Below are 57,671 nucleotides of genomic sequence, written 5' to 3' on the forward strand. Positions count from 1 at the left end.
CTTGTCGTAGACGGGGACGAGCTGCTTCGAGATGCCCAGCGTGATGGGATGAAGTCGCGAGCCCGTGCCGCCCGCCAGAATGATTCCGCGCATGCCTTCAGTTTCCCCCATGCCGAGGTGCGCGCCAATCAGGTGCCCGTGAGCCGAGCAGAGCACCCTCTAATCTGGTGGACATGAGTCGTCTTCTCGTGACCGGTGGCGCCGGCTTCATCGGTTCCAACTTCGTGCACCACGTCATCGCGCACACCGACCACACCGTGACTGTGTTGGACAAGCTCACCTACGCGGGGAACGAGGCGTCCCTGGCGGGGCTTCCCGAGGACCGCGTGCGCTTGGTCGTCGGCGACATCGCCGACGCGGCAGTGGTCGACCCCCTCGTCGCCGAGGCCGACGCGGTGGTCCATTACGCCGCGGAATCGCACAACGACAACTCCCTGCACGACCCGCGTCCGTTCCTCGACACCAACATCATCGGGACGTACACGCTGCTCGAAGCCGCACGTCGCCACGACGTTCGTTTCCACCACATCTCGACCGACGAGGTGTACGGCGATCTCGAGCTCGACGACCCGGCCCGCTTCACCGAGAGCACGCCGTACAACCCCTCCTCGCCGTACTCGTCGACCAAGGCCGGTTCCGACCTGCTCGTGCGCGCGTGGGTGCGCTCGTTCGGCGTGCGCGCGACCATCAGCAACTGCTCGAACAACTACGGCCCGTACCAGCACGTCGAGAAGTTCATCCCCCGCCAGATCACCAACGTCCTCCGCGGTATTCGCCCCAAGCTGTACGGCACGGGCGAGAACGTCCGCGACTGGATCCACGCCGACGACCACTCCTCCGCCGTGCTCACCATCCTCGACAAGGGCGTCATCGGCGAGACCTACCTGATCGGCGCCGACGGCGAGAAGGACAACAAGAGCGTCGTCGAAGTGATCCTCGAGATCACCGGACAGCCCGTCGACGCGTACGACCTCGTCACCGACCGACCCGGTCACGACCTGCGCTACGCCATCGACTCCACGAAGCTGCGCACCGAACTCGGATGGACGCCGACCTACGGCGACTTCGAATCGGGCCTCGCCGCAACCATCGACTGGTACCGCGACAACGAAGCCTGGTGGGCATCCGCCAAAGACGGCGTCGAAGCCTTCTACGCCAGCAAAGGACAGTGACCGTGGCCACCGCCTTCGGCAAGACCCTCAGCGCTCGCGAGACCCCGATCCCGGGGCTGGTGCTGCTCGACCTGCCCGTTCACGGCGATTCCCGGGGGTGGTTCAAGGAGAACTGGCAGCGCGAGAAGATGTCGGCCCCCGGGATCGACCTTCCCGACTTCGGTCCGGTGCAGAACAACATCTCCTTCAACGACGCCGTCGGCACCACCCGCGGCATCCATGCCGAACCCTGGGACAAGTACGTTTCGGTGGCCACCGGTCGGATCTTCGGCGCGTGGGTCGACCTGCGCGAGGGCGAGACGTTCGGCGCAGTGTTCACCGCGGAGCTCGACCCTTCGACCGCCATCTTCGTGCCGCGGGGCGTGGGCAACTCGTACCAGACGCTCGAGCCCGATACGGCTTACACGTACCTCGTCAACGACCACTGGTCGCCTGACGCGACCTACACGTTCCTGAACCTCGCCGACGAGACCGTCGCGATCGGCTGGCCCATCCCCCTCGACGAGGTCGAGATCAGCGCCAAGGATCAGAATCACCCGCGCCTGGCCGACGTCGTCCCCATGCCCCCCAAGAAGGTCCTCGTCACGGGGGCCAACGGGCAGCTGGGCCGCGCTCTGCGCGCCGAATTCGGTGATCACCCCTGGATCGAATACGCCACGCGTGCCGACCTCGACCTCACCTCCCCCGATCTGGATGCCGCACGCCGCTGGCGCGACTACGGCACCATCATCAACGCTGCGGCCTACACGAAGGTCGATGTCGCGGAGACAGCCGAAGGGCGCACGGAGGCCTGGGCGGCCAACGTCACCGCGGTGGCGGCGCTGGCACGGATCGCGACGGCGAACGGCATCACGCTCGTGCACATCTCCAGCGACTACGTCTTCGATGGCACGAAGGACGGCGCGTATTCCGCCGACGAGTCGCTGTCGCCACTTGGCGTCTACGGCCAGACCAAAGCCGCGGGCGACGCGATCGTCGCGACCGTGCCACGGCATTACATCCTGCGTACCAGCTGGGTCATCGGCGACGGAGCGAACTTCGTCCGTACGATGGCGTCACTCGCCGAGCGAGGCATCGACCCGCGCGTGGTGAATGACCAGGTCGGACGACTGACCTTCACCCCCGACATCGCCGCCACGATCCAGTCCCTCCTCGACGCCGCCGCCCCCTACGGGGTCTACAACGTCACCGGGATCGGGACTCCCCGCACCTGGTACGACATCGCCCGCGATGTGTTCGCGATCACCGGACACGACCCCGAGCGCGTCGCCGGGGTGAGCACCGACGACTACTTCGCGACTTCCACGACGCCCGTCGCACCTCGCCCACGCAACAGCGTGCTGCTCGTCGACGATGCGGGCCCCGTCGTCACCGGCGACATGGAAGAGCGATTGAACGCCTACCTGCAGGGGTGACGGAGGCCGCCGAAGCGGCCCCCGTCATTTCTGCACTTCGTAGATGCGCATGGTGGTCGGACCTTCCTGCACGGTGTCGGAGAGGGTGGCACACGCCGAATCGATCGGCGTCTCGCTCAGCACCCAGGTGACGTACTCCTGTGCGAAGGGAGCGCAGGCGTCGAACGTCATCTGCACCTGGTCCGGGTAGGGATTGCGAGGAGCGGGGTCGCCGGAGCCGAGCACCCACGACACCATCCCCAAGCGGTTCCACTCCTCCTCCGCGGCCCCCGTCGGATCGATCTGCGCCCACATCTCCGCGGACGGCGCCCCCTGGAAGCCGTTGAGCGCGGTCACGCCGGACTCGACGAGCATCATCGTGGGCAGGGAGCTCGAGGTGATGCCGACCCACGTCCCCGGCTCCTGCTCGTCTCGCTGTTGCACGGCCTGGACGGTCGCTGTCTCCCGCAGGTCGAGCACGCCCCGATAGAGGGGGTTCACGCCCAGGCCCGACACGATCGACACCGTGAGAAGAGCGACCGCGCCGGCGGTGACCCCTCCGCGGGCGAAAGCCAGGACAGAGAAGAGGAAGAGGAGGGCCAGAGCCACGCCGAGTCCCGCTTCTGCACCGCTGATCCCGTCCAGATAGGCCGCGAGTCCCCCGGTTCGATGCACGCGCCAGATCACCATCCCGATGGATGCCGCGGCGACAAGGAGCGCGCCGACAGAAACCCACCACGGCCCTCGACCGGCCCCTCGGCTCCGTCTGCCGTCGAGAGCAGCCCCGACCACGAGCACCATGACGAAGCTGAGCACGCCGAAGCCGATACGCAGGCGCGAGGAGGTCGTGCGATCCAGGAACAGCAGATGAGCGATGGCATCCCACCCCGGCACGAAGAGAAAGGCGAGCATGACGGCCCCCACCGCGAGCAGCGCGATCGAGACAGGATCCGCCCGACGCTCGGCCCTCCAGCGCTCGATGAGGAGCCAGGCCATCACGAACACCAGGAACACACCGGGTAGGAAGAACGTCGACGCCTCCGGCATGTTCATCGCGAAAGGCTTCCCCGCGGTGCGGCCGAGATCGAAAGACAGAAATCCGCCGAACAGCTGTGCGAGTTCGGACCACCCGCCCTCGCCCACCTTCTGCAGACGCTCGCCCGGATAGACCGTCGACGTGAATCCCTCGATCGTCGACAACCTCGTGATCAGCCAGACAACCATGACGACGGCCGCCGCACCGCCCGCAGCGAAGAGCGGGCCGAGACGGCCCACCCGTCGACGGAAGGGAAGGGACTCGTCTCCCGGCGTCAGGACGGCGCCGATCACGAATGCCGCGCTGACGAGGACCACGGGAACGATGAAGGGCACGTACACCCCCACCGCCATGGCAGCCGTCGTCCAAGCGGTCACGGCCGCGAGGACCCACGCGCCGCGTCGTCGTCGTGAGCGCAGACACCACACCGCCGTCGCCATCACCAAGAAGGCCCACGCAGCGGGATAGAGGGTGGTGGAGAGGTACCACCACTGGAAGAACGGCGCGAAGAAGAATCCCACGGACAGCGCCGCTGCCGTCGCCGGCCGGCGTGGCATCAGCACGACGGAGAGCAGGTACCCCGCGGCGATGACGGCGAAGCCCGGCAGCCACCATTTGAGCGCCATCGCCTGGTCCAGCGGCAGGAAGAAGAAGCCCCACAGGTGCGGCCTCAGCAGCGTCGACCAATCTGTGGTGGGCAGATCGTTCTGAACGGTCGCATCCATTCCGCCCGGGAACGTCTCGTTGCGAGGGGGGAGATCCTGCTCGACCTGGGAGATCACCCACGAGGTCTGTACGAACCATTCGTCGCTGCGGATCGGCTCCGGCTCGCCCGCGATCAGGGCGGGATCCTCACCCTGGCGGATGAGGTCGTAGACGACTCCCGTCGAGGATCCCGTCAGCCCCAGAGCCACAAGCGCAACCAGCACCGCCCCGAGGATGCCGAGGGGCACACCCACGACCGCGCGGTTAGGAAGCCCGTCCGGACGAGGCGTCGTCCATCTGCGGTACCGGTCGCGGAAGGTGCGCCGGGCGTCGGGGGCGAGGGTGTTCGTCACGGAGCGGGTCTCACTTTCGAAAAGGCCGACTCTCCAGTGTCGTCGATGAGGCGGGATGCCGCGAACGGCATGAGCCCGCCCCGCGCATCGAACGCGACTCAGCGGATCTGCGACATGACCTGCCATCCGATCCCCGCGAGGACCCGGTCGCCGCGCCATCCTCCCCCACCGTCACCGCGATAGAGGAAGAGGTCGCCGTTGGGTGCGCGACCCAGCACGTCCGGTCCGCCGGAGCCCTCGAAGTTCCCGGGGCTGAAGACGGTCTTGAACACGTTCCAGCCGGTACCGATCTGCCGGATCGATCCCCAGTTCCCTCGGCCGTCGGTGCCGTACATCCACAATGTGCCGTCGGTACGGCGCGCGATGAAGTCGTTGACTCCATCACCGTCGACGTCACCGGCCGCGGAGAGCGAGTCGATGACGTTCCAGCCGATGCCGATCGGTTGGCCCTGGCCGGTCAGCCATCCACCCATCCCGTCACCGCGGTACAACTTCAAGCCGCCCGACGCGTCGCGGGCGACGACATCCACGCGACGGTCTCCGTCGAAGTCGATGCCGCCGGTGACGAGTCCGAATCCGCTCCATCCCGTGCCGATCGTCGTGGGCTTGTCGAAGGTCCCGTCGCCCCTGCCGCGCAGAAGCTGGAAGGTGCCGTCGCTCGTGATGCGTCCGATGTCCGGGCGGCCGTCGCCGGTGAAGTCGCCGAGGGGCACGATCTGCCCGGATCCCCACTTGGCATCCACCTGGATGGGGCCCAGCCAGCCTCCCGAGCCGTTGCCCGGGTAGACACTCATCACACCCTTGGTGGACACGGCCACCACGTCGCCATTGCCGTCGCCCGTGAGGTCACCGGCGCCACCGGGGAAGGATTTGCGCCACCCCGGCCGCGGTCCCTCGCTCGTGATGACGCTCATGACCGACCATCCACTGCCCACCGGGGTGCTCACACGACTGAAACCGCCGTTGTTGTTGCCCGCATAGGCCCACAGCACACCCGACTTGTCCGCTGCGAGGATGTCGCCGGGACCGTCGCCGGTGAAGTCGCCGGGCATGAGGATGGTCTTCATGACGTCCCACCCGCCGCCGAGATAGTCTCGGCCGTCGCGGAATCCGCCCTTTCCGTCACCGCGGTAGCTCCACAGTGCACCGGAGTCATCGCGCGCGAGCAGGTCCGGCACGCCGTCACCGGTGATGTCCGAGCCGCTGACGAAGGCCGTGTAGCCGACCCAGCCGCTTCCGACCTGACGCGCCGCGGCGAATGTACCGTAGCCGGTTCCCTTCCAGAACAGCAGGCGCCCATCCTTGGTCGTCGTGTAGACGTCCGGGATCCCATCGCCGTCGGCATCTCCCGCGGCGCTGATGAACGGTGCGTCCGACCAGTCGACGTCGATGCGTTTGGAGGGAAGATCGTTGCCCTGCTCCGCGAGGGGACGCAGCCACACCTTCTTCGCCTTGTCGATGACGATCATGTCTCGTCGACCGTCACCGTCGAAGTCGCCCATCGCGAGGACCCGGTCCGTGCTGGCAATCCCCCCGGCCGTGCGTACACGGGCACCCCATGCGCTGTTCTTGAAGGGGTAGGACAGGACGCTTCCCGATGCATCCACCGCCACCACGGACGGGTCGACCCCATACTGCGGCAGCTTGGGCGTGTACCGCGTGGAGCCGAACCAGTCCACGAAGGTGCGCCAGAAGTTACGGTTGCCGTAAGCCGAGCATCCGTCGCCGGTGCCGTAGAGATTGTTCAGCGCAGCCTGGTTGGGAACGTACGGGGTGTAGATGTACAGACCAGCGGTCGCCTGGTTCTCGATGTAGACGCGCTGGGTGCCGCATCCGCCGTTGGGGTTGTACAGGATGTTGTTCCAGCGCCCGGACTGATAGCCCCACCACGTCGGGTTGAGGCGGTAGACCTCGAACTGCCGGGCGCCGTAATACACCTGGTAGAAGAAGCCCTGTGTCGCGGGATCGCACGGGGCGGTGTCGGGGCAGCCCTGGCCAGTCGCTGCGGAATAGTTCCAGTCGGAGGGCGCCGTGGAGGTGATGAGGCCCTGCTCCTTCTGGAGGAGCACGAGCAAGGACTTCTGGCTGATGCCGCAGGATCGCGCGACCTTGTCGATGATCGTCGCAGCACTCTCATTCGGTGCCCCCGAGTACCCGTTGCAGTACTTGTCGGCGGGACGGTTGTCAGTGCTCTGGCGGTAGTCCTTCAGGCAGGTGTATCCCGGCTGGCAGGTCCGGACCTTCCCATTCAGGAACGTCTGAATCTCGTCCGCCGTCATCGCGTCGCCGTCGTAGAAGACGGCGTCGTCGATGATGTTGCCCGGGTTCCAATCCGCGGCATTCGCCGCTTCAGCCGACGAGGTGGGCGCAATGGTCGCGGGGAGCGCCACGAGGAGCGCCACGGCGCACACCCACACCGCGAGGACAGCAGCCAGCCGACCGGTCACGTCGCGGGTCACGGGGTCGGCTCGATCGTCGTGATCGACGACTGCGCCGTGAGCTCCTGTGACGCATACGTCACATGGAAGGAGAGGTCCTCTGCCGCGTCGCCGCCGACCGCGATGGACATCAGCCCGCAGTAGGTGACGTCCTTGCCTTCATTGGCTTCGACCGACGTCGTCGCGCCCGTGGAGTCCAGCGTGAGGGTGCACGTGCCCCCCGACTCGGAGATGCCCGGAACCATCGCGCTCACCTCGAGGTTGCCGTCACGGACTTCCGAAGTCACGATCAGGATCTCGCCGTTGTAGATGCTCCCGGGCGTCGCGGATGCCGACGGCGAGGGCGACGGCGTTGCGGTGGGCGTCGACGTCGGCGAGGGCGAGGGGCTCGCGGACACCGACGTCGGGGTCGGCGACGCGCTCGCTCCGGCCACGGGAGTCGCACACCCGGACAGCCCGAGCAGGCCGGTCGCCATCAGCACCGGGATGGTCGTCCGCAGAAGACGTGAGCGGGACGAGGTCGCAGCGGCTGTGGTGTGCTTCACGCGATCATTATGCGGGGCCTGTCCGTCGGTCCCCGCTGCCACGCCGAGCGACACCGGGTCGTTACTCCCGAGCGAGACGCCGCCGCAGCCGCCGCAAACGCGACATCACCGGCTGGTGCGCGTCGATCTCGCGCCGAACGTCGTCGCGGACGTCGGTGCGCAGTCGCTCCACGATCCGTTCCACGGCGCGGTCGATGGAGCGGTCGACGTGTGCCGCCAGTTCGGCCTGCGACGCGGCGACGAACAGCGGAAGTCCGACGCCCTCCCGACGTACCCAGTCGGCGAGAGCCCGGTCGCGGACGACGGCGTCGTCGCGCGCGTGCTCGGCGGCGAGGCCGAACATGCTGTTGGCGTCGAGGCCCTCGGCATCCGGTCGCTGGGTCCAGTAGGCGAGAGCCTCGCCGGGGAGGAAGCCGATGTCGCCGTGCCGCAGGATGCGCAGGTAGAGGTCCCAGTCCTCGACGGCGTCGAGGGTCTCGTCGTACCATCCCACTTCGGCGTGCACGGCGCGGCGATAGAGGACCGCGATCGGCACCATCCGATTGATGCTCATCATCTCGCTGAGCGAGACCCGCTGCATCCCCGCCCAGAAGGGCGCACGACCGACTTCGACCCAGGCGCCGTCGCGATTTTCCTCGTAGACGATCTCGGTCGGGACCGCCACCGCCGCATCGTCGGGATGGCCGTCGAGCCAGGCGACGGTACGGGAGAGGAACTCCGGATGCCACCGGTCGTCGTCGTCGTGCAGCACGACGTGATCGGTGTCGAGGGTGCGCACCCCGGTGTTCGCGGCGACGCAGCGACCGCCCTCGCCCTCGGTGATGTGGACGACGTCCACGTCCGTCAGTCCCGACTCGGCGACGACGCTGTCGACCTCGGCGGCGTCTCCCCCGTCGTCGACGACCACGACCCGGCGGTCGGAGAAGGTCTGCGCGGCGATGTCGGCGAGCGCCCCCCGGAGGAATCCGGGGCGGTGGCGGGTGCGGACGACGATCCCGACGCGAGCAGGCATGCGTCGAAGCTTAGGGTCGACGCCTCGGCGTCCGTGGGAGCCTCGCGGGAGGTCCGCCGATCACAGCTCGGCGTGCAGAGCCCAGACCCGCTCGGCCGCGGCGCCCCAGGCGAAGCCTTTGGCCCGGTCGCCCGCGAGCACGCGCAGACGCTCGGCCTCGGCGCCCAGGGCGCGGGCCAGGGCCTCGCCGAGCGCCTCTGCCGGCGCGTACGCCGCCGCGTCGGCGAGCACCTCGCGGTGCGCGACGGTGTCGACGGCCACGACGGGGACGGCGAGTGCGAGGGCGTCGACCGCGCGCCAGGGCCAATCGGTGCGGGCGCACGGGGCGATGAACGCCGCGGCGTGCGAGAGCACAGCGGCACGGTCCCAGCGGTCGAGAGACCCGCGCGCGTGCACGCGCGCCTCGGAGAGACCCGCCGCCGCCGCGATGTCGGCCACGCCGGGCTCCTCCCCCTCGGGCACGTCGAGCACGACCACGTCGCCGTCCCAGCCCGCCGCGACGACGGCCGCGAAGGCGCCGGCCAGATCGTCGGATGCCGCGACGCCTCCGGCCGTGGCGACGAACGTCGTGGGCAGGTCGAGGGCGCGCAGGCGTCCGACGGCGTCGGAGGGCACGCGCAGACCGGCGGCGGGAGCCCCGCCGATCACGCGGACCTTCTTGACGAGCTTCGCCTTGGCCGTCTCGGCCAGACGATCGGCCATCGCGTGGGTCGGGACGATCACCGCGTCGGCGTGCTTGGCCACGCGCGAGAGCAGGGCGCGCGCCGCGAGGCTCTCGGTCTTCGGCAGCTCGTCGGGGGTCTCGAAGGCCCGCAGATCCCACAGCGTCACGACGATCTGGTGCGTCTCGTTGACGCGGTCGTGCCGCACGAGCGGGGCCAGCGCCGTCGGCGAGTGGATCAGCCCCTTGCCGATGCCCGGCGCCACCCCGAGCTGCCAGGAGGCCGCGAGTTCGCGACGGCGCACCGCCAGACGCGTCTCGGAGCTCAGGCCCTCGATCGCCTGATCGTCGGCGAGGCCGGGAGCGGGCACGATCGCACCGACGTCGCAGCCGCGTGGAGCGGTCGCGATCAAAGCTTCGGTGAGGGATGCCGAGGCCTCGGCGAGGTCGCGGGAGGTCGGGGCGACGAGCTGGTCGAGCACGACGCGGAGGGTGACGGTCACGGCGCGGGGCTCTCCGTTCCGGTCGGCGGGTGCAGGGCGTCCTTCACCATCTGCTGCACCTGGGCGTAGTCGGGGTCGAATTCGTCGACGCCGCCCTCGGGAGTGAGCTCGAGGGTGTTGACGGGCTGGTCCTTCGCCTCGAGGGCGAGGTTGACGAGCGTGGGCGCGATGAGACCCTGGGGCAGGTCGGTCTGGATGATGTTCGTGGTGCTGCTCGCGACGTCCTGGAAGTGCGTGAGCACGTTCTGCGGGGTGAACTGGGCGAGGATCGCCTCCTGCAGCTCGCGCTGGCGGCGCATGCGGTCGAAATCGCTCGTGGTGTAGCGCGAACGGGCGTACCACTGGGCGGTGTCGCCGTCCATGTGCTGCTGACCGGGCTCGATCCAGCCGAAGGCCCAGTCGTCCACCGGCTGGCCGTCGTAGGCGGGTCCGCCCTTGGGCAGGCGCTCCTGCACGTTGATGTCGACGCCGCCGAGTGCGTCGATGACGTCGGCGAACCCCTTCATGTCGATGAGCACGTAGTAGGGGATCTGGATGCCCATGATCCCCTCGGCGGCATCCTTCGTCGCCTCGATGCCGGGTTCGGTGCCGCGCTCCTTGGTGTCGGGGTAGAGCAGGTTGCCGTCCTGGCAGATCTCCACCTCGGTGCGCAGCTGATTGATGCCGCTCCCCCACCCGCAGGTCGCGTTGGCGTAACCGGTGTGGCCGTCGGGATACTCGTCCTGCATCGGCCCCGGGGCGAAGGGGAAGTGCGGCATGTCGCGCGGGATGCCGGTGATCGTCGTCGCGCCCGTGTCGGCGTTGATGGAGACCACCGAGATGCTGTCGAAGCGCATGGAGTCGCGGCCCTCACCGGAGTCGGCACCGAGCAGCAGGATGTTGTAATACCCGTCCGAGGGCGGGACGACTGCCGCCGACTGGGCGAACAGCTCCGAGAAGGCGTCACGGGTGGTACCCGCGGCCTGGGCTGCCCATGCGGCACCCGACCCCGAGAGCACGAGCAGTCCGACCGACACGATCGTCATGCCGAAGCGCGCGACGGGTCCGACCTTGACCAACCGCACGAGCCGGAGGGTGTCGATCGTCAGGACCACCCACAGCACGGCGTAGGCGACGAGCACGATCTGCACGAGGGTGAGCGGCAGGGGCCGGAACCACGACAGGAAGTCGGGGATGAACGAGCCGGTCGCGACGGCGAACAGCACGCTCGGCGACAGCAACGCGAACAGACCGGTCAGCACGAGCACGGTCCACATCACGAGGGTGGCGCCGAGCCCGAACCGACCGAGTCGGCGGTTGCCGGCGAGCACCTGGGCGGATCCGGGGAGGAGGAAATTCAGCACGACGAGCCACCAGCCGCGGCGGGTCATGACCTCGACCGACGACGCGTCGGGGTTGCGCAGCGGCCGCGCCTCGATCATCGGCGCGTGCGCACGTGTCCGAGCGGGCGCCGCGAGGGTCACAGCGAGTCCTTCAGACGCCGGTTCTTCTCCTCGACCTGAGCCTCGAGATCGCGGGCGTAGGCTTCCACGCGCTCCGCGAGTTCGACGTCGGCGCTGCCCAGGATGCGGGCGGCCAGGAGACCGGCGTTCTTGGCACCGTTGATCGACACGGTCGCGACGGGGATGCCGGCGGGCATCTGCACGATGCTGAGCAGCGAGTCCAGCCCGTCGAGGGTAGCCAGCTGCACCGGTACGCCGATCACGGGGAGGGCGGTGACGGACGCCAGCATGCCCGGCAGGTGCGCCGCTCCCCCGGCCCCGGCGATGATGGCGCGCAGTCCGCGACCGCGGGCCTCTCGGCCGTACCGGAGGAGTTTGTCGGGCGTGCGGTGCGCGGAGACGACCTCGACCTCGTGCGGGATGCCGAACTCCGTCAGCACCGCGGAGGCGGCATCCATCACCCGCCAGTCGGAGTCGGAGCCCATGACGACGCCGACCACGGGCGTCTCGGAAGAATGCAGCGGCCGGGTCACCGGTCCAGGCTAGGGCGGCTCGCTGGAAGATCGCGGAACGGCGCGCTCAGGCGTGCCGGTCCATCGCGCGTTCAGTCGAAGAAGGCCGCGGCGGCGCGCCCCTCGTACACGACGTCGTCGAGGTCGTCGCCGATGACGTTGACGTGTCCGACCTTCCGCCCCGGGCGGGGTGCCTTGCCGTACGTGTGGATCTTGGCGGCGGGGTGGGCGGCCATGGCGGCGGGGAAGCGCTCCTCGAGCGTGCCCTCGGCCGGCCCGCCGAGCACGTTGATCATCACGGTCCACGGGGCGACGGCATCCGTCGAACCGAGGGGCAGGTCGAGGACCGCGCGCACGTGCTGCTCGAACTGGCTGGTGACGGCGCCGTCCTGCGTCCAATGCCCGCTGTTGTGCGGGCGCATGGCGAGCTCGTTGATGAGGATGCGCTCGTCGGTGGTCTCGAACAGCTCGACGGCGAGCATGCCGGTCACGCCCAGGCCCTCGGCGACCGCGACGCCGATCTCGGCGGCCACGCGCTGCACGCGCTGATCGGCGCGCGGGGCGGGGGCGACGACCTCGGCGCACACGCCGTCGCGCTGCACGGTCTCGACGACCGGGTACGCCCGCACCTCGCCGGAGGGCCGGCGAGCCACCTGCTGCGCGAGCTCGCGCGTGAAATCGACGAGCTCCTCGATGAGCAGCGACCCGCCGTTGCCGTCCTCCGCGAGGGCGGCGAACCAGTCGTCGGCCTCCGTCGCGGCCGACACGACGCGGACGCCCTTGCCGTCGTAGCCCCCGCGGGGCGTCTTCACGACCGCGCGGCCGCCGTGGGCGTCGAGGAACTCCTGCAGCCCCGAGGAATCGGAGACGGCGGCCCAGTCGGGCTGCGGCAGACCCAGCTCGGCCATGCGGGCGCGCATGACGAGCTTGTCCTGGGCGACCCCGAGCGGTGCGGGGCCGGGGTGCACGGCGACGCCCGCGTCGACGAGGGCGGCGAGGACATCCTGGGGAACGTGCTCGTGATCGAAGGTGATGACGTCGACGTCGCGGGCGAAGGCCAGCACGGTCTCGGCATCGCGGTAGTCGCCGACGGCGGTCGCGGCGAGCGCGGCCGACATGCCCTCGTCTTCCGCGAGCACGCGGATCTCGACGCCCAGCTCGACCGCCGGGGCGATCATCATCCGCGCCAGCTGTCCGCCACCGACCACTCCGACTCGCAGCGCCATGCCGCTCCTTCCGTCGGCATCCATTCTGTCGGGACGTCCGCGCGGGCGCGAGCCGGGCGCCGGTGCGGCAGCGTTCTCGGAAGCGTCAGCGCCGGGGCCCGGTGGCTTCGACAGGCTCAGCCACTTCCGTTCGGGAGGGAGCCCGGGGGCTTCGACAGGCTCAGCCACCCCCGCGCGCGCCCTCGGCACTCGGCCGGCCGCAGCCGAGGTCCCTGAGCCTGTCGAAGGGACCGGGACCTCCAGACTCACAGGTCGCGGGAGCCCGGTGGCCTCGACAAGCTCAGCCACCTCCGTTCGCGCCCGCAGGTCTTCGCCGGGCGCAGCCGAGGTCCCTGAGCCTGTCGAAGGGACCGGGACATCGCGACGTCAGAGCCCGACGGAGCCCGACCCGAAGGTCTGCGCGTCGCGGTGCGCCAGGATCTGATTGACCTCGACCTGGTCGACCAGCGTCTCGTGCACGAGTACGGCGTGCGGGATGTTCTTCATGCGCAGCGGCGGCTCGACGCCGTTCGACAGCGACAGCGTGCCCGCACCCCACAGGCGCTGGAAGATGCCGCGACGCATCTGGATCGAGTACCCCCGCACGTGGGAGATCTCGCGCTGGGTCGATCCGAAAGCACCCGACCGCTCGATGACGCGCCGCGTCGTGATCGTCCACGTGTGCGAGAACCACGCGAGGAACGGGATGACGACCAGCAGGACGACGACGACCGCCGCAGCCGTCACGAGCATCCAGTTCTCGAAGGGAGCGGGGAGGTTGTCGTAGAAGTACGCGGTCGCTCCCACGACGGCGATGAGCACGAGGGCGGACCAGAACAGCCCGCGCGCGTGCGTGTGCAACCGGGCGATGCGCAGTTCGGGCGCGTTCGTCCCCGGCGCCGGCATCCGCGGGCGACCGATCGAGCTCGACGGCTGGGTCACCCTCTCATTGTGCGACCCCGCGGGCGGCGAGGGCGGCGCACACGCGGGCGGCGGTCGCTGCGGGGGCGGCGCAGTGCCGCGTCAGCGCACGTGGACGACGTCGCCCGCGGCCACGACCGTCTCGATCGTGCCGGCCGTGACGACGAGGCGACCGTCGTCGTCGAGGCGCTCGGCGCGCCCCGCGAGCGTCGTGCCGTCGGGCAACGACACCGTGACCTCGCGACCGAGTGTCGCGCACAGCTTCTCGACGTCGTGGTGCACGCCCGCGGCGTCGCCGGAGGCGAGGGCGGCGAGCGTGTCGCGCAGGTGACCGAGGTAGTCGGCCAGCAGGCGGTCGTCGTCGCACTCCGCCCCGATCGCCTGGAACGACGTCGCGGTCGTCACGGGAAGATCGGCGCGGCTCATGCGCGTGTTGACGCCGGCTCCGACCACCACGGTGTCGAAGGTGCCCGGCACCGCCTCGGCCAGGATGCCGCAGATCTTGGCGCCGTCGACGAGGACGTCGTTCGGCCACTTGAGCTCGGCGCTGCCGCCGTGGCCCGTCAACTGCGCCCCGACCGCACGGGTCATGGCCGCCCCCGCGGCGAGCGGGATCCACCCCCGCGACGACATCGGGATGCCGGACGCGTCGACCACGACCGACACGGCGAGCGCGGTGCCCGCCGGCGCCGTCCAGGTGCGGTCGAGGCGTCCACGGCCCGCACGCTGGTCGTCGGTGACGAGCAGCGAGAGGTGGGGCCATCCGGCGGGATCGGCGGTGACCGCGGCGACCACGTCGGCGTTGGTCGAATCCGTGGTCTCCACCACCTGGACGCGGGGACTGATGTCGGCGGTGCGGGGGTATCCGGATTCGGGGATCGGCATGTCCACACCTTAGGGAACCGGCGGCCCAACGGCATCCGGTTGCGCGTGAGGTCCGGAACCCCGGATGGCCGGATGCCACATCGCGCGGACGATTCGCTTGTGCGCACCCTCCAACGCCGGCGCCGGTGCGGTCGCTAGGGTGGAAAGCGTGACCGACCAGCCCGATCTCTTCACCACCGCCGGCAAGATCGCGGACCTGCGCAGCAGGTTCCAGGAGGCGGTCGTCGATGCCGAAGCCGCCGCGCGCCAGAAGCAGCACGCGAAGGGCAAGCTCACCGCCCGCGAGCGCCTCGAGATGCTGGTGGACCCCGGCTCCTTCGTCGAGCTCGACGAGTACGTGCGCCACCGCACCACGGCCTTCGGCATGGACAAGTCCCGCCCCTACGGCGACTCGGTCGTCACGGGCACCGGCACCATCCACGGTCGCACGGTCGCGGTGTACGCGCAGGACTTCTCCACCTTCGGCGGATCGCTCGGCGAGGTCGCCGGCGACAAGATCATCAAGGTGATGGAGCTGGCGCTGCGCAGCGGCATCCCGATCATCGGCATCCTGGACTCCGGCGGTGCCCGTATCCAGGAGGGTGTCGTCGCCCTCGGCAAGTACGGCGAGATCTTCCGCCTGAACACCGCGGCCTCGGGCGTCATCCCGCAGATCTCGATCATCATGGGACCCGCCGCCGGTGGCGCGGTGTACTCCCCCGCCCTCACCGACTTCGTCATCATGGTCGACAAGACCAGCCAGATGTTCGTCACCGGCCCTGACGTGATCAAGACCGTCACCGGCGAAGACGTGGGCATGGAGGAGCTCGGCGGAGCCCACACCCACAACACCCGCTCGGGCGTGGCGCACTACCTCGCCGACGACGAGGACGACGCGATCGACTACGCCCGCGGGCTGATCGGCTACCTCCCCGACAACAACCTCGCCGAGATCCCCGTCTACGACACCCCCTTCGAATTCGAGACGACGGATGCCGACCGCTCGCTGAACACGGTCATCCCCGACTCCCCCAACCAGCCGTACGACATCCACACCGTCATCGACGGGATCGTGGACGCCGGCGAGTTCCTCGAGGTGCAGCCGCTGTTCGCGCCGAACATCGTGATCGGCTTCGGACGCATCGAGGGGCGGACCGTCGGCGTCATCGCCAACCAGCCCTCGCAGATGGCCGGCACGCTCAACATCGACGCCGGTGAGAAGGCCTCGCGGTTCGTGCGGTTCTGCGACGCCTTCTCGGTGCCGATCGTGACCCTCGTCGACGTGCCCGGGTACCTCCCCGGCACCGACCAGGAGTGGACCGGCGTCATCCGCCGCGGTGCGAAATTGCTGTACGCCTACGCCGAGGCCACCGTGCCCCTGGTGACCGTGATCCTGCGCAAGGCCTACGGCGGCGCCTACATCGTCATGGGCTCCAAGCAGCTGGGCGCCGACATCAACCTCGCCTGGCCCACCGCCGAGATCGCCGTCATGGGCGGTCAGGGCGCGGTCAACATCCTCTACCGCGGTGAGATCAAGCGAGCCGAGGAGGCCGGCGAAGACGTCGCCGCCGTGCGCACGCGCCTCGCGAACGAGTACACCTACAACGTGGCATCCCCGTTCCTCGCGGCCGAGCGCGGCGAGCTCGACGGGATTATCGAGCCGGCGCAGACCCGCGTCTCGATCGCCAAGGCCCTGCGAGCGCTGCGCAACAAGCGTGCGAGCCTGCCGGCCAAGAAGCACGGGAACATCCCGCTGTGAGCGCCGACCCCTCCGACGCCGGCCGGCCGCCCGTGGTGGCGGAGGTCGTGCGGGGAACACCCACCGAAGAGGAGCTGGCCGCGGCGATCGTCGTGGTCAGCGAGGCGTACGTGCGCGAGGTCGCCGAGGCCACGGCTCCCGACGACGCCCCGCGTTCCCGGTGGGAGCTGTCGGCCCGCGGCTTGAGGACGCCTCTCAACCGCGCCGCGGGATGGAACGGCTTCACCGGCTGACCGTTCGGCCGGAAAGTGTCCCCCGAAATACCTACAGACGCCGCGGGACGGGTCGCGAATACTGGAGGAGCTGGAACGCATCACGCGTTCGGTCGGACCGCTCCTTCGAGCCGGATCCGGCCGCACGAACGGTTTTCGGGTAACCGTTCGTCCGGGTGGGGGGCAGGCGATATCGCCGCCCCTCACCCCTCACTCTCGGCAGCGTCGACGAATCCCCCCTTTGCGTCGGTCCGACCGGCGGGTGAGGGGTGAGCCCGGAAGAGCCCCGAGGCGGATCCGCTCAGCGCGGTCGCCGGATCTCCCGCCACAGGTCGACCTCGTCGTCGTCACCGCCGGCGCCCTCGCCCCGCGAGCGGCCGACGATGGTCACCGCGATCTCGTGGTGCGGCGACGTGCGGATGATGAGACGCTGCGAGACGGACTCGCGCAGGACGGATGCCAGCTCGGCGCGGATGACGTCGAGGTCGGCGGGCCGCAACCCCTCCAGTCCCCCCTCGTCGAACAGGCTGACCGCTGCGCCCCGGCACCGGGCCGCCTCGATCTCGACGCGCACGCCGTCGTCGAGGAGGCGGTTGCCGCGGAGTTCGTCGCGCAGGCTCGCCTCGGCCCGGCGGGCGGCATCCTTGTCGGCGGCGCGGAGATTGCCGCCGTTCTCGATGGTGCGCGCGAGGATCGGCCCCGCGGCCTGCAGGGCACGCTGGACGTGGAGTCGGCGCTCGCGCTGACGTCCGCTCTGCGACGCCTGCCACGCGGAGGCGGCCTGCTGCAGCTCGGCGAGGCGCTCGGCGTCGCGCGCGGCGCGGTCGAGCGCGATGGTCACCAGCTGCGCCGCGGTGACCCACATGAGCGACCCGACAAGGCCGAGGCTCAGGGCCTGCAGCGGTCCGAGCCAGAACGACGTCGACAGGGTGAGCAGCGCCATCCCCGTCCACGCGACGATCGCACGGCGGCGCACCATGACGATGGTCATGAGAGCGCCGATGGCCCCGATCACCCAGGTCACGAAGGGCTCGGAACGGCCCGCCTCGGTGACCGCGAGGAACGGCGCGTTGGGCACGATGACGGCGGCCATCAGCGCCAGCGCGACGCCCCAGCCGGGAAGGCGGGCGGGCGAAGTGACGGGCGACGACGAGTCGGTGCGCTCGCGCGCGCCGATGGCGAAGATCCAGAGCCAGGTGACGGGGAGGTAGAAGACCAGGGCCGCCACGATCAGCCACCCGCGCTCGACGGTCTCGGGCGAGGTCCAGATGAGTCCGCGCGCGGCGAGGTAGGCGGTGAAGGCCAGTCCGATGATGGACAGGACCGAACGCACGGTCACCAGCGGTCACCCGCTTCCCACTCGAGGGTCACCGTCGTGCCGGCGGAGGTCGAATCGATGTCGCTGCGCCCGCCGACGGCGGCCAGGCGGGCGTTGATCGACCCGCGGATGCCGAGACGGTCGTCGGGGATGGCCGCCACGTCGAACCCCGGCCCCGTGTCGCGAACGCGCACGGCGACGCCGCCCGGCGCGCTGTCTCCCGTGAGCTCGACCGAGAGACCCTGCGCATCGGCGTGCTGCACCGCGTTGGCGACGGCCTGCATGGCGGCGAGGACGAGGGCACGGGCCACGCGGCCGGGGACACGCGGCGTGCCCTCCTCCACCGTGCGGGTGACGACGAGGTCGACGCCGAGCTCACGGGCGGCCACCTCGATGTCGTCGGCGAGACGCAGCGCGGGCACGGGCTCGTCGCTGCCCTCGAGGGAGTCCTTCTCGGCGTTGGCGAGCCGTGTCAACGCCTCGCGAGCCATGCTCACGGCGAGCGTGCGTTCACGCGGGCTGGAGGCGCGCTCCGCGGCGAGCAGGGCGCCGAGGACGCTGTCGTGCATCAGGGCGGCGACCGCAACGCGTTCGTGCTCGGTGGCCGCGGTGGCCGCCGCCGAGGCATAACTCGACACGGCGACCGCGCGCGCCTGGTCGACGTTGGCGGCGATCGAGCGGTACATCCACCCGAGCGTCAGCAGCACGCTGCCGAGGATGAGAGCGAACGTCACGTCGAGGATGACCGGCACCACGAATTCCGGCTGCCCGCCCGCCTGGAGCAGGCGCACGACGCCGAATAGGAGGGGCGTCGCGATCGTCCACACGACCTGCAGCGCGAGGGGGAACGCGACGATCGTCGACACGGTGGCCACGTTGACGAGGTAGAAGATCCAGGGGTTCTCGGTCGGCGCCGGCGACGGACCGCCGGCGGTCGCGAGCGGCCAGACCGCCAGCGCCAGCACGAACACCACGGCGAAGATGCCCGAGAACACCCGCGCGAAGCGCCCGACGCTGCAGGCGATGATCATGGCGACGAGGGGGACGAACACCGCCAGCACAAGCGGCGTGTGCCACCCCTCGGCCTCGTCGCCGGGGCCGAAGGCGGCGACGAACGCCTGCGCACCGAGCACGAGCGAGCCCGGGCCCACGATGAGGGTGATGACGCGTTCGATGCGCGTTTGGGTGAACGTCCCCTGGTCGGCCTGACTCTCGCGCGTGTGCGGGATGCGACCCCACGCCTCGTCGAGCACCGACCGGTCCGATTCAGCCACGGCCGGCGTCATCTGGCGCATCCTGCAGGATGCCGTCTTCCATGGCTCGACGCAGCAGATCGACCTTGGTGGGTGCGGGCCGCCCCACCTCGACGTACTTCACCCGCACGCGGGTGATGTTCTCTTTCGCCGTGGAGTACGCCACCCCGAGACGCTCGGCCACGGCCTTCAGCGGAAGCCCCGCCGCGTATAGACGCAGCACCTCGCGCTCGCGTGCCGACAACTGGGCATCGGCGAAGTCGCGGTCGCCCTCGACGGCGCTGGCCCACTCGACGTTGTCGAGCAGCTCACCGCGCGCGACGGTGCTGATCGCGCCCAGCACCTCGTGCGTGGGCGACGACTTGCTGACGATCCCGGCGGCTCCGGCGGCGAGGGCTTCGCGCACCGCTCCGGCGCGGTCGGCGACGCTGTGGATGATCACGCTCGAGCCGTCGCGGACGACACGGTCGACGTTCTCCGACACGGTCGTGCCGTCGCCGAGGGTGAGATCGAGCACGACGACATCAGCCGGCGTCTCGGCCGCGCTCTGGCGCCACGTGAGGTAGGCGGCCACGTTCGCGCCGGAGAAGACCACCTTCGTGGCCTCCGTGCGCGCGAGGGCGGCCTCCAACCCGAGCCGGACCGACTCGTGGTCATCGATGAGGGCGACGCGCGTCATCCCGTCATCGTATCGGCGCTGCCCTCCGCCGCGCAGGAGGACCTTCGCGGTACGGCGCGTCATCGCGACGGGCGCACGCTCGCCAGAGGCTCAGCGACGCAGGACGGCGACCGCTTCGACGTGGTGCGAGTTCGGGAACAGATCGACTCCCCGGATGCCGCGGTCGGCCCGATAGCCGAGCTCGGCGAAGGTCGCGAGATCGCGCGAGAGGGCGACCGGGTCGCAGGCGACGTACACGACCGCCGTCGGGGCCAGAGCCGCGATGCCCTCGACCACGGCGCGACCGGCGCCGGCGCGCGGCGGGTCCAGCAGCACGACACCGCGCGAGAGGCGCTCGCGTTCCCGCGCGGACGCGTCTGCGCCGAGCGTGGCCACGAACCGGTCGACACGCGCCGTCTCGGCACGCGCGCCGATCCACTCCGCGAGGTTCTCGCCCGCGTGCTCGGTGGCGCGAGGGTCGCTCTCGACGCTCACCACGCGCGTTCCGCGCCCGCCCATCTCGCCGAGCGTCGCAGCGAACAGGCCCACCCCGCCGTAGAGGTCGAGGTGCGTGGCCTCGGGATCGAGTCCGCCGAGGGATGCCATGAGCTCCGCCGTGACGAGCGAGGTCAGCGTGCGCGCCGCCAGTCGGTGCACCTGCCAGAATCCGCCCGCGTCGACGCGGAACACGCGATCGCCGACGCGCTCCTCGACCACCTCGGACTCCACGGGCGCGCGCTCGCCGTCGGGACGCGGAAGGATGCGCACACGACCGTCGGAGGGCTGGACCAGATCGATGCGTCCGGGCAGGGCACGGCCCGCCCGCACCTCGGACGCCGCGCGGGCGATCGCGTCGGTGGCCAGCGGGAGGTCGGCGGTCTCCACGACGTGGTGCGAGCGAGCGGCGAAAGCCCCGACACGCCCGGCCTCGTCGACGTGCAGGCTCACACGGGTGCGCCACCCGGTGCCGTCGGACGACTCGCGCTGCGCGTCGTCGCCCGCGGCCGCGACCTCGACGGGGAGCTCGAGCCGACCGACCCGTTCGACCGCCTCGCGGATGACGCGCTCCTTCAACGCGCGTTGGTGGTCGAGGTGGATGTGACCGAACTCGGCACCGCCGACCCTCTCCGACGGATCGACGTCGATCGCCGCCGCCGCCCACACGTGCGGCTGCCGTTCGGGGGCGGCCTCCAGCACCTCGATCGCCTCTGCTCGCCAGAACGCCTTCTTACGGGTGTCGGTGAGCCGAGCGCGGATGCGCTCGCCCGGCAGGGTGTCGGGGACGAAGACGACGCGCCCCTCGTGCCGCCCGACGAACACACCGCCGTGGGCGATGCCGGTGATGTCGAGTTCCATGAGGTCGCCGTCGTGCATCCCCCGAGCCTGTCACACGCGGCCGGGAGGCAGCCGGGGGTCGTGGCCAGGCCCGGTGGCTTCGACAGGCTCAGCCACCTCGCCACCGGAGGACCCTGAGCCTGTCGAAGGGTCCGGAACCCCGCACGACCCAGCGGATTCGACGCGCTCAGGCCGCCTCGCGAACCGAGGACCCTGGGCCCGTCGAAGGGTCCGGAGCCCCCGGCGCGTGGGTAGCGTGGGCGCATGCGCGTGTGCCTGGCATCCACTTCTCCCGCCCGTCTGATGCTGCTGCGCCAGGCGGGGATCGAACCCGAGGCGCGAGCACCCCGGGTCGACGAAGAGGCCGTGGTCGCCGAGGTCGAGGCCGCCGAGGGGCGGCGGCTGCCCGCTGCGGAGCACGTCCTGCTGCTCGCGCGCCGCAAGGCGGCCGATGTCGCGCAGCGCCTGCGGGCGGACGAACCCGCGTTCGACGGTTTCGTCATCGGCGGCGACTCGATGTTCGCCCTCGGCGACGAGATCCTCGGCAAGCCCTACACGGCGGAGGTCGCCACGCAGCGCTGGCGCGACATGCGCGGACGCACCGGCGTGCTGCACTCCGGGCACAGCGTGTTCCGGCTCTCCCCCGGCGCCGAGCCACGGGAGGCGTTCGCCGTGGCGGAGGCCTCGGTGAGCTTCGCCCCCGACGTCGACGACGACGAGATCGCGGACTACGTCGCCAGTGGCGAGCCGCTGCTGGTCGCGGGCGCCTTCACCGTCGACAGCCTCGGCGGGCCGTTCATCGAGCGTGTCGAGGGCGACCCCTCCACCGTGGTCGGGATGTCGCTGTCGACCGTGCGGCGTCTCGTCCGCGAGCTCGGCGGCTCGTGGACGTCGCTATGGAACCGTTCGTAGACACTCGCACACGTTCTTCGGCGTTTCTTGTCGAGGAGTGTCAAAAGAGCGGCGGGCCCCCTCGATAGGCTGGGAGGATGCCGAAGATCGCCAAGGTCCTTGTCGCCAACCGCGGCGAGATCGCCGTCCGTGTCATCCGCGCCGCCCGCGACTCGGGCAAGGCCTCCGTCGCCGTCTACGCCGACCAGGACCGTGACGCGCTGCACGCCCGCCTCGCCGACGAGGCGTACGCCCTCGACGGGTCGACCAGCGCCGACACCTACCTCTCGATCGAGAAGATCCTCTCGGTCGCCCGCCGTTCCGGCGCCGACGCGGTGCACCCCGGATACGGATTCCTTGCGGAGAACGCCGACTTCGCCCGCGCCGTCATCGGTGCCGGGCTGGTCTGGATCGGCCCCTCGCCCGACGCCATCGAGGCGCTCGGCGACAAGGTCACCGCGCGTCACGTCGCCGAGAAGGTCGGCGCGCCCCTGGCTCCCGGCACCCCCGGCCCCGTCTCGGGGGCCGATGAGGTCATCGCCTTCGCAGAGCAGGTGGGACTGCCCATCGCGATCAAGGCCGCGTACGGCGGTGGCGGGCGCGGCCTCAAGGTCGCCCGCGAGCTCGACGAGGTCGCCGAGATGTTCGAATCGGCCACCCGCGAGGCCGTCGCCGCCTTCGGCCGCGGCGAGTGCTTCGTCGAGAAGTACCTCGACAAGCCGCGCCACGTCGAGACGCAGTGCCTGGCCGACGTCGCCGGCAACGTCGTCGTCGTCTCCACGCGCGACTGCTCGCTGCAGCGCCGCCACCAGAAGCTCGTCGAAGAAGCCCCCGCGCCGTTCCTCACCGACGAGCAGAACGCGATCCTCTACTCGGCATCCAAGGCCATCCTCAAGGAGGTCGGCTACGTCGGGGCCGGAACGTGCGAGTTCCTCATCGGAGCCGACGGCACCATCTCGTTCCTCGAGGTGAACACGCGTCTGCAGGTGGAGCACCCCGTGTCGGAGGAGGTCACCGGCATCGACCTCGTGCGCGAGCAGTTCCGCGTCGCCGAGGGCGAAGAGCTCGGGTACGACGACCCCGCCCCCACCGGGCACTCGATCGAGTTCCGCATCAACGGCGAGGACCCCGGCCGCGGCTTCCTCCCCCAGCCCGGCCCCATTCACGTCTTCAAGACCTTCGGCGGCCCCGGCCTGCGCCTGGACTCCGGTGTCACGGCGGGCGACACCGTCTCGGGCGCCTTCGACTCCCTGCTCGCCAAGATCATCGTCACCGGCCGCGACCGCGCCGAGGCGCTGGAGCGCGCCCGCCGTGCGCTCGACGAATTCGAGGTCGCCGGCATGCCCACCGTGCTGCCCTTCCACCGCAAGGTCGTGCGCGACCCCGCGTTCACGGCCGAGGACGGCGCCTTCGGCGTCTTCACCCGCTGGATCGAGACGGAGTTCGTCAACGACATCCCGGCGTGGGACGGCGAGCTCGACGCCCCCGCGGCCGCCCCGGGCCGGCACACCGTGGTCGTCGAGGTCGGCGGGAAGCGTCTCGAGGTGAGCCTGCCCGACCGCATCACCGCCGCCGCCCCGCAGGTCGGCCGCCCCGCCGCCGCCCCGCCGTCCCGCCGCTCGCACGCGGCCTCCCCCGCCGCCGGAGCGACCGGCGACGCGGTGAAGTCGCCGATGCAGGCGACGATCGTCAAGGTCGCGGTCGAGGAGGGCCAGCAGGTCGTCAAGGGCGACCTGGTCGTCGTGCTCGAGGCGATGAAGATGGAGCAGCCCATCCAGGCTCACAAGGACGGAACGGTCGCGTCCATCGACGCGAACCCCGGTACCACCGTCTCGGCGGGCCACCAGCTGCTGCTGATCAGCTGACCCCGGCTCGTTCGTCCGGCGCCGCACTCCTTCGGGGGTGCGGCGCCGTCGTTCGTGCGGCGCCCGCTGCACCCCCTCGTCCCACTTATGGTCAGTCCTACCGCCGGGCGCCGACTCCCTCGTCCCACTTGTGGCCGGTCCCATCGCCCACAACCCCCCAGAAGTGGGACATGCACCGACATAAGTGGGACACACGCGCGCACCCCGCGCACACACCCCGCCGCGCGCACCCCGCCGCGCGCACCCCACCGCACACACCCTTCGTCCCACTTCTGGCCGGTCCAACCGCGCATAACCCGCCACAAACGGGACGTGCACCGCCATACGTGGGACGCACAGAGAGAGGCGATGCCGCGGGGCGGCGGCATCCGGGATGGTCAGTCCTCACAAGGCAGCCGGAACGCGGCGGGGTGTGCCCCGCCGGCGCAGCCCACCCCGCGACAACGCGCGCTGCATGGACAAACGCGTTCCGGAAGCGTTTCTCCGTGCAGGAGCGTTCATCGGCGCGGGGACCCGCGGGGCACCGAACGGCGACGGATGCCGCGAGGCCGCGGCATCCGGTGTGCTCAGTCCTCGCCGGGGTCGTCGCGGTCGACGATGTGCATCGCGCGCGCGGCGTCGGTGATGCTCGAGGTCAGCGACGGGTAGACCGCGAAGACGCGGGCGACCTGGTCGACGGTGAGGCGGCGCTCCACGGCGATCGCGATCGGGTAGATGAGCTCCGAGGCCTTCGGGCCGACGATCACGCCGCCCATGACCGTTCCGCTTCCCTCGCGGGCGATGAGCTTGACGAAGCCGTCGGTGATGCCCTGCATCTTGGCGCGCGGATTGGCCGAGAGCGGGAGCTTGCGCACCTTGCCGGCGATGCGCCCCTCGATGACGTCCTGCTCGCTGAAGCCGACGGTGGCGATCTCGGGCGCCGTGAAGATGTTGGCCGTGATGCGGCGGGTCTCGAGCGGGATGACGATGTCGCCGAGCGCGTGGAAGATGGCCTGGCGCCCCTGCATCGATGCGACCGAGGCCAGGGGGTAGAAGTTGGTGCAGTCGCCAGCGGCGTAGATGTTCGGCACGGAGGTGCGCGCGACGCGGTTCACGCGGATGTGGCCGGATGCCGTCATCTGCACGCCCGCCTGCTCGAGGCCGAGTCCCGCGGTGTTCGGGATCGAGCCCACGGCCATGAGGCAGTGGCTGCCCTCGATCGTGCGCCCGTCGGACAGGGTCACGGTCACGCCGTCGCCGGTGTTGACGACCGAGTCGGCGCGGGCCTTCGCCAGCAGCGTCATGCCGCCGCGCTGGAAGACGCGCTCGAGCACGGCCGCGGCATCCTGGTCTTCTCCGGGGAGCACCTGGTCGCGGCTGGAGACGAGCGTGACCTTCGCCCCGAGGTTCATGTACGCCGAGGCGAACTCGGCGCCGGTGACACCCGAGCCCACCACGATGAGGTGCGTGGGGACCGACTTCATGTTGTAGAGCTGGGTCCACGTGAGGATGCGCTGGCCGTCGGGCTTGGCCGAGGGCAGCTCGCGCGGCGACGCCCCCACCGAGACGACGAGGGTCTCGGCTTCGACGCGGTCGAAGTCGGTGCCGCCGGCCTCGGTCGAGACCACCACGGCTCCGTTGCCGTCGAGGCGACCGTGACCGGAGATGATGCGCACGCCGGCGTCGAGCAGCGAGGCGCGCATGTCGTCGGACTGCTGGCGTGCGAGGGAGAGCAGACGCTGGTTGACCGCCGCGAGGTTGATGGCGACCTCGGGGGTCAGCGGCTTGCCGCGGTCGTCCTTCGCGAAGAGCTGAACACCCAGGTCGCTGGCGTTGCGGATGGCGACGGCCGCGTCGGCCGTGGCGATGAGCGTCTTGGAAGGGACGACGTCGGTGATGACCGCCGATCCCCCGACGCCGGCGCGCTCGACGAGGGTGACGTCGGCGCCGAGCTGGGCCGCGGAGAGGGCCGCCTCGTATCCGCCGGGGCCTCCGCCGACGATCGCGACGGACTGCTTGCGCTCGAAGCTCTGCACCATGGCATCCATTCTGTCAGCGCTGGGCGGATGCCGATGCGCCACCCAGGTCGGTCCGACACGCTGGGGGCATCCGTGTGCCGTCTGGCCCGCGGGCCCCGCACTTTCTAGAGTGGGGGAATGTCCAACAGCACTTCTCACCCGCTCGACGACCCGGCGGTCGACCCGTTCGAGGTCGCCACGGCCGCAGCGGCCGACATCGCCCGACTCTCCGGGGTCGAGCACCACGACATCGCCGTGACCCTCGGGTCGGGCTGGGGGCGCGCCGCCGAACTCATCGGCGAGGAGACGGCGTCGTTCCCCGCCACCGAGGTCACCGGCTTCAGCAAGCCCGCTCTCGAGGGGCACGTCGGCACCCTCCGCAGCGTCCGCACGGCCGGGGGCAAGAACGTCCTCGTGATCGGTGCGCGCACCCACTACTACGAGGGCCACGGCGTCCGCCGCGTCGTGCACAGCGTGCGCACGGCCGCGGCGACCGGCGCGACGACGATGATCCTCACCAACGGCGCCGGGGGCATCCGCGAGACGTGGAAGCCCGGTCAGCCCGTGCTGATCAGCGATCACATCAACCTCACCGCCGACTCGCCCCTCGAGGGCGCGACCTTCATCGACCTGACCGATCTCTACTCCGCGCGCCTGCGCGAGGTGGCGCGTTCGATCGACCCCTCGCTCGACGAGGGCGTCTACACGCAGTTCCGCGGGCCCCACTACGAGACCCCCGCCGAGGTGCAGATGGCCAAGACCATCGGCGGTCACATCGTCGGCATGTCCACGGCCCTCGAGGCGATCGCGGCCCGCCAGGCGGGCATGGAGATCCTGGGCTTCTCTCTCATCACGAACCTGGCCGCCGGCATCCAGAAGACCCCGCTCAGCCACGAGGAGGTCCTCGAAGCCGGTCGCGAAGCCGAGCCGGTGATCTCGGCCCTGCTGGCCCGCGTGATCGGCGCGCTGTGAGCGACCACGTCGACGCCGCCCGCGCGTGGATCGCGCAGGATCCGGATCCCGTGACCCGTGAGGAGCTCACCGCTCTCGTCGCGCGCGTCGAAGACGGGGATGCCGAAGCCGCGGCCGATCTGGAGGACCGCTTCTCCACCCGCCTGGCGTTCGGCACGGCGGGTCTGCGCGGAACCCTCGGCGCCGGTCCCAACCGCATGAACCGCGTGCTCGTGGCGCAGGCGGCGGCGGGCTTCGCCGCGTACCTGAGCGAGCGTGCCGGCTCGCAGACCCCGACCGTCGTGGTCGGCTACGACGGTCGGCGCAACTCCGACGTGTTCGCGCGCGACTCGGTCGAGATCTTCGCCGGAGCGGGGCTGAACGCCGTGCTGCTGCCGCGCCTGCTGCCCACGCCGGTGCTCGCGTTCGCCGTACGCCACCTGGGCGCCGACGCGGGCGTCATGGTCACCGCGAGCCACAACCCGCCCGACGACAACGGGTACAAGGTCTACCTCGGCGGCGACGACGAGGGCGCGCAGATCGTCTCGCCCGCTGACGCCGAGATCGCCGCCCACATCCAGCGGATCGCCGACACGGGCACCGTGAGCACGCTCCCCCGCTCGGTCGGCTACGCCAACGCCCCCGAGTCGGTCGTCGAGGCCTACGTCGCCGCGACGGCGGCCGTGGCGCCCGCGCCCGCGGGTGCCGAGGGACTGCGCTGGGTCTACACCGCGATGCACGGCGTCGGGTGGGAGACGGTGTCGAGGGTGCTCTCGGCCGCGGGCTACCCCGCGCCGGTGCTCGTCGAGGCGCAGATCCATCCCGACGGACGCTTCCCCACGGTCGCGTTCCCCAACCCGGAGGAGCCGGGCGCGATGGACCTCGCGTTCGAGACCGCGCGCGCGGCCGACGCCGAGCTCGTCATCGCGAACGATCCGGATGCCGACCGCCTCGCGGTGGCCATCCCCGACGCCGACGCCGAGGGCGGCTGGCGCCGGCTCACCGGCAACGAGATCGGGCTGCTGCTCGGGTGGCGCGCGGCGCGGGCCGCGGCATCGGCGCGCGACGCGGCGGCCGGGCGGGACGCGGCGGTCGGGCGGGACGCGGAAGCCGGGCGCGACGCGGCGGCGGGGCGGGACGCCGACACCGTGACGAGGGGTGGCGCCTCCGACGGCGCGACGGCCGACGCCGCCGAGCCGGCCTCCGGATCGCCGCAGGACGCCGGGGCACCGGCATCCCTCGCCTGCTCGCTCGTGTCGTCACCGGGACTGCAGGCGGTGGCCGAGCACTACGGCCTCGCCTTCCACTCGACCCTCACGGGCTTCAAGTGGATCTCGCGCGCGCCCGGGATCGTCTTCGGCTTCGAGGAGGCCTTGGGCTACCTCGTGAACCCCGGCACCGTCCGCGACAAGGACGGGATCTCCGCCGCGGTCGCGCTGCTCGAGATGGCGTCCGAAGCGCGCGGGCAGGGACGCACCGTGGCCGACCTGCTGCAGGAGTTCCGCGAGACGTTCGGCGCGTTCGCGAGCGACCAGATCTCGGTGCGCGTGAGCGATGTGAGCGAGATCGCCGGGATCATGGCATCCCTCCGCGCCCAGCCTCCGTCCGCCGTCGGCGAGGTCGCGGTGACGAAGGTCGACGACCTGCTGCTCGGCGTCGACGGGCTGCCGCCGGGCGACGTGCTGCGGGTGTGGCTCGAGGACGGTTCGCGCCTCATCGTGCGCCCGAGCGGAACCGAACCGAAGCTCAAGCTGTACCTCGACGTGCGCGGCTCGTCGGCCAAGAAGGCCGCGCGGCGCCTCTCCGCGCTTCGCGCCGGGGCCGAGGGGCTGCTGGCGTCGGTGCGCTGAGGGGACGCGCGCCGGGTGTGGGGCGGTCGCTGCGCTGACGCGACGGCTGCCGGGTTTGGGGCGTATTCCTCTCGTCGGGGCGTGATTCCTGCGCCCCGACGGGAGAGATCCGCCCCAAACCCCTTCTTGCGGGGGTCCTCCACAGGGGACCTCTCCGAGGCGTTCTCCCCAGCGGACGCGGCGATGGCGGATGCCGTGACCGCCGGGCCGCGAAACTGTCGGGCATGTCCGGCCTCGCTCTGCTCTCGCGCGACGATCTCGCGGCAGACGGCGTGGGCTCGTCGGCGCTCACGCGGCTCCTCGGCGCGGGTGCGGTCGTTCGCCTACGGCCCGGCGTATACGTCCGACCGGAACCGGGCTCCGCACCCACACCCGAGGAGGCGATCGTCCTTCGCGCGCGAGCGCTCGAGATGGTCAGCCGCGAACCGCCCGTCTTCTCCCACCTCACTGCGGCCGCGTTGCACGGTCTTCCCGTGTACGCGCCTTCATCGCCCAAGGTGCACGTGATCCTGGGACCGGATCGCCCGGGAGCCGCAACCGGCGTCGTGAGACACCGCGGGGAGGTCCCCGCCGAGCAGATCGTTCAGCGTCACGGCCTCCGATGCACCGGCCTCGAGCGCACTCTCGCCGACATCGCGCGCACCATGCCGTTCGAGACGGCGGTGTGCGCCCTGGACGCGGGGCTCCGCCCGGTGGCCGTTCCCGAGCCCGGCGCGTTCCTCCCACACGCGGCGGACGAACGGCGCGAACACATCCGCGACATCGCGCTGCGGTCCGCACACGGTCGGACCCGTGCGTTGCGCTCGGTGGCATTCGCGGACGGTCGTGCCCAGCTACCCGGCGAGAGCATCAGTCGCATCCGACTCGCCGAACTCGGGTTCGCGCCGCCCGACCTGCAAGTCGCCGTTCCCGGCCCCTCGGGCCGCCCCTACTACGTCGACTTCGGTCTCGACGACGTGCGCGCCTGGGGCGAGTTCGATGGCGAGTCGAAGTACCGGGACGAAGCCCTGCGTTCCGGTCTGTCGCTGGACGAGGTGCTTCTGCGCGAGAAACAGCGCGAGGACTGGATCCGCGGGCGCACGCAACGGCCGATGGCGAGGTGGCAGTGGGCGCACTTGCGCACCCGCGACGCCCTCGGCCGCAGACTCTCGACCTTCGGCATCCGCCCCCGCTGAGGCTCGCGCGCCCGACACGCGGCGCCTGGGGTTCGGGGCGCGCGGTGGCGTGCCGCCGGAGCCCGGGCTGCACTGTACGGGCACGCGCACCGAGGTTTGGGGCGCGTTTCTCCGTTCGGGGCGGAGGAATCACGCCCCGAAGCGAGAAATACGCCCCAAACCGGCTAGACGCACGGCGTCCCCCGTCCGCGGGCCACCGCCGAGCGCCGTCCTGCGAGCGCCGCGCGGGCGCGCGCACCGACGTTTGGGGCGCATTCCTTGGTTCGGGGCGGAGGAAACACGCCCCGAAACGAGAACAGCGCCCCAAACCCGGGAGACGCGCGGCATCCTCGAACCCCGGAGCCGCGACGCATCGCCCGCGGCGTCAGCCGTCGATCACCGCGACCAGCTCGTCGAGGAAAGCCGGGAAGTCGGTCGCGCGGCGGACGATGCGCTGCACGCTGTCGCGCTCGCTGAAGACCTCGACGAATTGCTCGAACACCGTCTGGAAGGCCTCGCGGTCGGTCTCGCTGAACGCCACGAGCGCCACCACCTGCACGCGTCCCTCGCCCCAGGCGATCGAGGGGTCGGCGATGCCGATGGCGATGCGGGTCTGCGTCGCGGTCATCCCCATCGCGTGCGGCACGGCGAGGGCGTCGGTGAACGCCGTCGACGAGATCGCCTCGCGCTCCACCGCGCGGTCCACGTAGGCCTCGTCGATGACCCCCTGCTCCACGAGCAGTCCACCCAGGCGACGGATGACGCCGGCCTCGCCGTCGGCGGCATCCAGGCCGCGCACGAACGCGCCGGGCGCGAAGTAGCGCTCGAGCTCGTCGCGCAGTCGCGCCAGGCGTCGTCCGCGACGGATGCGTCCGGCGGCGGCCTGCACCCGCTCGACGTCGGCGTCGGTGAGGAACGGCTGGATGCGCACGAACCGGTCGCCGGGCCGCGGCGGGTCGATCGTGGTGAGCACCAGGTCGGTCTCGATCGCGTCCCACGCGGGGTCGATGCGCGTCTCGACGCCGACGACCTCGATCGCCTGGCCGAGGGAGCGGTCGACGCTCGAGCGCAGCAGCTCGTGCAGTTCGTAGTACCCCGGGCACACGATGGTCGCGGTCAGCAGCTGGTCGGCACGGCGGCTGCGCTCGAGGCGCCCGCCGACGTGCATGGCGATGTAGGCGATCTCGTCGTCGAGGATCGGGATGCCGAGACCGTCCTGCAGGCCCTTCGCGATGTACACGGCGACCTCGAAGATCATCGGGTAGGTCGACTTCAGCGACCGCGTGAGCGGGTTGCGCGACCACGCCTGCTCGCGGGATCGGGCGAGGAGGTTCTGCACGTGCAGCGCCAGGCGCAGGATGAAGTCGTCGTGCGCGATGTCGACGAGGAACTCGGATGCCGCGTTGTCGACCACCAGCCGCACGGCGGCCTCCACCGCGGGGTCGAGGCGCGCGCGCACGTCGTCGGTGCCCGGCGAGCCCGGGGCGACGATGCGCGTCAGCACGAGGGTGGCGAGGTGCCGCAGGTCGCCGGAGCCGAGCTGCACGCCGATGTGCTTGACGGTGAGGCGGTCGAGCAGGTCGACCACCGCCGCGGCGGCGTCGGAGGAGTCGCCGCCGGGCGACCCGAGGGCGCGGTCGCGGGTGGTGCGATCGGCGGCGATGGCGATGTGCATCACGACGTCGCCGATGCCGATCTCGTTCACGTAGTAGCCCAGGGCCCCGAGCTCGGCCACGAGCTCGGCCTTGAACGGACCGAACGCCCGCGCCCCGACGGAGCGCTCGCCCAGTGTGCGCCGCAGGGCATCGAGGTCGAACAGGCCGGCGTCCATCTCGTCGTGCGCGAGTTTGGACAGCAGGCGCCGCTGAGCCACCTCGGTTCCGCGCAGGCGAGCGGTGGATGCCGAGCGCTCGAGGGTCAATTCGGTCCCCCCGAGCAGACCCCGCACGCGCGACAGGTCGGCCTCGAGAGTGGCCGTGCTCACGTGGAGCGCGTCGGCGGTCTCGAACACGTCGATACCGTCGGCGGAATCGAGCAGGCGACGCACGAGGGTGTGCAGGCGATCGCGCGGGGTGCCGGCATCCGAACCCGAGAGGGAACGCAGCGCCGCGGCGGCGTCGCCGCCCGCGCGATAGCCGAGCGGCCCCGACTCGATCGCCGCTCCCGACGGCACCCGGGCATTGATGGTCGTGACATAGGAGCGGATGCTGCGCGGCGTGACCCCGAGCGCGTCCGCCAGCGATGCGGCGGTCGACCATTCCCCGTCCCGCAGCAACAGGGCCAGCAGGCGGTCTTGGCGAGCCTTCGTCGTCACGATCCGTCCTCCGCGCCGCCCCGGTGGGCAGCGATCCGTCCATCCTTTCACGCCCATCCCCACCGGGCGCGGGAGCGCACGCGCGTGCGCACGAGCGGGCTCGGTCACGGGAGCACGCGCTCGCGCCGGGCACGGGGCGCACGCGTGCCCGGACGCGGGAAGCACGCGTGCCCGGACGCGGGAAGCACGCGTGCCCGGACGCGGGAAGCACGCGTGCCCGGACGCGGGGAGCACGCGTTCCGGGCGTGGAACCGCGCGAGCGGGAGGGGCCGTGGCATCCACGTTCCGGGGGGTGGGAAACGAACCTGGTTGTCTCCTGTGAAGCGGGTGCGGACAATCGAGAGGAAGAAAGGCCGGTCGATGAAGATCCTCGTGGTGTGCGGAGCGGGTGCGTCGAGCACGTTCGTGGCGCAACGCGTTCGTCGTGCTGCGCAGGATCGCGGTCTCGACTGCACCGTGTCGGCCGGAACCGCGCGTTCCGTGCCCGACGACCTCGACGCCGCCGACATCGTCCTCGTCGGTCCGCACCTGGCCGCCGACCTCGAGCACATCCGCCGCGAGGCCGAGCCGCGCGGTGCGACCGTCATCCTGCTTCCCGCCGACGTCTTCGCCGACCTCGGCGGAACCCGAACCCTCGCCCTCGTCGAGGACTCCCTGCGCTCCCGCCAGCCGGCGGACACGATCTGAGTCGACGGAGACACCCATGCCCCACTTGACCCGCACCGTCCGCATCGGATCGTCGCACGGTCTGCACGCGCGCCCCGCGAAGCTCTTCGCGCAGGCGGCGAAGGACTCCGGCATCCCCGTGACCCTGGCCAAGGACGCCGGCAAGCCCGTCAACGCCGCCAGCATCCTCGGCATCATCGCGCTGGGACTGGAACAGGGCGACTACGTGACCCTCACCGCCGACGGCGACAACGCCGAGGCCACGCTCGAGCGCCTCGCCGAGCTGCTGACCACCGACCACGACGCCGAGTAAGGAAGACAAGCACCATGACGGAACTCCGTGGAGTCGGAATCGGCCTGGGCGTCGCCCAGGGACCCATCGCGCGCATGGCCGAGCCCCTGCCCGCCCCGAAGGATGCCAAGAGCGAGCTGACGGTCGAGGAGGAGACGGCGCGCGTGCGCGAAGCCGTCGCCGCCGTCGCCCGCGAGCTCGAGGCCCGCGGGGCCCAGGCGGGCGGCGCCGCCCGCGACGTGCTCGAGGCACAGGCGATGATCGCCGAGGACCCCACCCTCGAGGCCGAGGTCGACTCCCGGCTGGCGGCGGGCAAGAACGGCGAGTTCGCCGTGCACGACGCCTTCGCCTCGTTCCGCGAGCAGCTCGTCGCCCTCGGCGGCTACCTCGGCGAGCGCGCGGCCGACCTCGACGACGTCGCCCAGCGCGTCATCGCGCGTCTGCGGGGCGTCGCCGCCCCCGGCATCCCCGATCCCGGTCACCCGTTCGTGCTCGTGGCGAAGGATCTCGCCCCGGCCGACACCGCGCTGCTCGACCTCGACAAGGTGCTCGCTCTCGTCACGACCGAGGGAGGCCCCACCTCGCACACGGCGATCCTCGCGCGCGAGAAGTCGATCGTCGCCGTCGTCGGCGCCGCGGGCGCCAAGGACCTCGTCGACGGTCAGCCCGTGATCGTCGACGCCGCCGCCGGGGTCGTCACCGTCGACCCGTCGGAGGACGAGAAGGCGCGCGCGCTCACGCGTGCCGCCTCCCGGGCCGCCGCGGCATCCGCCCCGATCACCGACGGCGCCCTCGCCGACGGCACGAAGGTGCCCCTGCTGGCCAACCTCGGCAAGCCCGGCGGTGCCGCCGAGGCCGTCGAGCTCGGCGCCGAGGGCGTGGGCCTGTTCCGCACCGAGTTCCTCTTCCTCAGCTCCAGCTCCGCCCCCACGGTCGAGGAGCAGCGCGCCGCCTATATCGAGCTGCTCAGCACCTTCCCCGGCAAGAAGGTCGTCGTGCGCGTGCTCGACGCCGGAGCCGACAAGCCGCTGCCCTTCCTCAACGACGCGCACGAGGAGAACCCGGCGCTGGGCCTGCGGGGCCTGCGCGCCCTGCGCGCGAGCGAGGACATCCTGCGCGAGCAGCTCACGGCCCTCGCCGAAGCGGATGCCGCGACGCGCAAGACCGAGGCCGGCCCCGCCGACCTGTGGGTGATGGCCCCGATGGTCTCGACCGTCGAGGAAACGCGGTACTTCACCGCCCTCGCCAAGGACTACGGCCTGAAGACGACGGGCGTCATGGTGGAGGTGCCGTCCTCGGCCCTGCTCGCGGACCGCATCCTCGACATCGCGGACTTCGCCTCGATCGGCACCAACGACCTGACGCAGTACACGCTCGCCGCCGACCGCCTGCTCGGCTCGGTCGCGTCGTTCCAGGACCCGTGGCATCCGGCCGTGCTCCGCCTGATCCGCGAGGTCGGCGCCGCGGGACGCACCCACGGCAAGCCCGTCGGCATCTGCGGCGAGGCGGCGGCCGACCCGCTGCTGGCCGTCGTGCTCGTGGGCCTCGGCGCCACCACCCTGTCGATGGCCCCGACGGCCCTCGCCGACGTGCGCGCCTCCCTGCTCACCCACACTCTCGACGATGCCCGCCGCATCGCCGAGGCCGCCCTGGCCGCCGATGACGCGGCCTCCGCCCGGGAGGCCGCTCAGGCAGCCTCCGCGAACACCGTCGCGGCGTGAGCCGCACCCCCCACCCGGCTTCGGCCGCAACGCTAGTCAAGGAGACACAGCAATGACGACGACGTCACCCGCCAAGAAGCCGGGAGGAGCGCGGATCGCGGTACAGCGATTCGGTACGTTCCTCTCCGGCATGATCATGCCGAACATCGCAGCCTTCATCGCATGGGGCTTCATCACCATGCTCTTCATCCCCGCCGGGTTCTTCGGTGCGAACAGCCCCTTCGGCTGGCACTGGGCCCCGGTCGCCGAGATCCTCGGCGGCGGCGGTGACGCCGCCACCATCGGATGGCCGGGAGCGGCGACCGCGCTGACCGCGAACGCCGACGGCAGCACCTACCAGGGCTACGTCGGTCTGGTCAGCGTCATGATCACCTACCTGCTGCCCCTTCTCATCGCCAACACCGGTGGACGCATCGTCTACGGCGCGCGCGGTGGCGTGGTCGCGACCATCGCCGTCATGGGCGTGATCGTGGGCACCAACATCCCGATGTTCCTCGGCGCGATGATCATGGGCCCGCTCGCGGCCTGGATCACCAAGCAGATGGACAAGCTGTGGGACGGCAAGATCCGCCCCGGCTTCGAGATGCTCGTGAACAACTTCTCCGCCGGCATCCTCGGCATGATCCTCGCGATCGTCGGCTTCTTCGCCTTCGGTCCCGTCTTCCTCGGCATCAGCGCGGTCCTCGGCAGCATCGTCGCGTTCCTCGTGCAGTTCAACCTGCTCCCGGTGCTGTCGATCATCGTCGAGCCCGCCAAGGTGCTGTTCCTCAACAACGCCATCAACCACGGCGTGTTCACCCCGCTCGGCATCGAGCAGGCGGCGGAGAGCGGCAAGTCGATCCTCTTCCTCATCGAGGCGAACCCCGGCCCCGGCCTGGGTCTGCTGCTGGCGTTCACGTTCTTCGGTGTCGGCGCCGCCAAGGCTTCGGCTCCGGGCGCGATCGTCATCCAGTTCCTCGGTGGCATCCACGAGATCTACTTCCCGTACGCCCTCGCCAAGCCCGCCACGATCCTCGCGCTCATCGCCGGTGGCGCCTCGGGCGTCGCGACCAATATGATCTTCGGCGGTGGCCTGGTGTTCCCGGCAGCCCCCGGCAGCATCATCGCCGTGACGGCCGCTGCGGCCGGTGGCGGAGTGGGCAATGTGCTCGTGGTCTACCTCTCGGTGGTCGTCGCCGCCGTGGTGACCTTCCTCATCGCGGGCATCATCCTCCGCGCCTCGCGCAAGCGCGACGCCGAGGCGGAGGGCGACAGCTTCGCCGCCGCGATCGACCAGACCGCCGCCAACAAGGGTAAGGAGTCGTCCACCCTGGGCGCCCTCCGCACCCGCGCCGCCGGCACCACCGGTTCGGGCACCACCGAGACGGCCGACCGCGATGTCGACGCCGCGCTCGGCGGTCTCGAGGGCGGGGTCGCCACGAAGCAGCTGAACAACATCGTGTTCGCCTGCGACGCCGGCATGGGCTCCTCCGCGATGGGCGCGAGCGTCCTGCGCAACAAGATCAAGAAGGCCGGCATCGAGGGCGTCACGGTCACCAACCAGGCCATCGCGAACCTCGACGGCTCGGCCGACCTGGTCATCACGCAGAACCAGCTCACCGACCGCGCGAAGGCGCAGTCGCCCGACTCGGTTCACGTGTCGGTGGACAACTTCATGAACTCGCCGCGGTACGACGAGGTCGTGGAGATGGTCCGCGCTCAGCACGAAGCCAAGTAATCCCCTACCACGCCAGGGGCCGGAGCGTCAGCCCGGCCCCTGGCGTCTTCCCGTCCGGCCCGCGTTTTGCCAGGCTGGACAGCACGACGAGAAAGGCGAGAACCATGTCGAACGTCCTCCGCATCGAATCCGTCCGCATCCACCCCGGGAGCGCCACCCGCGAGGAGGCGATGAAAGAGGCGGCCGACCTGCTCCAGGCCACCGGGTCCGTGACCGAGGCGTACTTCGCCGCCATGCAGCAGCGCGAGGAGACGGTCTCGACCTACATGGGCAACGAGCTCGCCATCCCGCACGGCACCAACGAGACCAAGCAGGCCATCCTCGCCTCCGGTCTGTCGGTCGTCCGCTACGACGGCGGCGTCGACTGGGGCGGAGAGCCCGTGACGTTCGTCATCGGCATCGCCGGCAAGGGCGACGAGCACCTCGAGATCCTGTCGCAGATCGCCATCCTCTTCTCCGAGGAGGACGACGTCGCGCGTCTGAAGGCCGCCTCCTCCCCCGAGGAGCTCTACGAGGCCCTCGCGGGTTCCGTCAACGCATGAAGGCCGTCCACTTCGGCGCCGGCAACATCGGCCGCGGCTTCGTCGGGCTCCTGCTGCACGAGGGCGGGTACGACCTCGTCTTCTCCGACGTGTCCGCAGCTCTCGTCTCCGCCATCAACGACGCCTCGTCGTACACGGTCCACGAGGTGGGCGAGGGCGGCGTCGACAAGCAGGTGACGAACTTCCGCGCCATCGACAGCTCGGTGGATGCCGAGGCCCTGGTCGACGAGATCGCCACCGCCGACGTGGTCACGACCGCCGTCGGTCCCACCATCTTGAAGTTCGTGGCTCCGCACATCGTCGCCGGCCTCGCGCTGCGCGATCCGTCGCTGCCGGCGCTGCAGGTCATGGCGTGCGAGAACGCCATCGGCGCGACCGACCAGCTGCGCGACCACGTCGTCGAGCTCGCCGGTGAGGCGTGGGATGCTCTGGCGTCCCGTGCCGTCTTCGCCAACACCGCGGTCGATCGCATCGTCCCGGCGCAGGCCCAGGGCGGCGTCGACGTCACCGTCGAGCCTTTCTACGAGTGGGCGATCGAGCGGGCGCCGTTCGGCGACACCCCGCCGCACATTCCCGGCGCGCACTTCGTCGACGACCTCGAGCCCTATATCGAGCGCAAGCTCTTCACGGTCAACACCGGCCACGCCACCACCGCGTACTTCGGGGCGCAGGCGGGCATCGAGCGCATCTCCGACGCCCTCGCCGACCCCGCGATCGCGGCCAAGGTCGAGGCGGCGCTCGAGGAGACCAGCGCACTGCTCGTGCAGAAGCACGAGCTCGACGCCCAGGTGCAGGGCGAGTACCGCGCAACGATCCTGCGCCGTTTCCGCAACGCCGCCCTCCCCGACACCGTGTGGCGCGTCGGTCGCCAGCCGCTGCGCAAGCTCTCTCGACACGAACGTTTCGTGGGTCCCGCGGCCGAGGCGATCGAGCGGGGTCTGCCCGTCGACGCGCTCGTGGCCGCGATGGCCGCGGCGCTGGAGTTCGTGGATGCCGAGGACGCCCAGGCCGTCGAGCTGCAGCGCCTGCTGCGCGAGCTCGACGCCGAAGCGTTCACCGCCCAGGTGACCGGCCTCGACCGCGCGCACCCGCTGTTCGGGCGGGTCGTGGAGGTCGTCTCCGCACGACAGGCGGCCCTGGCCTCCTGAACCTCCGACACCGCCGACGCGGCCGCAGCGAGCGGCGCGTCGGCGGTGTCGTGTTCGCGCTCGACGCCGTTCAGCGCCGCGCCGCGCGGCGCGGCGAGCCCGGGGATACGCTCGGGGACGTGACCGACAGCACGCGCCCCACCGATCCGTCCGCCGCCCCCGCGCCGCGCCGCCGACGCCGATGGCTGCGCTGGACCCTCGGCGGCCTCGGCGCGATCGTCGTGCTGCTGGTCGGCGGCATCCTGATCTACAGCCAGGTCGGCGTCATGGGGGCCGAAGCGGGCCCCCTCGCCGAGGCCGAGGCGAACCCCGGGCTGACGATCACCGACGACGGCGCGGGCATCGTGCTCTCCCCCGCCGCCGGCGCGACCGGGCAGGGACTGGTGTTCATCCCCGGGGCCAAGGTGGAGGCCGAGGGGTACATCGCGACCCTCGCCGACACGGTCGTCGACGACGGTGTCACCGTCGTGATCACCAAGCCCTGGCTGAACCTGGCGTTCTTCGATCCCCGTCCCCTGTCGACGTTCACCGACCTCGCGCCCGATGTCTCGACGTGGGCGGTGGGCGGTCACTCGCTCGGCGGAGTGCGCGCGTGCCAGCTCGCGACCGACGCCGATGCGCTCGTGCTCTTCGCCTCGTACTGCGCGAACGACCTGTCGGCATCCGGACTGCCCGTGCTGAGCCTGTCGGGATCGGAGGACGGCCTGTCCACCCCGCAGAAGATCGCGGATGCCGCGGGCGAGCTGCCCGCCGACGCGACCTTCGTCGAGATCCCCGGCGCCTCGCACGCGTCGTTCGGCGCCTACGGCCCGCAGCCCGGCGACGGCACCCTCACCGCCGATCCGGCCGAGGTCGACCGGATCATCGCCGAACAGCTCGCCGGTTTCCTGCCGCGCCCCTGACCCCGGCCGTCGCGCAACGTCGAGCGTCCAGAACACGCCGCACCCCGCGCCCGGGATACGGCGTGTCGTGGACACTCGAGGCGTCAGGGCTGCGGTGGCTCGCCCCGCGCGGCCCGGGCCCTCTCGGCCGCGAGCTCCGCGCGGATCGTGTCGGTGCGCACGTCGGTCGGACGCTCCCCCGGCTCCCACAGGTGGTCGACGCCGGCCTGCGGGTGCCCCTCGGTCGCGGCGAGCGAAGCCTCCAGGGCCCGCTCGTAGCGGCTCTGACGGCGCTTGAGCCACAGCCCCACCACGAGGAACACCGCCAGCAGCACGTACGCCGACGCGGCGAAGGGGTGCAGCACGAGGTCGGCGACGTTGCCCTGGCTGAGCTGCAGCGCCTTGCGCAGCTGCTGCTCGCCCATGGGGCCCAGGATCAGCCCCACGATGAGCGGCGCGATCGGGAAGCCGAAGCGCCGCATGAAGTACCCGAGCGCCCCCACGATCAGCAGGATCACGATGTCGAGCGTCGAGAAGCTCACCGCGTACGCGCCCAGCACCGCGAAGGTGAGGATGCCGGCGTACAGGTACGGACGCGGGATCTGCAGCACCTTCACCCACAGCCCCGCCAGCGGCAGGTTCAGCACGATCAGCAGCACGTTGCCGATGTACAGGCTCGCGATCAGCGCCCACACCAGATCGCCCTGGTTCTGGAAGAGCTGAGGACCGGGCTGGATGCCGTAGGACTGGAACGCCGTGATGATGATGGCCGCCGTCGCCGTCGTCGGGAGCCCCAGGGTCAGCAGCGGCACGAGCACGCCGGCCGCGGCGGCGTTGTTGGCCGCCTCGGGTCCGGCGACGCCCTCGATGGCCCCGCGGCCGAACTGCTCCCGGTTCTTCGACAGCTTCTTCTCGCTCGCGTACGACAGGAAGGTCGCGACGTCCGCACCGCCGGCGGGGATCGTTCCGATCGGGAAGCCGATGAAGGTCCCGCGCAGCCACGGCTTCCACGAACGGCGCCAGTCCTCCTTGGTCATCCAATTGCGCCATCCGCGTGTGACCGGGATGACGGGGATGGGTCCGTGGCGCAGACGAGCGGCGACGTACAGGGTCTCCCCCACCGCGAACAGGCCGACGGCCACGAGCACGACGCTCACGCCGTCCGACAGCGCCAGGACGCCCATCGTGTACCGGGCCTGACCGGTGGTCGCCTCGGTCCCGATGAGCCCGACCAGCAGACCGATGCCGAGCGAGGCGAGACCGCGAGCCGGCGATGACCCGAGCAGCGCTCCGACGGTGACGAAGGCCACCACGATGAGGGCCACGAAGTCGGCGGGCGACAGGTTCACGGCGACGCGCGCGAGCAACGGAGCGAACAGGGTCAGCAGCGCCGTGGCGATCGTCCCGGCGACGAAGGACCCGATCGCCGCCGTCGCCAGAGCTGCCGCGCCGCGCCCGAGCTTGGCCATCTTGTTGCCCTCGATGGCGGTGATGACGGATGCCGACTCACCCGGCGTGTTCAGCAGGATGCTGGTGGTCGAGCCCCCGTACATCCCGCCGTAGTAGATCCCCGCGAAGGTGATGATGGCCGCTGTCGGCGACAGCGAGTAGGTCAGGGGCAGCAGGAGGGCGACGGTCATGGCCGGCCCGATGCCCGGGAGCACGCCGACGGCGGTTCCGATGATGACGCCGAGGAGCGCGAACAGCAGGTATTCCGGCTGCAACGCGGTGGCGAAGCCCTCCATGAGGGAGTTGACAGCATCCATGTCGACGGTCTCCTAGCCGAACAGGGGTCCGGGGCCGTACCACCAGTCGAAGGCGGCCCCGCGGGGAAGGAAGAGGCCCAGGCCCTCACCGAAGAGGAGCTGGGTGCCGATGCCGATGACGAGACCGACGAGGAAGGCGACCCACGGGCGCTTGGCGCCGAGGCTCCATGCCACGCCGCCGAACAGCAACGCGGCGACCATCCACCAGCCGAGCAGTTCGAGAAGCAGCAGCACGGCGACCAGCAGGGCGACGAGCTTCAGGATCGTGAACCAGTCCGTCTTGGCATCCGGGTCGATGTCCTCGCCCTCCTCGCGCGGTGCCACCTGGCCGCGCAACGCGGCGATGACGAGCGCGGCGCCGGAGCCGAGCAGGATGACCGCGACGGCGAAGGGGAACACCTGAGGGCCGATCGCCGCCCCCGCCGGGACGCGGATGGCGAAGGCCCCGACGAGGGCGAAGACGCCGAGACCGAAGACGACGCCCGCGAAGATCGCGTTGCCGATCCGGTCGGCGCCCCACCGGGGGCGAACGGTCGCCGCCCCCGGTGCGTCGGTGGTCGTCACGACACCAGCCCGATGTTCTTCAGAGTGCCCGAGACGTCGACGATGTTCTCCTCGACGAAGGAGGTGAACTCGTCTCCCGTCAGGAAGGCGTCGGTCCAGCCCCGCTCCTCGAGCACGCTCTTCCAGGCGTCGGAGGAGTGCATGTCGGTGACGAGCCGGGTCAGGCCCTCGGCATCCGCCTCGCTGATCCCCCCGGGGGCGAGCAGCCCGCGCCAGTTCGTGTAGACGACGTCGTAGCCCTCGCTCGTCATGGTCGGCACGTCGGGCAGAAGCGCCGCGGGCTCTTCGCTCGAGACGGCGAGGGCGCGCAGGTCACCCGACTCGACGTACTCCGCGAACTCGCCGACTCCCGAAATTCCTGCTGCCGCGTTGTTCCCCAGCAGCAGCGACACCGCCTCTCCGCCGCCGGCGTTGGGCACGTAGTTGAGCTTCGAGGTGATGTCGGCGCCCGAGAGCCCCGCCTCCTCGAGCAGGAGCCCCGCCAGGATGTGGTCGGCGCCGCCGGCCGAGCCGCCCGTGATGGTGACGCCCTGACCGTCGGCGACGACCGCGTCGACGAGATCCTTCAGCGTTTGGTACTCGCTCGCGGCGGGGACCACCACCACGAGGGGCTCCTCGGTGAGGCGGGCGATCGGGGTGGTGTCCTCGATGCGGTTCTCGGCGGCGTTGGTCTCGACGGCTCCGACCATCACCAGGCCCGTGACCATGAGCGTGTAGGGGTCGCGTTCGTTGGCGAGCGAGGCGAGACCGACCGTGCCGCCGGCGCCGCCGACGTTGCTCACGGCCGCGGTGCCGACGAGCTCGTCGCCGGTGAGCACGTCGGAGACGGCGCGGCCGGTCTGGTCCCAGCCGCCGCCGGGGTCGGCGGGGACGACGATGTTCACGGAGTCGATCGCCGCGGCGTCCTGAGAGGCGGCGGCTCCGCCGGCGCCCGCGCCCTGCGGGTTGCAGCCGGTGAGGGCCGCGAGCGACAGCGCGGCCAGGGGGACGAGGGCGATGGTGGTGCGACGCATGCGCGGTACTCCTCTTCGAGTTCGGGTGAGGCGCCGTCGCCTCCCCGTTGATCGCTCACGGTAGGCAGAGCACCCGGATGCCGTCGCGCTTGCGCAACTAAGAACGAGTTCGGCAACTATTGGTCGCGATCCGCACTCGGCGCCGGTCGGCGGCCGGGTGAGAATGGAGCGTGGTCCGAGCACTGTCGCTGAGACTGCAGCTGTTGCTGCTGCAGGCGTCGATCGTGTGCGTCGTGACCCTCGGGGCGGGGCTCGTCGCCGTGTGGATCCAGGAGAGCGCGATCCGCGACTCCTACCGCGAACGCATGGTCGGTGTCGCTCTGTCGATCGCGCGCCTGCCCGTCATCGTCGAAGCGTTCGACGACCCCGACCCCGCAGCGGTCATCCAACCGGTCGCCGAGGTCATCCGGGAGGCGTCGTCGCTCACCTACGTCGTGGTCACCGACGTCGACGGCATCCGCTTCTCGCACCCGAACCCCGACCGCATCGGCGAGAGCGTGTCGACCGACCCGTCGATCCCGCTGTCGGGGCAGGTGTGGTCGGGCACCGAGACGGGCACGCTCGGCGAGTCGTACCGGGTGAAGGTGCCCGTCTACGCCGACGGCGACACCGGCGAGGACGACGCGGGTGCCGAGATCATCGGGTCGGTGTCGGTGGGCGTGCTGGAGTCGGAGCTGGCGGCCGATCTGCAGGCGAGGCTGCCGGGGCTGCTGCTCGCGTTCGGCGGAGCAGCCGTGGCGGGAGTGTTCGGCGCGGCCTGGGTGGCGGCTCTCATCCGCCGACGGATCTTCGGACTCGAACCCGATGAGATCGCCGAGATGGTCGGCGAGCGCGAGACCATGCTGCACCGCCTGAGCGAGGGAGTGATCCGCGTCGATCATCGCGGCGTCGTCACGAGCGCGAACGACGCCGCCGAGCGCATCATCGACCGCGGTCCCCTGCAGGGCCGCCGTGCCGACGAGACGCTCGACGGCCCGCTCCTGCAGGTGATGGAGGACGGCGAGCCCGGCGGCCGTCTGGTGCTCGCCGGGGAGCGTCCCGTGATCGCCCGGTCGACGGGCCTGCGCGACGACCGGGGGCGCCTGGTCGGTGCGACCCTGCTGCTGCGCGACCACAGCGAACTGCACGAGGCGTTGCGGCAGATGGACGGCCAGCAGTCGCTGACCGAGGGCCTGCGCGCCCAGGCGCACGAGTTCGCGAATTCCCTGCACGTGGTTTCGGGATTGCTCGAACTCGGCGCGTACGACGAGGCCCGGGACTTCATCGCGCGCGTGCGTCCGGGCGGGTCGCTGGATCTGGGGCCGGATGCCGCGGGCCTCGGCAGCGAACTGACCGCGCTGTTGGCGGTGAAGCTGGCGCGATCGCGCGAGCTCGACGTCGCGCTCGAGATCGTCGCCGACGGCACGCCGCCGGCGGATGCGGTCGGCGACATCGTGACCGTGGTGGGCAACCTGGTCGACAACGCGTTGGAGGCCTGTCGCCCGGGCGATCATCTGAGGGTGACGGTGGATGCCACGACCGCCGCCGTGCGGATCATCGTCGACGACAGCGGCGCGGGGGTGCCCGAGGCGCTCCACGACCGCGTGTTCGAGGAGGGAGTCAGCACCAAGGACACCCGGCACCGCGCGCGTGGCATCGGCCTCGCCCTGGTGCGGCGCGTCGCGCGTCGTCGCGGCGGCGACGCGCGTGTCTCGCGCTCGCCCCTGGGCGGCGCCCGCTTCGAGGTCCTGCTCCCCGAACCCGAGCGGGTCTCGTGATGGTGCTGCGCGTCCTCGTCGTCGACGACCAGCCCGCGGTCGCCTCGCTGCACGGCCTGTTCGTCGCCGCCCACGCCGCGTGCGAGGTGGTGGGGACGGCCGGAACCGGACCGGATGCCGTGGCGGCGGTGAAGGAACTCCGACCCGATCTCGTGCTGCTCGACGTGCACCTGCCGGGTTTCTCCGGTCTGGACGCCCTCCGCGCCGTGCGCGGGGATGCCGGGCTCGACCAACCCGAGGTCATCGCCGTGACCGCCGCGCGCGACGTCGACACCGTGCGCACAGCGCGGTTGATGGGGGTGCAGCACTATCTGGTCAAGCCGTTCACCGCGGGCGAGCTGCACGCCCGCATCGACGATGTGCTGGCGGAGCGCCGCTCGTCCGCGGCGATGGCGGGATCGCTCAATCAGCGGGGCGTGGATGCGGTCATGCGACCGGCGACACGGCGGCCCTTGCCGAAGGGGCTGTCGCAACCCACGCTCGACCTGGTGCGCACCGCCATCGGCGATCTCCGCTCGGCGAGCGCGGCCGAGGTCGCCGACCATCTCGGTCTGTCGCGGGTGAGCTGTCGGCGATACCTGGAGCACCTCGCCGACGACGGCGAGTGCGTCCGCAGCCTCGACTACTCCACCGCCGGCCGGCCGAGCACCCGCTACACGGTCGCCACCCCGCCGGCATAGCCCGACGCGGAGCCTCGCGCGCCGCGCAGCTGGCCGCCCCGGCACGCATCCTCCTCGAGTGTCCAGCACACCCGGACGACCCCGCACGCCATCCCGGGTGTCGGGGACACTCGACCATCGTCCACGGGCGGAAGGCGAGCCCGCGAACGGCGAAGGGGCGCGCACCGGCAGGTACGCGCCCCCTCGACGAGACTCAGCGCTGGAAGCCCTCGCTGATGATCTCGATGAGCTCCTCGCGCTCCTCGACCGGCAGGAACGCTCCCGCGGCGGCGTTCAGCTGGAAGGCCTCGAGGTCGTCGAGGTCGTACTCGAACGCCTGGGCCAGCAGCCCCAGCTCGCGGGTGAGCGTCGTGGCGCTCATCAGGCGGTTGTCGACGTTCACGGTGACCGAGAAGTCGAGCTGGTAGAGCAGGTCGAACGGGTGGGCGTCCATGGTGTCGCCCCACGCCGTGACGGCGCCGGACTGCAGGTTCGACGTCGGCGAGAGCTCGAGCGTGATCTCGCGGTCGCGCACCCAGCGCGCCAGGTCGCCGAAGGTGACCTGCACGTCTTCGCCCTCGCGGGAGACCACGTCGAGGTCGTTCGCGATGCGCACGCCGTGACCGAGGCGGAGGGCGCGTCCGTCGATCAGCGCGGAGCGGATGGATGCCAGACCGGCACCCTCACCCGCATGCACGGTCGTCGGGAAGAACTGCTCGGCGAGATAGTCGAACGCCGCGCGGTGACGGCTGGGGAGGAACCCGTCCTCGGCCCCGGCGAGGTCGAACCCGACCACGCCGCGCCCGCGCCACGCGACGGCGAGCTCGGCGATCTCGCGGGAGGTGTCGGTGTGGCGCATCGCAGTGAGGAGCTGGCCGACACGGATGTCGTGCCCGCGGGCGTCCGCGGCATCCTCCCCCTGTTCGATGCCCTCCTGCACGGCGTCCACGACGTCGTCGAGGCTCAGGCCGCGGGTCAGGTGCTGCTCGGGCGCCCACCGCACCTCGCCGTAGACGACGCCGTCGGCGGCGAGGTCCTCGACGAACTCCTTCGCGACCCGCACGAGACCCTCACGCGTCTGCATGACGCCGACCGTGACGTCGAACTTCTCGAGGTAGTCCTCGAGCGAGCCGCCGTCGATGTGGTCGCTGAACCACGCCTCCAGCCCCTTCGCGTCGTCGGCGGGAAGGTCGAGGTCGATCTCGTCCGCGAGCTCGAGCACGGTCTGCGGGCGCAGCCCCCCGTCGAGATGATCGTGCAGCGACACCTTCGGGAGGTTCTTCACCTTCACGCCGTCGACGCGGAAGTCCTCGGGGGCCATGGGCGTGCTCCTTCTGCTGGATGCCATCACGCGGTGATGCGTTCGCGCACGATCGGCGTCGCGGCGGGAGCCGAGTCGCCGATCTCCCACGCCCCCTCGACGGCGCCGAGGGCGCGCTCGAAGCGCGTCTCATCGTCGGCCGACAGGGTGAACAGCGGCTGACCGGCGGCGATGGGCTGGCCGACCGTCACGTGCAGGTCGATGCCCGCGGCGTGCACCACGGCGTCCTCCGCCCGCGCGCGACCGGCGCCCAGACGCCAGGCGCCGATGCCGAACGGCAACGCCTCGATGCGCGTGACGACGCCCGAACGCTCCGCGTAGACAATGTGGGTCTCGCGCGGCGTGGGCAGCGCGGCATCCGGGTCGCCGTCCTGGGCGCGGATCATGCGCTTCCACACGTCCATCGCACGGCCGTCGGTGAGAGCGGCTTCCACGTCGGCGTCGGGCTGACCGGCGAGGGTCAACATCTCACGCGCGAGGGCGACCGTGAGCTCGACGACGTCGGCAGGGCCGCCGCCGGCGAGTACCTCGACGGACTCGCGGACCTCGTTGGCGTTGCCGATGGCGAGCCCCAGAGGGGTGTTCATGTCGGTGAGCAACGCGGTGGTGTTCACACCCGAGTCGGTCCCCAGTGCCACCATCGTCTCGGCGAGCTCGCGCGCGCGATCGATGTCCTGCATGAAGGCGCCGGAGCCGAACTTCACGTCGAGCACGAGCGAGTCGGTGCCCTCGGCGATCTTCTTCGACATGATGCTCGAGGCGATCAGCGGGATGGCCTCGACGGTGCCCGTCACGTCGCGCAGCGCGTAGAGCTTCTTGTCGGCGGGGGCCAGGCCCGTACCGGCCGCGCAGATGACCGCGCCCACGTCGCGCAGCTGCGCCATGATCTCGTCGTTCGACAGCGCCGCGCGCCAGCCCGGGATCGACTCGAGCTTGTCGAGCGTGCCACCGGTGTGGCCGAGACCGCGGCCAGAGAGCTGCGGCACCGCGACGCCGAAAGCGGCGACGAGGGGCGCGAGCGGCAACGTGATCTTGTCGCCGACACCACCCGTGGAGTGCTTGTCGACGGTGACCTTGCCGAGGGATCCGAAATCCATGCGCTCGCCCGAGGCGATCATCGCGTCGGTCAGCACGCGGATCTGATCGCGTCCGAGGCCGTTGAGCAGCACCGCCATCGTGAACGCCGACATCTGGGCGTCCATGACGTAGCCGCGCGTGTAGGCGTCGACGAGCCAGCGGATCTCGCCCTCGGTGATGGCCTTGCCGTCGCGCTGGGAGCGGATGATGTCGACGGCGTCATACGACTCCACCGGTCCCTGAGCCTGTCGATGGGGTCCCTGAGCCTGTCGAAGGGTCATCGGGCCGCCTCCTCGAGGTCGCGCGGGCCGAACGCGTCGGGCAGCACCTCGTCGATGGTGCGGATGCCGCTGACGGTCTCGAGCAGCATCCCCGGGATGGCGTGCTCGAACAGCAGCTGTCGGCAGCGGCCGCACGGCATGAGCGTGCGCCCCTCGCCGTCGACGCACACGAAGGCGACGAGCTGGCCGCCTCCGGACATGTGCAGCTCGGACACCAGGCCGCACTCGGCGCACAGGGTCACGCCGTAGGACGCGTTCTCGACGTTGCACCCCGAGACGATGCGCCCGTCGGCGACGAGCGCCGCGGCGCCCACCTTGAAACGGGAGTAGGGCGCGTACGCGCGGTGCATGGCTTCCGTCGCCGCGGCGCGGAGTTCATCCCAGTCGATGTCGGTCATCGTGGTGCAGAGGGTCCTCTCGTGAAGGGGGAAGCGGGCTGGGTCAGCCCTTGATATATGGTTTGCCGGCGGCCGCGGGGCCGCGGACCTTTCCGACGAGACCGGCGACGGCGAAGATCGTCACCACGTACGGCAGCATGAGCATGAACTCGCTGGGCACGGGCGATCCGATCACGCCGAGGGTGTTCTGCAGGTTCGACGCGAACCCGAACAGCAGGGCCGCGAGGGTGGCGCGGATGGGGTCCCACTGGCCGAAGATGACCGCCGCGAGGGCGATGTATCCGGCGCCGGCCGTCATCTCCTTATTGAACGCACCGACCGAGCCCAGCGTGAAGAACGCGCCGCCGAGGCCCGCGATGGCGCCGCCGAGCGAGACGTTCCAGAACCGGGTCTTCGCGATGTTGATGCCGACCGTATCGGCGGCCTGCGGGTGCTCCCCCACCGCACGCAGGCGCAGGCCCCAGCGGGTGTGGAACAGCCCGACGTACACCAGCGCGACCGTGACGTACATCAGGTAGACGATGATCGTCTGATTGAACAGCATCGGTCCGATGACGGGGATGTCGGCGAGGAACGGGATCGGGAGGCGGGCGAACCGCGGCGGCGAGTTGAGTGTCGCCGCATTCGGGGCGAGCAGCTGCGAGAACAGGAAGCTCGTCAAACCCACCACGAGCACGTTCAGCACGACGCCCACGATGACCTGGTCGACGAAGTACTTGATCGCGAAAGCGGCCAGGACGAACGACACGAGCACACCGGAGACGCCCGCGGCGAGAAGGCCGATGAACGGGTTGCCCGTCGCGGTGGCGACGATCGCGGACGTGAAGGCTCCTGCCAGCAGCTGGCCCTCGATGGCGATGTTCACCACGCCGACGCGCTCGCTGAGCACGCCCGCCATGGCGCCGAAGATCAGCGGGACCGACAGGCTGAGCCCACCGGCGAGCAGACCGGTCAGCGGGATCACCGAGGTGGTCGCCCCTGCGGCCGCCCACGTGAGGAAGCCGACCATGAACACCAGGGCGAAGATCACGGCGAGCCAGATCGGCGGCCGCCGGCGCGCGCGCACCATGAGCACGCTCGCGAGCGTGACCAGCGCGAGCAGCACCGTGCAGACGATGCCGGTGACGACGCCGCCGAGGACGACCTCGGGCAACTGCAGGAACTCGCCGGGGCTCGAGATGCGGAAGACCGCGTCTCCGTCCTGACGGGCGACGACGAACAGCACGAGCGCGAGCAGCGTGATGACGCCGTAGACGATCGGCGCCTTCCAGCTGACGACGACGGCCGTGTCGAGCGTCGCGGGCTTCGGCGACGCCTCGGGGCGCTGAGCGGTGGTGCTCACTGAGCCGCCTCCTTCTTCTTGAGGGCGCGGGTCTTGCTCGGGCGGGCCCCGGGGGCCGGCAGCCGGAAGATGGCGCGGACGAGCGGGGGTGCGGCGATGAACAGCACGATGAGCGACTGGACGACGAGCACGATGTCGATCGGCACGCCGTTCGCTGCCTGCATCGCGAAGCCGCCCGCTTTGAAGGCGCCGAACAGGATGCCGGCGACGAGGACGCCCACGGGGGTGGACCGCCCCAGCAGCGCGACGGTGATCGCGTCGAAGCCGATACCGGCGTCGATACCGCTGGAGAAGCCCGTCGTCACGGTGCCCAGCACCTGGTCGACTCCCGCCAGACCGATCAGCGCACCGGAGATGAGCATGGCGATGACGTACATCGACTTGACGTTGATGCCGGCCACACGCGCGGCGTGGGGGTTCAGACCGACCGCGCGGAAGCGGAATCCGAGGGACGAGCGCTCCAGGATCCACCACACCAGCGCGACCGCGGCGAGCGAGAGGAGGAAGCCGAAGTGCAGGTTGTACGACGGCCCGAACAGGTCGGGGAAGACCGCCGTGTCCTTCATCGCCGGCGTGGTCGGATTGTTCGAGCCCGGAGCCTGGAGCAGGCCGGGCGTGCGCAGCATGTAGTAGACGAGGTAGAACCCGACGTAGTTCAGCATGATCGTGACGATGACCTCGTGCGCGCCGGTACGGGCCTTGAGCAGACCCGCGATCCCGGCCCACAGCGCACCCGCCACGACGCCGGCGACGAGCGCCACGAGGGCGTGCAGGCCCCAGGGCAGATCGAACGCGAAGGCCACGTAACCGCCGGCCGCGGCCGCGACGAGCATCTGCCCACGACCGCCGATGTTGAACATCCCGACGCGGAAGGCGAGCGCCACGCCGAGGCCGGCCGCGATCAGCGGCGTCGCGAACGTCAGGGTCTCGGTGAGCGGACGGATGCCGGTGGCGAACTCCGGGCGGCGGAAGTTGTAGATGGCGCCCTGGAAGAACGAGGCGTAGGCACCCGACACCGACTGCCAGATCGCGGCGAGCGTGTCCCCGGGCCGGGCGAAGAAGTACCCCGCCGCCGCCTGGACGTTCTCGTCGGTCGCCGCGATCATGATCGCGCCCACCACGAGCGCGAGGATCACGGCGAGGACCGAGATGATTGCGTTGCCGGTGGCGATCTCGCGCAGCGCGCGACGCCAGCGGTTCTCATCGGTCGCGGGTTCGGGAGCGACGACCCGGGCTCCCGCGGCCGGGTCCACGGTGGACGCGCCCTCGAGCGCGACGTCGGCCTGAGCCGCCTCGGCGACCTCCGCGGCGCGGTCGGCGCGAGCGGCGGTCGGGTCGTGCGGGCTGTGCGGATCGCTCACGCGGCGACTCCTTCGTTCTGGGGCGCTTCGCCGGCCATCATGAGGCCGAGGACGTCGCGCGAGGTGTCACCGGGGACGATGCCGACGACGCGACCGCGGTACATGACCATGATGCGGTCGGCGAGGGCGGTGACCTCGTCGAGTTCGGTGGAGACGACGATGACGGGCACGCCCGCGTCACGGGTCTCGATGACGCGCTTGTGGATGAATTCGATCGAACCCACGTCGACACCGCGGGTGGGCTGGGCGGCCACGAACAGCCGCAGATCGCGGCTCAGTTCGCGCGCCAGCACGACCTTCTGCTGATTTCCGCCCGAGAGGCGGCCGACCGGCGTCTCGATCGAGGGGGTGCGCACGTCGAACTCGGCGACCTTCTCGCGGGCGAAGTCGGCGAGCGTCGACAGCTGGAGCGCGCCGCCCTTGACGAACGGGGCGCCGTCGGCGCGATCGAGCATGAGGTTCTCGGCGATGGAGAACTCCCCGACCAGCCCGTCTTCCTTGCGGTCCTCGGGGACGAAGCCGACACCGGCGTCGAGGACCGCGCGCACGGTCGATCCCTGCAGCTCCCGGCCGTCCAGGCGGATGGATCCCTCGACGCGTTCCTGCAGCCCGACCAGCGCTTCCGTCAACTCGGTCTGCCCGTTGCCCTGCACTCCCGCGATGGCGAGCACCTCGCCGCGGCGAACCTCGAAGCTGACGTCGTTGACGACGAGCTGACCGATCGCGTCGACCACGGTCAGACCCGAGACCGACAGCCCGACCTCGCCGAGGGTGGGCGCGTCCTTCTGAACGGTCAGTTCGACGGCACGGCCCACCATGAGGGATGCCAGCTCGGCGTTGGACGCGGTCGGCTCGGCCTCGCCGACCACCTTGCCCAGACGGATGACGGTGATGCGGTCGGCGACCTCGCGCACCTCGCGGAGCTTGTGGGTGATGAAGACGATCGAGGTGCCGGAATCGCGCAGCTGACGCATGATCGCCATCAGCTCGTCGGTCTCCTGGGGCGTGAGCACGGCGGTCGGCTCGTCGAACACGAGCACCTTCGCATCGCGCGAGAGCGCCTTGATGATCTCGACGCGCTGCTGCACACCGACCGGGAGGTCGTCGACGAGCGCGTCGGGGTCGACGTCGAACCCGAAGCGGTCGGAGATCTCGCGGACCTTCGCTCGGGCCGCCGCGAGGTCGAGGCGGCCGCCGACCTTCGTGGGCTCGTGGCCGAGCATGACGTTCTCGGCGACGGTGAAGACGGGGATCAGCATGAAGTGCTGGTGCACCATGCCGATGCCCGCGCGCATCGCGTCGCCCGGGCCGGAGAACTGCTGGACGACGTCGTCGAGCAGGATCTCTCCCCCATCGGCCTGGTAGAGGCCGTAGAGGACGTTCATCAGGGTGGACTTGCCGGCACCGTTCTCGCCGAGCAGGCAGTGGATCTCTCCGGCCTCGACGGTGAGGTCGATGTGATCGTTCGCCACCAGGGATCCGAAGGTTTTCGTGATCCCGCGGAGTTCGAGCTTCATGTTCCCGATCCTAGGTTCTGTGGCACCGATCCGGAGGGGGACCGGCGAGGAGACCGCCTCGTGGGCGAATCGTCCCGGGGACGGTCGGCGCGCGCCGACCTCGTTCACAAGGGAGGGGGAGGCCGGCGGACGCCGGCCTCCCCCCAGAGTGATGCGGACTCAGCCGGCGAGGTAGGACTCGACGGTGATGTCACCACTGACGATGCTCGCCTTGAGCTCGTCGATCTTCGTGGTCAGCTCGGCGGGGACGCGGTCCGACCAGTCGTGGTACGGAGCCAGGCCGACGCCCTCGTTCTCGAGCGTGCCGACGAAGGGAGCCGCGTCGAACTCGCCGTTACCGGCGGCGACGATCGCGTCCTTCGTGCCCACGTCGATGCCCTTGAGGATCGAGGTCAGCAGCAGGTCACCGACGGAGGGGTCGGTCTCGTAGACGTCGGCGTCGACACCGACGAGCGCGATCTCGCGACCGGCGTCCTTGATGGCCACGGCGGCCGACTGGTAGATCGGACCACCGACGGGCAGCAGCACGTCGACGTTCTGGTCGATGAGCGCCTGCGCGGTCTGACGCGCGGTGTCGTTGGCCTCGAAGCCACCGGTGAACGAGCCGTCCTGAGCGGCGCGGTCCCACCCGACGACGCGCACCGAGGCGCCGTTGTCGGTGTTGTACTTCTCGACGCCCTGGGCGAAGCCGTCCATGAAGATGCTCACGGTCGGGATGTTGAGGCCGCCGAAGGTGCCGACGACGCCGGTCTTCGAGGTTCCCGCGGCGAGGTAGCCCGCGAGGTAGGCCGCCTGGGCGGTGTCGAAGATGATCGGCTTGATGTTCGGGGCGTCGGTCTTGCCGTCGAAGTCGCTGTCGACGGTGTCGTCGATCGAGACGTACTCGAGGTCGGGGTTCGCCTTGGCGGACTCCAGCGCCGCGGGGGCGAGGAGGAAGCCGACCGTGACGATGGTGTTGCATCCCTGGTCGACGAGGTTCTGCAGGTTGGAGGCGTAGTCGGTCTCGGCCTGCGACTCGACCTCGATGGGGGTCTTCGAACCGAGCTCGGAAGCCGCCGCGTCGACGCCCTCCTTGCCGAGCTGGTTGAACGACTTGTCGTCGAAGCCACCGGCATCCGACACCATGCAGGGCAGGTAGTCGCTGGCGCCGGCGGCGGCACCACCGGATGCGCCGTTGCTCTCGGGTGCGGCGCCGCAACCGGCGAGCAGCGCCGCGGCGCCGATCATGGCGAGGCCGCTGACGACGGCCTTCTTCGTGGTCTTCACGAATGGTCCTCCAAGACGGATGCCCCCAACGGGTTCGGGGGACGATCCCGTCACGTTACCTACTGTGTCGGCGCGCTTGCGTCCCCGAGAGGCTCGCGCGCAGCAATGGTTACAAAGACGCAATCTCGCGTCACGCGACCGCCACACGCGGCGGGGAGACAGACACTGGATGCCACGCGGAGCGGCATCCGGTGTCAGAGGACGTCGCCGCGACCGGTGAGCTTGAGCGCGTCGACGACGCCCTTCACCCGCTGGGCGTTCTCACTCGTGGTCACCAGGAGCGCGTCGGGGGTGTCGACCACGACGATGTCGCGCACGCCGATGAGGCTGATCACGCGCTTGGTCTGCGAGACGACGATGCCGCTGGACGCGTCGGAGAGCACGCGGGCGTCCTCGCCGAGGATCGCCAGCTCGTTGCGGCCACCCGAGGAGTTCAGCTTCGACAGGCTCGCGAAGTCGCCCACGTCGTCCCAGTCGAAGTGACCGGGAATGACCGCCAGGCGCCCCTTCTCGGCGGCGGGCTCGGCGACCGAGTAGTCGATGGCGATCTTCTTCAGCCCGGGCCAGATGCGGTCGACGGCGGGACCGCGACGGTCGCGGTCGTCCCACGCCTCGGCGAGCTCGAGAAGGCCCGCGTGCAGCTCGGGCTCGTTCACCGCGAGCTCCGCCAGCAGCACGTCGGCACGGGTGATGAACATGCCTGCGTTCCACAGGTAGGCGCGGTCGGAGAAGTACTCCTTCGCGGTGTCGAGGTCGGGCTTCTCGACGAAGCGCTCGACCATGTACGCCTCGGGGGCGTCGTCGACGATGAGCTCGTCGGACTGCTTGATGTAACCGAAGCCGACGGAGGGTTCGCTGGGCTGGATGCCGATGGTGCAGATGTACCCGGCCCGCGCGACCGCCACGGCCTGGCGCACGGCGAAGTCGAACTGACGCGTCTGGCGGATGACGTGGTCGGCGGCGAAGGAGCCGATGATGACGTCGGGCTCGCGGCGCACGAGGATCGCGGCGGCGAGGCCGATCGCGGCGGAGGAGTCGCGCGGCTCGGACTCGAGGAAGACGTTGTGGTCGGGTACGCCCGGGAGCTCCCGCTCGACGGCGGCGCGGTGGGCGCGGCCCGTCACGACCGCGATGCGGTCGGCGCCCGACAGCGGAGCGAGACGGTCCCACGTGTCGCGGAGCAGCGTCTGCCCCGATCCGGTGAGATCGTGCAGGAACTTCGGGGCGTCGGCCCGCGAGAGGGGCCACAGGCGGCTGCCGATCCCTCCGGCGGGGATCACGGCGTAGAAGTCGTCGATAGCGAGGTCGGCCATGGCTCCGACCCTACTGGTCGCGGGCGCGCGGACCCACGGCGGCGGTCCAGGTGAGGCGCGGGGTGTCGGCATCCGGAACTATCTCGATGTCGAGAGAGTCTTAGGCGGGCCTAATCCCCGCCGTTCATAGGCCGGACGTAGTATTTGATGGCGCCCGTGTGACGCTCGGACCCGCGTGGGTCTCACACCGTGTTCGATCAGGGAGGACGACCGTGTCAGCACCAGCACGTGCCACGCCGTCGGTGAAAGAGACCACTTCGAAGAGGCCTCGCGGCACTCTCTACCGCGGCCGTGAAGGCATGTGGTCGTGGGTCCTTCACCGCATCACCGGTGTGGCGATCTTCTTCTTCCTGCTCGTGCACATCCTCGACACGGCGCTGATCCGCGTGTCGCCCGAGGCCTACGACGCCGTCATCGGCACCTACAAGAATCCGATCATGGGTCTCGGCGAGGTGGCACTGGTCGGCGCGATCGCGTACCACGCGTTCAACGGGCTGCGCATCATCCTGGTCGACTTCTGGCCGTGGGCCACGCGTCACCAGCGTCAGCTGTGGTGGGGCGTGCTGGGCCTCTGGGTCGTCACCATGCTCGGGTTCACTCCGCGCCACCTCATCAACGTCTTCAGCGCCGTCACCGGGAGCCACTGATGTCCGTCGCCCAAGAAGCCGCCACGATCCCCGCCCCCCGCACGCCCTCCGTGCGCAAGAAGGGCACCAACCTCGAGAAGTGGGGCTGGATCTACATGCGCGCCTCCGGCGTGCTGCTGATCGTCCTGATCTTCGGCCACCTGTTCGTCAACCTCATGACGGGCGACGGCATCCACCAGATCGACTTCGCGTTCGTCGCGGGCAAGCTCGCCTCGCCGTTCTGGCAGTGGTGGGACGTGCTGATGCTGTGGCTGGCCCTCATCCACGGCGCCAACGGCATGCGCACGATCGTCAACGACTACGTCACGAACGCCCGCATCCGCCGCATCCTGGTCGGGTCGCTGTGGGTGTCGGCCGGGTTCCTGATCCTGCTCGGCACGCTCGTCGTCTTCACCTTCGACCCCTGCCTCGGCGTGACCGAGAGCAGCTCCCTGTGGGACGTGTGCCAGGCGGCGTGAGCCTGTGGCATCCCTTCTTTCCCCTGACAGCAGAGGTATCGCACACGTGAGCACTCAGACTTCTTCGGACTCCGTCGTCAAGGACGGCGTCCACTACCACCAGTTCGACGTCGTCATCGTCGGAGCCGGCGGCGCCGGCATGCGCGCGGCCATCGAGGCCGGCCCCGGCGCGAAGACCGCGGTCATCTCCAAGCTCTACCCCACCCGCTCGCACACCGGTGCGGCGCAGGGCGGCATGGCCGCGGCACTGGCCAACGTCGAAGAAGACTCCTGGGAGTGGCACACCTTCGACACCATCAAGGGCGGCGACTACCTCGTCGACCAGGATGCCGCGGAGATCCTCGCCAAAGAGGCCATCGACGCCGTCATCGACCTCGAGAACATGGGCCTGCCGTTCAACCGCACGCCCGAGGGCAAGATCGACCAGCGCCGCTTCGGCGGTCACACGGCCGACCACGGCAAGACCCCCGTGCGCCGCGCGTGCTACGCCGCGGACCGCACCGGTCACATGATCCTGCAGACGCTGTTCCAGAACTGCGTCAAGCTCGGCATCAACTTCTTCAACGAGTTCTACGTGCTCGACCTCATCACGGTGAAGGATGCCGCGGGCAAGACGCAGGTCGCGGGCGTGGTCGCCTACGACCTCGCCACGGGCGAGCTGCACGTGTTCCAGTCCAAGGCCGTGGTCTTCGCGACCGGCGGCTTCGGCAAGATCTTCAAGACCACCTCCAACGCCCACACCCTCACCGGTGACGGCGTGGGCATCGTGTGGCGCAAGGGCCTGCCGCTGGAGGACATGGAGTTCTTCCAGTTCCACCCGACCGGTCTCGCCGGTCTCGGCATCCTGCTCACCGAGGGTGCGCGCGGCGAGGGCGCGATCCTGCGCAACGCGAGCGGTGAGCGCTTCATGGAGCGCTACGCCCCCACCATCAAAGACCTGGCGCCCCGCGACATCGTCGCCCGCTGCATGGTGCAGGAGGTCGCCGAGGGTCGCGGCGCCGGACCCCACCGCGACTACGTGCTGCTGGACTGCACGCACCTGGGTGCCGAGGTGCTCGAGACGAAGCTCCCCGACATCACCGAGTTCGCCCGCACCTACCTCGGCGTCGACCCGGTCGTCGAGCCCGTGCCGGTCATGCCGACCGCGCACTACGCGATGGGCGGAATCCCCACCAACATCAAGGCCGAGGTGCTCGCCGACAACGACACGGTCGTGCCGGGTCTGTACGCCGCCGGCGAGTGCGCGTGCGTCTCGGTGCACGGCTCGAACCGCCTGGGCACCAACTCGCTGCTCGACATCAACGTCTTCGGCAAGCGCGCCGGCCGCAACGCCGTCGAGTACGTCAAGACCGCCGACTTCGTGCCGCTGCCCGAGGACCCGGCCGCCGAGGTGCGCGGGCTCATCGAGGGCCTGCGCAACAACAGCGGCACCGAGCGCATCGCGGTGCTGCGCAAGACGCTGCAGGACGAGATGGACAAGGGCGCGCAGGTGTTCCGCACGCACGAGTCGCTGGCTCACGTCATGGACGTGATCGCCGACCTGCGCGAGCGCTACAAGAACATCCACGTCGACGACAAGGGCAAGCGCTTCAACACCGACCTGCTCGAGGCTGTCGAGCTGGGCTTCCTGCTCGACCTCGCCGA

Annotated in this window: 49 protein-coding genes (2 of these 49 only partly in view); 21 read left to right on the forward strand and 28 right to left on the reverse strand. The window is 70.6% G+C overall.

Annotation, left to right across the window (positions count from 1 at the left end):
- Positions 1-93, reverse strand: the start of a protein-coding gene (gene rfbA / locus RWH44_RS01835; protein WP_316003252.1) for a glucose-1-phosphate thymidylyltransferase RfbA. Its footprint begins 792 nt before the window's first position; the window shows 93 of its 885 coding nt (coding positions 1-93); it begins with the start codon at positions 91-93; the stop codon falls past the left edge of the window.
- An 80-nt stretch (positions 94-173) separates the two neighbouring features.
- Between rfbA and rfbB the strand changes: the two genes are divergently transcribed.
- Both rfbB and RWH44_RS01845 read left to right on the forward strand, forming a co-directional pair.
- Positions 174-1,172, forward strand: coding sequence for a dTDP-glucose 4,6-dehydratase (rfbB, locus tag RWH44_RS01840; RefSeq protein WP_316003253.1), 999 nt, complete (start codon positions 174-176; stop codon positions 1,170-1,172).
- A 2-nt stretch (positions 1,173-1,174) separates the two neighbouring features.
- The gene (locus RWH44_RS01845; RefSeq protein ID WP_316003254.1) at positions 1,175-2,587 is read left to right on the forward strand and encodes a sugar nucleotide-binding protein; all 1,413 of its coding nucleotides are present in this window, start codon (positions 1,175-1,177) and stop codon (positions 2,585-2,587) included.
- A 24-nt stretch (positions 2,588-2,611) separates the two neighbouring features.
- Here RWH44_RS01845 and RWH44_RS01850 read toward each other — a convergent pair whose 3' ends face one another.
- The 10 genes from RWH44_RS01850 to RWH44_RS01895 form a co-directional block, all read right to left on the reverse strand.
- Complete coding sequence (locus tag RWH44_RS01850) at positions 2,612-4,660, reverse strand: DUF7657 domain-containing protein (RefSeq protein ID WP_316003255.1); 2,049 nt, start codon at positions 4,658-4,660, stop codon at positions 2,612-2,614.
- Positions 4,661-4,758: 98 nt separating this feature from the next.
- Positions 4,759-7,119, reverse strand: coding sequence for an FG-GAP repeat domain-containing protein (locus tag RWH44_RS01855; protein WP_316003256.1), 2,361 nt, complete (start codon positions 7,117-7,119; stop codon positions 4,759-4,761).
- Positions 7,116-7,643, reverse strand: coding sequence for a hypothetical protein (locus RWH44_RS01860; protein WP_316003257.1), 528 nt, complete (start codon positions 7,641-7,643; stop codon positions 7,116-7,118). The genes RWH44_RS01855 and RWH44_RS01860 overlap by 4 nt, the downstream gene beginning before the upstream one ends.
- A 61-nt stretch (positions 7,644-7,704) precedes the next feature.
- Positions 7,705-8,655 (reverse strand): glycosyltransferase, encoded by a 951-nt coding sequence (locus RWH44_RS01865; RefSeq protein ID WP_316003258.1) that lies wholly within the window; start codon positions 8,653-8,655, stop codon positions 7,705-7,707.
- A 60-nt stretch (positions 8,656-8,715) separates the two neighbouring features.
- Entirely contained in the window at positions 8,716-9,819 is a 1,104-nt protein-coding gene (locus RWH44_RS01870) for a glycosyltransferase (protein ID WP_316003259.1), read from the reverse strand.
- Positions 9,816-11,282 carry an LCP family protein gene (locus RWH44_RS01875; protein ID WP_316003260.1) on the reverse strand — a complete coding sequence of 489 codons (1,467 nt, stop codon included), beginning with the start codon at positions 11,280-11,282 and terminating at the stop codon, positions 9,816-9,818. Before RWH44_RS01875 ends, RWH44_RS01870 begins: the two co-directional genes overlap by 4 nt.
- Positions 11,279-11,746: a 5-(carboxyamino)imidazole ribonucleotide mutase gene (gene purE, locus RWH44_RS01880; protein ID WP_316003620.1), complete on the reverse strand. Its 468-nt coding sequence runs from the start codon at positions 11,744-11,746 to the stop codon at positions 11,279-11,281. The genes RWH44_RS01875 and purE overlap by 4 nt, the downstream gene beginning before the upstream one ends.
- Before the next feature lie 119 nt (positions 11,747-11,865).
- Positions 11,866-12,999: a 5-(carboxyamino)imidazole ribonucleotide synthase gene (locus RWH44_RS01885; protein WP_316003261.1), complete on the reverse strand. Its 1,134-nt coding sequence runs from the start codon at positions 12,997-12,999 to the stop codon at positions 11,866-11,868.
- A gap of 366 nt (positions 13,000-13,365) precedes the next feature.
- Positions 13,366-13,920, reverse strand: a complete 555-nt coding sequence (locus RWH44_RS01890; RefSeq protein ID WP_316003262.1) for a PH domain-containing protein — start codon at positions 13,918-13,920, stop codon at positions 13,366-13,368.
- An 81-nt stretch (positions 13,921-14,001) separates the two neighbouring features.
- Positions 14,002-14,784: a biotin--[acetyl-CoA-carboxylase] ligase gene (locus tag RWH44_RS01895; RefSeq protein WP_316003263.1), complete on the reverse strand. Its 783-nt coding sequence runs from the start codon at positions 14,782-14,784 to the stop codon at positions 14,002-14,004.
- Between the two features lie 148 nt (positions 14,785-14,932).
- On the opposite strand from RWH44_RS01895, the gene RWH44_RS01900 reads away from it, so the two are divergent.
- Together RWH44_RS01900 and RWH44_RS01905 are read left to right on the forward strand one after the other, a co-directional pair.
- Positions 14,933-16,522 carry an acyl-CoA carboxylase subunit beta gene (locus RWH44_RS01900; protein ID WP_437127256.1) on the forward strand — a complete coding sequence of 530 codons (1,590 nt, stop codon included), beginning with the start codon at positions 14,933-14,935 and terminating at the stop codon, positions 16,520-16,522.
- Complete coding sequence (locus tag RWH44_RS01905) at positions 16,519-16,755, forward strand: acyl-CoA carboxylase subunit epsilon (RefSeq protein ID WP_298874445.1); 237 nt, start codon at positions 16,519-16,521, stop codon at positions 16,753-16,755. Before RWH44_RS01900 ends, RWH44_RS01905 begins: the two co-directional genes overlap by 4 nt.
- A gap of 280 nt (positions 16,756-17,035) precedes the next feature.
- Here the strand turns inward: RWH44_RS01905 and RWH44_RS01910 are convergent, their stop codons facing one another.
- The 4 genes from RWH44_RS01910 to RWH44_RS01925 form a co-directional block, all read right to left on the reverse strand.
- Positions 17,036-18,073, reverse strand: a complete 1,038-nt coding sequence (locus RWH44_RS01910; RefSeq protein ID WP_298874444.1) for an MFS transporter — start codon at positions 18,071-18,073, stop codon at positions 17,036-17,038.
- Complete coding sequence (locus tag RWH44_RS01915; RefSeq protein WP_316003264.1) at positions 18,070-19,326, reverse strand: sensor histidine kinase; 1,257 nt, start codon at positions 19,324-19,326, stop codon at positions 18,070-18,072. Before RWH44_RS01915 ends, RWH44_RS01910 begins: the two co-directional genes overlap by 4 nt.
- Complete coding sequence (locus RWH44_RS01920) at positions 19,319-19,984, reverse strand: response regulator transcription factor (RefSeq protein ID WP_298874440.1); 666 nt, start codon at positions 19,982-19,984, stop codon at positions 19,319-19,321. Before RWH44_RS01920 ends, RWH44_RS01915 begins: the two co-directional genes overlap by 8 nt.
- Before the next feature lie 90 nt (positions 19,985-20,074).
- A complete protein-coding gene (locus RWH44_RS01925) occupies positions 20,075-21,337 on the reverse strand; it encodes a class I SAM-dependent RNA methyltransferase (RefSeq protein ID WP_316003265.1) in 1,263 nt (420 codons plus the stop codon).
- A gap of 225 nt (positions 21,338-21,562) precedes the next feature.
- Here RWH44_RS01925 and RWH44_RS01930 point away from each other — a divergent pair, with 225 nt between their 5' ends.
- Both RWH44_RS01930 and RWH44_RS01935 read left to right on the forward strand, forming a co-directional pair.
- Positions 21,563-22,210: a Maf family protein gene (locus RWH44_RS01930; RefSeq protein WP_316003266.1), complete on the forward strand. Its 648-nt coding sequence runs from the start codon at positions 21,563-21,565 to the stop codon at positions 22,208-22,210.
- A 77-nt stretch (positions 22,211-22,287) separates the two neighbouring features.
- The gene (locus tag RWH44_RS01935) at positions 22,288-24,054 is read left to right on the forward strand and encodes an ATP-binding protein (RefSeq protein ID WP_316003267.1); all 1,767 of its coding nucleotides are present in this window, start codon (positions 22,288-22,290) and stop codon (positions 24,052-24,054) included.
- Positions 24,055-24,620: 566 nt separating this feature from the next.
- Here RWH44_RS01935 and RWH44_RS01940 read toward each other — a convergent pair.
- Complete coding sequence (locus tag RWH44_RS01940; RefSeq protein WP_298874429.1) at positions 24,621-26,081, reverse strand: NAD(P)H-quinone dehydrogenase; 1,461 nt, start codon at positions 26,079-26,081, stop codon at positions 24,621-24,623.
- Positions 26,082-26,189: 108 nt separating this feature from the next.
- On the opposite strand from RWH44_RS01940, the gene RWH44_RS01945 reads away from it, so the two are divergent.
- The 3 genes from RWH44_RS01945 to RWH44_RS01955 all read left to right on the forward strand — a co-directional run bounded on the left by RWH44_RS01945 (position 26,190) and on the right by RWH44_RS01955 (position 30,027).
- Positions 26,190-27,023, forward strand: coding sequence for a purine-nucleoside phosphorylase (locus RWH44_RS01945; protein ID WP_316003268.1), 834 nt, complete (start codon positions 26,190-26,192; stop codon positions 27,021-27,023).
- Entirely contained in the window at positions 27,020-28,852 is a 1,833-nt protein-coding gene (locus RWH44_RS01950) for a phospho-sugar mutase (protein WP_316003269.1), read from the forward strand. Before RWH44_RS01945 ends, RWH44_RS01950 begins: the two co-directional genes overlap by 4 nt.
- Before the next feature lie 224 nt (positions 28,853-29,076).
- Positions 29,077-30,027 (forward strand): type IV toxin-antitoxin system AbiEi family antitoxin domain-containing protein, encoded by a 951-nt coding sequence (locus tag RWH44_RS01955; protein ID WP_316003270.1) that lies wholly within the window; start codon positions 29,077-29,079, stop codon positions 30,025-30,027.
- A 364-nt stretch (positions 30,028-30,391) separates the two neighbouring features.
- Here RWH44_RS01955 and RWH44_RS01960 read toward each other — a convergent pair whose 3' ends face one another.
- A complete protein-coding gene (locus RWH44_RS01960; protein WP_298874422.1) occupies positions 30,392-32,320 on the reverse strand; it encodes a BglG family transcription antiterminator in 1,929 nt (642 codons plus the stop codon).
- Between the two features lie 360 nt (positions 32,321-32,680).
- Here RWH44_RS01960 and RWH44_RS01965 point away from each other — a divergent pair, with 360 nt between their 5' ends.
- The 7 genes from RWH44_RS01965 to RWH44_RS01995 all read left to right on the forward strand — a co-directional run bounded on the left by RWH44_RS01965 (position 32,681) and on the right by RWH44_RS01995 (position 39,308).
- The gene (locus tag RWH44_RS01965) at positions 32,681-33,007 is read left to right on the forward strand and encodes a PTS sugar transporter subunit IIB (protein WP_298874421.1); all 327 of its coding nucleotides are present in this window, start codon (positions 32,681-32,683) and stop codon (positions 33,005-33,007) included.
- Positions 33,008-33,023: 16 nt separating this feature from the next.
- The gene (locus tag RWH44_RS01970; protein WP_150952419.1) at positions 33,024-33,299 is read left to right on the forward strand and encodes an HPr family phosphocarrier protein; all 276 of its coding nucleotides are present in this window, start codon (positions 33,024-33,026) and stop codon (positions 33,297-33,299) included.
- A gap of 14 nt (positions 33,300-33,313) precedes the next feature.
- Positions 33,314-34,999: a phosphoenolpyruvate--protein phosphotransferase gene (gene ptsP, locus RWH44_RS01975; RefSeq protein WP_316003271.1), complete on the forward strand. Its 1,686-nt coding sequence runs from the start codon at positions 33,314-33,316 to the stop codon at positions 34,997-34,999.
- 52 nt (positions 35,000-35,051) lie between these two features.
- Positions 35,052-36,716, forward strand: a complete 1,665-nt coding sequence (locus RWH44_RS01980) for a PTS mannitol transporter subunit IIBC (protein WP_298874414.1) — start codon at positions 35,052-35,054, stop codon at positions 36,714-36,716.
- Positions 36,717-36,820: 104 nt separating this feature from the next.
- Positions 36,821-37,258: a PTS mannitol transporter subunit IIA gene (locus RWH44_RS01985; protein WP_298874411.1), complete on the forward strand. Its 438-nt coding sequence runs from the start codon at positions 36,821-36,823 to the stop codon at positions 37,256-37,258.
- On the forward strand, positions 37,255-38,406 hold the full coding sequence (locus tag RWH44_RS01990) for a mannitol-1-phosphate 5-dehydrogenase (protein ID WP_316003272.1): 1,152 nt from the start codon (positions 37,255-37,257) through the stop codon (positions 38,404-38,406). Before RWH44_RS01985 ends, RWH44_RS01990 begins: the two co-directional genes overlap by 4 nt.
- 119 nt (positions 38,407-38,525) lie before the next feature.
- Positions 38,526-39,308, forward strand: a complete 783-nt coding sequence (locus RWH44_RS01995) for an alpha/beta hydrolase (protein ID WP_316003273.1) — start codon at positions 38,526-38,528, stop codon at positions 39,306-39,308.
- Between the two features lie 83 nt (positions 39,309-39,391).
- Here the strand turns inward: RWH44_RS01995 and RWH44_RS02000 are convergent, their stop codons facing one another.
- The 3 genes from RWH44_RS02000 to RWH44_RS02010 are packed head-to-tail and all read right to left on the reverse strand — an operon-like array spanning position 39,392 to position 42,630.
- A complete protein-coding gene (locus RWH44_RS02000) occupies positions 39,392-41,053 on the reverse strand; it encodes a tripartite tricarboxylate transporter permease (RefSeq protein ID WP_316003274.1) in 1,662 nt (553 codons plus the stop codon).
- 12 nt (positions 41,054-41,065) lie between these two features.
- A complete protein-coding gene (locus RWH44_RS02005; protein ID WP_298874399.1) occupies positions 41,066-41,617 on the reverse strand; it encodes a tripartite tricarboxylate transporter TctB family protein in 552 nt (183 codons plus the stop codon).
- The gene (locus RWH44_RS02010; protein ID WP_298874396.1) at positions 41,614-42,630 is read right to left on the reverse strand and encodes a Bug family tripartite tricarboxylate transporter substrate binding protein; all 1,017 of its coding nucleotides are present in this window, start codon (positions 42,628-42,630) and stop codon (positions 41,614-41,616) included. Before RWH44_RS02010 ends, RWH44_RS02005 begins: the two co-directional genes overlap by 4 nt.
- A gap of 170 nt (positions 42,631-42,800) precedes the next feature.
- On the opposite strand from RWH44_RS02010, the gene RWH44_RS02015 reads away from it, so the two are divergent.
- Together RWH44_RS02015 and RWH44_RS02020 are read left to right on the forward strand one after the other, a co-directional pair.
- Positions 42,801-44,387 carry an ATP-binding protein gene (locus RWH44_RS02015; RefSeq protein WP_316003275.1) on the forward strand — a complete coding sequence of 529 codons (1,587 nt, stop codon included), beginning with the start codon at positions 42,801-42,803 and terminating at the stop codon, positions 44,385-44,387.
- On the forward strand, positions 44,387-45,067 hold the full coding sequence (locus tag RWH44_RS02020; RefSeq protein WP_298874390.1) for a response regulator: 681 nt from the start codon (positions 44,387-44,389) through the stop codon (positions 45,065-45,067). The genes RWH44_RS02015 and RWH44_RS02020 overlap by 1 nt, the downstream gene beginning before the upstream one ends.
- A gap of 193 nt (positions 45,068-45,260) precedes the next feature.
- Here the strand turns inward: RWH44_RS02020 and RWH44_RS02025 are convergent, their stop codons facing one another.
- From RWH44_RS02025 to RWH44_RS02060, 8 genes are all read right to left on the reverse strand, one after another.
- Positions 45,261-46,367 (reverse strand): adenosine deaminase, encoded by a 1,107-nt coding sequence (locus RWH44_RS02025; RefSeq protein ID WP_316003276.1) that lies wholly within the window; start codon positions 46,365-46,367, stop codon positions 45,261-45,263.
- A 26-nt stretch (positions 46,368-46,393) separates the two neighbouring features.
- Positions 46,394-47,725, reverse strand: coding sequence for a thymidine phosphorylase (locus RWH44_RS02030; RefSeq protein WP_316003277.1), 1,332 nt, complete (start codon positions 47,723-47,725; stop codon positions 46,394-46,396).
- Positions 47,722-48,123 carry a cytidine deaminase gene (locus tag RWH44_RS02035; protein WP_316003278.1) on the reverse strand — a complete coding sequence of 134 codons (402 nt, stop codon included), beginning with the start codon at positions 48,121-48,123 and terminating at the stop codon, positions 47,722-47,724. The genes RWH44_RS02030 and RWH44_RS02035 overlap by 4 nt, the downstream gene beginning before the upstream one ends.
- 43 nt (positions 48,124-48,166) lie before the next feature.
- Entirely contained in the window at positions 48,167-49,465 is a 1,299-nt protein-coding gene (locus RWH44_RS02040) for an ABC transporter permease (protein WP_316003279.1), read from the reverse strand.
- Positions 49,462-50,826 (reverse strand): ABC transporter permease, encoded by a 1,365-nt coding sequence (locus RWH44_RS02045; protein ID WP_437127257.1) that lies wholly within the window; start codon positions 50,824-50,826, stop codon positions 49,462-49,464. Before RWH44_RS02045 ends, RWH44_RS02040 begins: the two co-directional genes overlap by 4 nt.
- On the reverse strand, positions 50,823-52,343 hold the full coding sequence (locus RWH44_RS02050) for an ABC transporter ATP-binding protein (protein ID WP_316003280.1): 1,521 nt from the start codon (positions 52,341-52,343) through the stop codon (positions 50,823-50,825). Before RWH44_RS02050 ends, RWH44_RS02045 begins: the two co-directional genes overlap by 4 nt.
- A 159-nt stretch (positions 52,344-52,502) precedes the next feature.
- Positions 52,503-53,609, reverse strand: a complete 1,107-nt coding sequence (locus RWH44_RS02055) for a BMP family lipoprotein (RefSeq protein WP_437127258.1) — start codon at positions 53,607-53,609, stop codon at positions 52,503-52,505.
- A 194-nt stretch (positions 53,610-53,803) separates the two neighbouring features.
- Positions 53,804-54,922, reverse strand: a complete 1,119-nt coding sequence (locus RWH44_RS02060) for a mannose-1-phosphate guanylyltransferase (protein ID WP_316003281.1) — start codon at positions 54,920-54,922, stop codon at positions 53,804-53,806.
- Positions 54,923-55,134: 212 nt separating this feature from the next.
- Between RWH44_RS02060 and sdhC the strand changes: the two genes are divergently transcribed.
- The 3 genes in view from sdhC to sdhA are tightly spaced (at most 46 nt apart) and all read left to right on the forward strand, a layout consistent with a single transcriptional unit that may run on beyond the window.
- Positions 55,135-55,569 carry a succinate dehydrogenase, cytochrome b556 subunit gene (sdhC, locus tag RWH44_RS02065; protein WP_013583715.1) on the forward strand — a complete coding sequence of 145 codons (435 nt, stop codon included), beginning with the start codon at positions 55,135-55,137 and terminating at the stop codon, positions 55,567-55,569.
- Positions 55,569-56,027 carry a succinate dehydrogenase hydrophobic membrane anchor subunit gene (locus RWH44_RS02070; RefSeq protein ID WP_316003282.1) on the forward strand — a complete coding sequence of 153 codons (459 nt, stop codon included), beginning with the start codon at positions 55,569-55,571 and terminating at the stop codon, positions 56,025-56,027. Before sdhC ends, RWH44_RS02070 begins: the two co-directional genes overlap by 1 nt.
- Positions 56,028-56,073: 46 nt before the next feature.
- Positions 56,074-57,671 carry the 5' portion of a succinate dehydrogenase flavoprotein subunit gene (sdhA, locus tag RWH44_RS02075; protein WP_298874361.1) on the forward strand. The gene runs 232 nt beyond the window's last position, so 1,598 of the gene's 1,830 nt are visible here — the first part of the coding sequence; it begins with the start codon at positions 56,074-56,076; its stop codon lies beyond the right edge, outside the window.

Source organism: Microbacterium phycohabitans (genome assembly GCF_032464935.1).
In the GTDB taxonomy this organism is placed as follows: domain Bacteria; phylum Actinomycetota; class Actinomycetes; order Actinomycetales; family Microbacteriaceae; genus Microbacterium; species Microbacterium phycohabitans.

What these genes read in the sequence shown, in the direction of transcription:
- RWH44_RS02010 (WP_298874396.1), bottom strand. Translation starts at nt 42,630, where the DNA reads ATGCGTCGCACCACCATCGCCCTCGTCCCCCTGGCCGCGCTGTCGCTC.
- purE (WP_316003620.1), bottom strand. Translation starts at nt 11,746, where the DNA reads ATGGGCTCCGACTCCGACTGGCGGGTGATGGATGCCGCCTCCGCGGTG.
- RWH44_RS01945 (WP_316003268.1), top strand. Translation starts at nt 26,190, where the DNA reads ATGTCCAACAGCACTTCTCACCCGCTCGACGACCCGGCGGTCGACCCG.
- rfbB (WP_316003253.1), top strand. Translation starts at nt 174, where the DNA reads ATGAGTCGTCTTCTCGTGACCGGTGGCGCCGGCTTCATCGGTTCCAAC.
- RWH44_RS01930 (WP_316003266.1), top strand. Translation starts at nt 21,563, where the DNA reads ATGCGCGTGTGCCTGGCATCCACTTCTCCCGCCCGTCTGATGCTGCTG.
- RWH44_RS02050 (WP_316003280.1), bottom strand. Translation starts at nt 52,343, where the DNA reads ATGAAGCTCGAACTCCGCGGGATCACGAAAACCTTCGGATCCCTGGTG.
- RWH44_RS02060 (WP_316003281.1), bottom strand. Translation starts at nt 54,922, where the DNA reads ATGGCCGACCTCGCTATCGACGACTTCTACGCCGTGATCCCCGCCGGA.
- RWH44_RS01965 (WP_298874421.1), top strand. Translation starts at nt 32,681, where the DNA reads ATGAAGATCCTCGTGGTGTGCGGAGCGGGTGCGTCGAGCACGTTCGTG.
- RWH44_RS01935 (WP_316003267.1), top strand. Translation starts at nt 22,288, where the DNA reads ATGCCGAAGATCGCCAAGGTCCTTGTCGCCAACCGCGGCGAGATCGCC.
- RWH44_RS02000 (WP_316003274.1), bottom strand. Translation starts at nt 41,053, where the DNA reads ATGGATGCTGTCAACTCCCTCATGGAGGGCTTCGCCACCGCGTTGCAG.
- RWH44_RS02025 (WP_316003276.1), bottom strand. Translation starts at nt 46,367, where the DNA reads ATGGCCCCCGAGGACTTCCGCGTCGACGGCGTGAAGGTGAAGAACCTC.
- RWH44_RS01940 (WP_298874429.1), bottom strand. Translation starts at nt 26,081, where the DNA reads ATGGATGCCATGGTGCAGAGCTTCGAGCGCAAGCAGTCCGTCGCGATC.
- RWH44_RS01990 (WP_316003272.1), top strand. Translation starts at nt 37,255, where the DNA reads ATGAAGGCCGTCCACTTCGGCGCCGGCAACATCGGCCGCGGCTTCGTC.
- RWH44_RS01970 (WP_150952419.1), top strand. Translation starts at nt 33,024, where the DNA reads ATGCCCCACTTGACCCGCACCGTCCGCATCGGATCGTCGCACGGTCTG.
- RWH44_RS01955 (WP_316003270.1), top strand. Translation starts at nt 29,077, where the DNA reads ATGTCCGGCCTCGCTCTGCTCTCGCGCGACGATCTCGCGGCAGACGGC.
- RWH44_RS01985 (WP_298874411.1), top strand. Translation starts at nt 36,821, where the DNA reads ATGTCGAACGTCCTCCGCATCGAATCCGTCCGCATCCACCCCGGGAGC.
- RWH44_RS01885 (WP_316003261.1), bottom strand. Translation starts at nt 12,999, where the DNA reads ATGGCGCTGCGAGTCGGAGTGGTCGGTGGCGGACAGCTGGCGCGGATG.
- RWH44_RS01920 (WP_298874440.1), bottom strand. Translation starts at nt 19,984, where the DNA reads ATGACGCGCGTCGCCCTCATCGATGACCACGAGTCGGTCCGGCTCGGG.
- RWH44_RS02020 (WP_298874390.1), top strand. Translation starts at nt 44,387, where the DNA reads ATGGTGCTGCGCGTCCTCGTCGTCGACGACCAGCCCGCGGTCGCCTCG.
- RWH44_RS02070 (WP_316003282.1), top strand. Translation starts at nt 55,569, where the DNA reads ATGTCCGTCGCCCAAGAAGCCGCCACGATCCCCGCCCCCCGCACGCCC.
- ptsP (WP_316003271.1), top strand. Translation starts at nt 33,314, where the DNA reads ATGACGGAACTCCGTGGAGTCGGAATCGGCCTGGGCGTCGCCCAGGGA.
- RWH44_RS01865 (WP_316003258.1), bottom strand. Translation starts at nt 8,655, where the DNA reads ATGCCTGCTCGCGTCGGGATCGTCGTCCGCACCCGCCACCGCCCCGGA.
- RWH44_RS02035 (WP_316003278.1), bottom strand. Translation starts at nt 48,123, where the DNA reads ATGACCGACATCGACTGGGATGAACTCCGCGCCGCGGCGACGGAAGCC.
- RWH44_RS01895 (WP_316003263.1), bottom strand. Translation starts at nt 14,784, where the DNA reads ATGCCGATCCCCGAATCCGGATACCCCCGCACCGCCGACATCAGTCCC.
- RWH44_RS02030 (WP_316003277.1), bottom strand. Translation starts at nt 47,725, where the DNA reads ATGACCCTTCGACAGGCTCAGGGACCCCATCGACAGGCTCAGGGACCG.
- RWH44_RS01980 (WP_298874414.1), top strand. Translation starts at nt 35,052, where the DNA reads ATGACGACGACGTCACCCGCCAAGAAGCCGGGAGGAGCGCGGATCGCG.
- RWH44_RS01925 (WP_316003265.1), bottom strand. Translation starts at nt 21,337, where the DNA reads ATGCACGACGGCGACCTCATGGAACTCGACATCACCGGCATCGCCCAC.